This window comes from Burkholderia pulmonis (assembly GCF_984667975.1).
In genome coordinates this window covers 796,482-851,428 of record NZ_OZ480186.1, presented here as the reverse complement: position 1 = coordinate 851,428, position 54,947 = coordinate 796,482, and the positions used below count along the sequence as shown (strand labels likewise).

Genomic DNA, 54,947 nt, shown 5'->3' with positions numbered 1-54,947 from the left:
GTCGCACGACCAGGATGCGCCGGCGGCCCCGCCCGGCGCCGGCGACCCGCCGCAGGCACGCGCCGAAACCGCGCCGCCGCCGGCCGGCGACGGCCCCCGGGCGACTCCCGGTTCCGCGTGAGCGGACGATCCGCGATCATTGCTGCATGCGCGCACCGCCGCGTAACATGGAGGCCGCCGCCAGGCGCTGTACGCCCCACCCTCTGGAGAACGACATGACAACCGGCCTCGATACCGCCCAGCCCGCCTGGTTCTTCGACTTCGTGTCGCCGTTCTCGTATCTGCTGCTCGAACAGCACGACAAATGGCCGGACGTGCCGTTCGAACCCGTCGCCGTGTCGCTGCCCGACCTGCAACGGCACTGGGGCCAACGCTCGAGCGCCGACGTGCCGGCCAAGCGCGTGTTCACGTACCGTCATGCGTTGTTCCGCGCGGAACAGCTCGGCATCCGTTTCAAGATGCCGCCCGCGCACCCGTTCGATTCCGACAAGCTGCTGCGCCTCGCGATCGCGCTGCGCGCCGATATCGCGACGGTGCTGGAAATGTTCCGCTTCATCTGGCGCGACGGCAACGATCCGTCGACGCCGGAAGGCTTTGCGGCGCTGTGCGAACGCGTGGGCGTCGGTCATGGCGACGAGCTGATCGAATTCGAGGAAACCACGGCGCAGCTGGCCCGCAACACGGCCGACGCGATCGCGCTCGGCGTATTCGGCGTACCGACGTTCTGGATGAACCAGCAATTGTTCTGGGGCGAGGACGCGCTGCCGATGGTGCTGTACTGCGCCCGCACGCCGAACTGGCTCGAATCGCGCGAGGTCAAGCGGATCAGCGCGCTGCCGAAGGGTCGTGCGTGATGGCGGGTATCACGCACGCCAACGCGCGGCTGCGGTAAGGTTACGCTTCGCCCGAATCACCCGCCCACGATGGAAGACGACGACCGTACCGCCTCGCTCGATATCTGGCTCGTGCGCGTATTGCGCACGCTGCTGCTCGAGCGCAGCGTCACGCAGGCCGCGCTGCGGCTGAACCAGACCCAGCCCGCGATCAGCACCGCGCTGCGCAAGCTGCGCGAGACGCTGAACGACCCGATCCTCGTGCGCGGCAAATCCGGCATGGTGCCGACCGAATACGGCGCGTCGCTGCTCGAAGCCGCCGCGCGCGCGCTGCGCGAAGTCGACTTCATCGCGACGCCGCACGGCGATTTCGATCCGTCGTCCGCGCGCCGCACGTTCCGCGTCGCCGCGCCCGATTACCTGAACGATTTCTTCATGCCGACGCTGATCGAGCGCTTTCGCGACGCGGCGCCGCATGCCCACCTGGAAATCGATTCGCTGAATCCCGCGCTCGATCACGCCGGCGCACTCGAATCGGGCGCGCTCGATCTCGTGATCGGCAACTGGCCGAAACCCGATCCGCAGTTCGCACGCCAGGACCTGTTCTCCGACACGATCGTGTGCCTGATGCGCGATGCGCATCCGCTCGCCCGCGTGCCGCTCACGCGCGAAGCGTATGCGTCGGCCGCGCACGTCGCGCCCACGCCGTACACCGGCGACAAGCGCAATGCAATCGAGATCGGCCTCGCCCGCGCGCGCCTCACGCGGCGCATCGTGACGACGCTCCCGTACTTCGGGATCGTGCCGCAGGTGCTGCTGCAGTCGGACCTGATCTTCACGACGACGCGCCGCTTCGCGACGCACTATGCGCAGTTGCTGCCGCTCGTCGTCGTCACGCCGCCCGTGCCGTTCCCGCGCATCAAGAGCTACCTGCTCACGCATCCGCAACCGGATCGCCCGACAGACATCGCGTGGCTGTGCGCGCTGATGCAGAGCGTGTCCGACGAGCTGACGATCGCCCGCACGCGCAAGCGCTGACGCGCGGTCGCGATGCCGCGCGGCTGCTCAGGCCGTGCAGAAGGTTTCCTGCAGATGGGTCCAGCGCACGACGCCCGCCGCATCGCGTTCGAACACGGCGGTTGCGCGGCGGTCGGGCAGCTGGCCCGACGCCGCGTGCTGCGCTTCCAGATAGGCGATCACCGCATGCGATGCATCGGCCGCGAGCACGCGGATGTCCGACAGCGTGATGCGCAGCCCCGGCTTCGCGCCGGCGAGCTTCGCGAACAGCGCGCGCGTGCCGTCATGGTCGACCTCGCGGCCGTCGGTCAGGACCATCGTGAATTCGGGGGAAAACGCGGCGAGCAGCGTGTCGAGCGCCGCGGGCGCGGTATCGACGCCGGACAGCCAGCGCTCGATGGCGACGAGGCTCGCATCGAGCGCATCGAGATAGACCTGATGATCGGACATGGTGCGTGCACGGTGAGGGGACGCGCGGCCCGATGCCGCGCGTTGCCGTGCAGTGTATGCAAAAATGCGCGGCCATGCGCCGGCCGCGCGCCACTACCGCATGCAGGACACGTCGTCGCGTGCACGCCCGGCCGCCAGCGCCTTCGCATCGGCGACCGGCATGCCCGAGCGCGCCTGCAGCAGCTCCGCGCACACGGCCACCGCGATCGCGCCCGGCGCCTTGTCGACGATACCCGCGACGCCGATCGGGCACACCATCTCGACGAGCCGCGCCGGATCGACGCCGCGCGCGGCGAGCCGGCGCTCGAACTTCACGCGCTTGGTGCGCGAGCCGATCATCCCGAAGTACGCGTAGTCGCGCCGCCGCATGATCTGCGCGGCGAGCGAGAAATCAAGCGCATGGTTGTGCGTCATCACGAGAAAATACGCGCCGGGCGGCGCCGCGTCGACGACGGCCTCCGGCGTGTCGGTCGGCTCCGGCTGCACGTTCGGCGGACATTCGTCCGGGAACAGCTCGTCGCGCGTGTCGACCCACTGCACGACACACGGCAGTGCGCCGAGCAGCGTGACGAGTGCGTGGCCGACGTGTCCCGCGCCGAACAGCACGATGTGCATCGGTGCCGGCATACCGGTCGCGCGGTTGCGCTGGCCGGTGCCTTGCGGGAACGCCGGAATCGGCGCGGCGCGAAGCGAGCGTGCGGGGCCGTTCATGTCAGCCTGCCGTCGCGCGTGCTGCGCGCACCGCGCTGATCGCGCGCAGGATCGACTCGCCGGTGGCCGGCGCGTCGAGCGGCGGGTTCACCTGGTAGTCGCCGACCGCGGCCACCGCGTCGCGCACCGCGAAGAACACCGAGAACGGCAGCAGCAGCGGCGGCTCGCCGACGGCCTTCGAACGGTGGATGCTGTCCTCGACGTTGCGGTTCTTGAACAGCAGCACGTTGAACTCGGGCGGCGTGTCGTTCACCGTCGGGATCTTGTACGTGGACGGCGCGTGCGTCATCAGCTTGCCGCCCTTGTTCCACCACAGTTCCTCGGTCGTGAGCCAGCCCATCCCCTGGATGAACGCGCCTTCGACCTGGCCGACGTCGAGCGCCGGGTTCAGCGACGCGCCCACGTCGTGCAAGGCATCGACGCGCAGCGTGCGCATCTCGCCCGTCAGCGTGTCGATCACGACTTCCGACACGGCCGCGCCGTACGAGTAGTAGTAGAACGGCCGGCCCTGCAGCTTCGACTGATCCCAGTACAGCTTGGGCGTCGCATAGAAGCCGTCGGACCACAACTGCACGCGCGCGAGGTACGCCTTCGCGATCACTTCGCCGAACGGCACGTTGTGGCCGCCGACCGACACGAAGTCGTTGCCGAACTTCACGTCGGCCGCATCGGTCTTGCCGTCGCCGAACTGCTTCGCCGCGAACACCGCGAGCCGCTCGCGCAACTGGCGCGCCGCATCCTGCGCAGCCTTGCCGTTCAGGTCCGAGCCCGTCGACGCCGCCGTCGCGGACGTGTTTGCGACCTTGCTCGTGTCGGTCGCGGTCACGCGGATCCGGCCGAAGCGAATGCCGAGCTCGTGCGCGACCACCTGCGCGACCTTCGTGTTGAGCCCCTGCCCCATCTCCGTGCCGCCGTGGTTCACAAGCACCGAGCCGTCGGTGTAGATGTGCACCAGCGCGCCCGCCTGGTTGAAGTGCGTGACGTTGAACGCGATGCCGAACTTCACCGGCGTGATCGCGATGCCCTTCTTCAGCACCGTGTTGCGCGCGTTGAATTCGCGCACGCCCGCACGCCGTGCGCGGTAGTCGCTCGTCGCCTCGAGTTCGCCGAGCAGCTCCTGCAGCACGTTGTCCTCGACCGTCTGCCCGTACGGCGTCACGTTGCGTTCGGTCTTGCCGTACAGGTTCGCGTAGCGGACGTCGAGCGGATCGCGGTCGAGCGAACGCGCGACGTCGTCGAGGATGTACTCGATCGCGAACGCGCCCTGCGGGCCGCCGAAGCCGCGGAACGCGGTGTTCGACTGCGTGTTGGTCTTGCCGCAGTAGCCGGCGATGTCCACGTCGCCGAGCCAGTACGCGTTGTCGAAGTGGCACACCGCGCGCGTCATCACCGGGCCCGACAGGTCGGCCGAGAAGCCGCAGCGCGACGTCATGTCGAGCGCGACGCCGTCGAGGCGGCCGTCGTCGTCGTAGCCGACGTCGAAGCGGTAATGGAAGTCGTGCCGCTTGCCGGTGATCATCATGTCGTCGTCGCGGTCCGGACGCAGCTTCACCGGGCACAGCAGCTTCCATGCGGCGAGCGCCGCGCAGCACGCGAACAGGCCCGACTGCGATTCCTTGCCGCCGAAGCCGCCGCCCATCCGGCGGCATTCGACCAGCACGTTGTGCGACGCGACGCCGAGCACGTGCGCGACGAGGTGCTGCATTTCGCTCGGGTGCTGCGTCGAGCAGTACACGTGCATCCCGTCGTCGTCCTTCGGCACCGCGTAGGCAATCTGCCCTTCCAGGTAGAACTGCTCCTGGCCGCCGAGCAGCATCTCGCCCGACTCGCGGTGCGGTGCGGCGGCGAGCCGCGCGGCCGCGTCGCCGCGCGCGAGCTTCAGCGGCGGGATCACGTAGGTTTCGGCCGCGCGCGCTTCCTGCGCGGTCAGGATCGCGGGCAGCTCCTCGTAGTCGACCTGCGCGCGGCGCGCGGCGAGCCGCGCGGTTTCATGCGACGTCGCGACGACGATGAACATCGGCTGGCCGACGAACTGCACGATGCCCTTCGCGAGCACCGGATCGTCGTGGATGATCGGGCCGCAGTCGTTGACGCCCGGGATGTCGTCGGCCGTGAACACGGCGACCACGCCCGGCGTCGCGCGCACCGCGTCGAAGTTCATCGACACGATCTTCGCGTGCGGCTTCGCCGACAGGCCGAGCGCCGCGTGCAGCGTGCCGGCGACGACCGGAATGTCGTCGGTGTAGGTGGCGCGCCCGCTCACGTGCAGGTGGGCGGATTCGTGCGCGCGCGAGACGTGGACCTGCCCCGCATCGGCCTGCGGGTCGAGGGTACTCAGGAACGGTTCTGCTTGCTGGTTCATGTTCGGTGTTCTCCGTCTTCAGACGCGCGCCGCGCCGGCGCCGGCTTCGGCGGCCACTTCACGCACATTCAGGGCTTGCGGCGGCAGCGGGTCGTGCGGACGCGTCTCCAGCCAGAATCGGTACATCAGGTTCTTCGCGGTATCGAGGCGGTACGCGCTCGTCGCACGCATGTCGGACAGCGGCTGATAGTCGCGCTCGAGCGCCTGCATCGCGGCCTGAGCGGTGGCTTCGTGCCATTGCGCGCCGTCGAGCACGGCTTCCGTGTTCGTCGCACGCTTCGGCGTCGCGGCCATCCCGCCGAACGCGATGCGCGGCTCACGAATCGTGTCGCCGTCCGCGATGAACGAGAACGCCGCGCACACGGCCGAGATGTCGGAGTCGAAGCGCTTCGACAGCTTGTACGTGCGGAACTGCAGCTTCTCGCGCGCGCCGGTGCGGGTCGGCACCTTCAGGCCGATGACGAATTCGTGCGGCGCCATGTCCTTCTGCTGGTAGCCCGTGTACAGCGCCTCGAGCGGCAGCTCGCGTACCGTGTCGCCACCGCGCAGCACGACGCGCGCGCCGAGCGCGATCAGGCCCGGCATCGAATCGCCGATCGGCGAGCCGTTCGCGACGTTGCCGCCGATCGTGCCCGCGTTGCGGATCGGCAGCGACGCGAAGCGCTTCCACATCTCGGTCAGCTCCGGATACGTGCCGGCCAGCGCCGCATAGGCCTTCTCGACCGTCACGCCCGCGCCGATCTCGATCCAGTCGCCGCGTTCCACGAGGCGCTGCAGCTCGGCGATCTGGCCGACGTAGATCAGGTCGTCGAGCCGCCGCATCTGCTTCGTGACCCACAGGCCGATGTCGGTGCTGCCCGCGAGAATGCGTGCTTCAGGGCGCTCGGCCTTCAGCGCGGCCAGCGCGTCGAGCGTGCGCGGCGCCGCGAAGCGCGCGCCGTTGACCGTCGCGTAGTCGAACGTGTCGTCGCGCTTGAGCGACGCGAGCGTGCGGGCCAGTGCCGCCGTGTCGACCGGTGCCGACGGCGCCGGCGCATCGAACATCTGCACGGCCGCATCGACGATCGGGCGATAGCCGGTGCAGCGGCACAGGTTGCCGGTCAGCGCATCGGCGATCTCGGTGCGCGTGGGCACGTCCTTCGCCTTCGCGCACGTGCCGGCGCAGCCTTCGTGGCCGTGCTTCTCGTACAGCGCCCACATCGACATCACGAAGCCGGGCGTGCAGAACCCGCATTGCGAACCGTGGCAATCGACCATCGCCTGCTGCACCGGGTGCAGCGCACCGTCCGGCTGGCGCAGGTCCTCGACCGTCATGAGCGCCTTGCCGTCGAGCGTCGGCAGGAACTGGATGCACGCGTTGACGGCCTTGAACTCGACCGCGCCGCTATCGGTCAGCTCGCCGACGACGACCGTGCACGCGCCGCAGTCGCCTTCCGCGCAGCCTTCCTTGGTGCCGGTGCAATGTGCGTCCTCGCGCAGGTATTGCAGCACGGTGCGGGTAACGTCCGCGCCGCTGACTTCGCGGATCGCGTGACGATGGTAGAAGCGGATCGGCTCACTCATGTCTCGATGATTCTTCAAATGGGGGGCAAGGCGGCCTGCGCGGAGCGCCCGACCGACGTTTTTCTGACAGTTTGCACGCTATCACCATCAAATTCCGCAACCCATAGCCCATCACGCATGGGGCCCATATAACTGCCGCGATATGAGCGCCGCGGCCGCCCGGCGGCCTTTCCGCACGGGGCTCTCCGCCCCTTCCCGGCGCCCCCGCAACCGTCCGCCGTCGCCGAAAAAAGGTCGCGATTAACTAAATGGTACCTGCGTGAAAACCGGTTCCATGGGAAAATCCCGATTCCCTTTTTCGCCGTCTTCCGTTCGTTTCGCTCATTCGTTCCGACCCCATGTCATCCGATTCCGCCACACCGCCGCGCAGCGGGTTCGCGGTCACGCTGCAAATCGTGTCCGTCGTCTGCTTCACGTTCATCTGCTACCTGACCATCGGCCTGCCGCTCGCGGTGCTGCCGGGCTTCGTCCATGACGACCTCGGCTTTTCCGCGATCGTCGCGGGCGGCGCGATCAGCGTCCAGTATTTCGCGACGCTCGCGTCGCGGCCGCTTGCCGGGCGCCTGGCCGATACGCTCGGTCCGAAGCAGACGGTGCTGCGCGGGCTGATCGGCTGCGGCGCGTCGGGCGTGCTGCTGCTCGTCGCGCTGCTGCTCGCGCACTGGCCGGTCGCGAGCCTCGTGCTGCTGGTCGCGAGCCGGCTCGTGCTCGGCGTCGGCGAAAGCCTGTGCGGCACCGGCGCGATCCTGTGGGGCATCGGCCGCGTCGGCGTCGCGCACAACGCGAAGGTGATCTCGTGGAACGGCATCGCGACCTACGGCGCGCTTGCGCTCGGCGCACCGGTCGGCGTCGCGATCGCGAACACGCTGAACCCGGCGCTGATCGGCGTGATCGTGATCGCGCTGGCCGCGATCGGCTTCTACCTGGCGCGCCTGATCGCTTCGGTGCCGCTCGTGCACGGCGAACGGATGTCGTATGCGAGCGTGTTCACGCGCGTGCTGCCGCACGGCCTCGGCCTCGCGCTCGGCTCGGCCGGCTTCGGCTCGATCGCGACCTTCGTCACGCTGTACTACGCGGCGCGCCACTGGCCGAACGCCGCACTGTCGCTGACGGTGTTCGGCACGCTGTTCATCGGCGCGCGCCTGCTGTTCGCGAACACGATCAAGACCTACGGCGGCTTCCGCGTCGCGATCGTGTCGTTCGCATTCGAATGTTCGGGCCTGTTGCTGCTGTGGCTCGCGCCCGTGCCGCACATCGCGCTCGTCGGCGCCGCGCTGACGGGCTTCGGCTTCGCGCTGATCTTCCCGGCGCTCGGCGTCGAGGCCGTCGCGCTCGTGCCGCCCGCGAGCCGGGGCGCGGCGCTGTCCGCGTATTCGGTGTTCCTCGACCTGTCGCTCGGCATCACCGGCCCGCTCGCCGGCTATGTCGCGGGCGCGTTCGGCTATCCGCAGGTGTTCCTGTTCGCGGCGGTGGCGGCTGCCGCGGGCGTGGCGCTGTCGATGGTGCTGTACCAGCGGCAGGCGCGCGTGGCAGGGAGCGGCGCGGCGGCCTGACCACGCTGCCGCGCATGGCATGGCGGCCGGCCGCGACCATCGCGCCGCCGCCCCGCCAAAAGAAAACGCCCGCATCGCGCGGGCGTTTTTTTATCCGTTGGCCGACAGGCCGCAGAGGCGCTCAGGCCGCCGTCCGCAGGAACAGCCGGCGCGTCAGGTCGAACGCCACCAGGTTGCCGGCCACCACGAGCAACAGCCCGATCACCGCGAGCGGCGACCACTGGTAGCCCTCGAACACCGTCGACACGGCCAGCGCGACGATCGGGAACAGCACCGTGCAGTACGCGGCGCGCTCCGGCCCGATCCGCCCGACGAGCGTCAGGTACGCGGTGAAGCCGATCACCGAGCCCGGCACGGCCAGGTACACGAGCGCGCCGAGATAGCGCGGGCTCGTGTCGAGCGTGAACGGCATCCCGGCCACCACGCTGCCGACGGTCAGGATCGCCGCGCCGATCAGCATCGCCCAGCCGTTGGTCACGAGCGGGTGCAGGCCCATCGACTGCATCCGGCTCGACAGCAGGTTGCCGATCGAGAAGCACATCGTGCCGGCAAACGCGATCGCAAGCCCCGTCCAGGTCGCATGGTCGTCGAGATGGCCGGCCATCTGCTGCCAGAACAGGCATGCGATGCCGGCCAGCCCGAGCAATGCGCCGGCGATCGCCGACGGCCGTAGCGGGCGGCCCATGAACAGCCGGCCGTTGATCGAGTTCAGGAGCGGCGCGGTCGAGAAGATCACCGCGACGAGCCCGCTCGGCACGACCTGCTCCGCGTAGTAGAAACACAGGAAATTCAGGCAGAACAGCGCGAAGCCCTGCGCGACGAGAAAGCGCCACGCTTCGCGCGGCGGGCGGACCGGCCGGCGCATCACGCGCAGCAACGCGAACAGCACGACGGCCGCGAGCCAGAAGCGCCACGCGATCGACACGGGCGGCGGCACCGAGCCGAGCTGCCACTTGATCGCGATCCAGGTGGTGCCCCAGATCAGCACGGTGACGAAATAAAGCGACAGGTTCATGGCGGCAATCCGGAAAATCGGGTGAATCGGGATCCCGACTATGCCGCCGCGCGGCGCGGGCCGATTGTCCGGAATTGCGGTCTTTTCGGGGACGCCGCACGCGGCGCCGCGTGCCCGCTTATACTCGGCGCATCATGAGCGTCTCCCTCTCCGCCCCGCCCGTCGACCGTGCCGCCGCCCTGGCCGGCGGCGATCTGCCGTTCGGCCTGCAGTCGGTCTGCCGCACGCTGGCCGAAGCGAACGCGACGCTCGAGCGCTTCGCATGGCTCGGCGACCATCTGGCGATCGCCGAATGGACGCGGATCACCGACGAAAGCGAGACGGTCTACGAGCAGCCCGGCCACCACACGCTGTCGTGCTACCTCGACGGCGGCTACCGGACCGAGCGTCAGCGCGTGCCGCGCTACGGCGCGCCGAGCCTGCTGTGCGCGCTGCCGGGCGACCATGAATCGCGTTGGTGGGTGCGCGGCGAGATGCACTTCATCCACCTGTATTTCCTGCCCGAACACTTCACGCAGCGCGCGATCCGCGAACTCGATCGCGAGCCGCGCGAGCTGAAGCTCGCCGACCGCACCTATTTCGAGGATGCGCGCGTCGCGTCGCTGCTGCGCTCGCTCGCGGTGGACGGCTGGGACGATGCCGACGAGCGGCTGCGCGTAAATGAAACCGCGCACGAGGTGCTGAGCCTGCTGCTGCGCGGGCAGAGCACCACGCGCACCGACACGTCGTTCCGCGGCGGGCTCGCGCCGGCCGTGCGCCGCCGCGTGCGCGACTACATCGACACGTATCTCACGCAGCCGCTGACGCTCGGCGAACTCGCCGAGGTCGCCGCGCTGTCCGAATACCATTTCTCGCGGATGTTCCGGCTGTCGTTCGGCCGCGCGCCGCACGCGTGGGTGGCCGAGCAACGGCTCGCGCGGGCGCGCGAGCTGTTGCGCACGACGGCGCTGCCGCTCGCACAGATCGCGGCCGACTGCGGCTACGCGAACGCCGGCCACTTCAGCCATCGCTTTCGCGATGCGCACGGCACGACGCCGAATACGTACCGGCGCGCGATGCAGGGCCGCTGAGCGCGGCCGCTTTCGTCGTTTTCCCGCTTACGTGCCGCGCCGCGACAGCTCCTGTTCGAGCGCCGCGACGCCGGCCGGCAGGTCGACCGGCACCTTCAGGTCGACCATCGTGCGACCGAACGCATGCAGCGTGCGGAACAGGTTGTGTTCGCGGCACTGCTCGCCCATCTGCCCGATCCGCACGATCGGCAACCCGAACGAGCCCGAGATCTCGACCTGGTACTGCTTCGAGATGTGGCCGCAGACCATCCCGGGCGTGAGCCCTTCCGGCGTTTCGATCCCGACCACCGAATTGAGCCGGCAGTCCTTCGGCGCATAAAGCTTGAGCCCCATCGACTCGACGCCTGCCTGCAGCGCGAGCGAGCAGCGCAGGTGGCGCGCGAAGCGGCTTTCGAGCGTCTCCGCGCAGACGAGCCGCAGCGCCTCGTGCAGCGCGAGCACGCCCGACACCGGCGCCGTGTAGTGATAGCCGGCGTTGTGCCAGAAGTTCTCCGCGAGCGCCATGTCGAGGCACCAGTGCGCATTCGGTTCGGGACGGGTCTTCATCCGTTCCCACGCGGCATCGGAGAACGCGATCAGCGACACGCCCGGGATCGACGACAGCCCCTTCTGGCCGCCGGTGATCACCGCGTCGATGCCCCACGCATCCATTTCGAGCGGCATCGTCGACAGCGTGCACACCGCATCGACGACCACCAGCGCGCCGGCCGCCTTCGCGAGCGCCGCGATGTCGCGCAGGTCGCGGTTCCACACGGTGTTCGACGTCTCGCCCTGCACGATCGTGACGATCTCGGGCCGCTCGCGGGCGATCGCGTCGGCGATCTCGTCGAGGCTCGCGACCGCGCGATCGGCCACTTCGAGCGTCGCGACCTCGGCACCGACGCGCGTGGCCATCTCGGCCATCCGTGCGCTGAAGAAGCCGTTGCGGATCGACAGCACGCGCGTGCCGCGCCATGCGAGGTTCGAGATCGCCATTTCCATCGCGGCCGAGCCGGGGCCCGCGACGCCGAGCACCCACTTCGTGCGGGTCTGGAACACGTAGCGCCCCATCTCCTTCACCTGCTCGATGATCTTTGCCATCGTCGCGCCGAGGTGGTTGATCACGACCGTGTTCGCCTTGGCGACGGCGGCCGGGATCGGAACCGGGCCGGCCCCCATCATCAGCAGCGGTTCTTCGGGCAGGATCGCGTCGAGCGGCACGACGACGGGACAGGGGATCGGCGAGTAATCGATGGACATGGCTGGAAAAAGGGTGAGGAAAGGAAGTGCACGGACGCCCGCGGCACTGTATGGCTAACTGATCGATCATTCCGCGTTCCGCAGCCTCGCGCAAGAGGCACGCACGTCCGGACAGCGCGACGGTGGCCCGGTCGCCGGACCGGGCCAGCCGGCCGCGCACCTGTCGCGCAATGACCTGCCTCAATGAAAAAGGATGCGCGCCGGTTGTGAAACGGTTCCATTCGGGTTCCACACCCGCGATTTTCTCCACCAATATCGCGACGATTCGCCGAAGCCTGCGGTTCAACGTGAATCGCACTTCGAATGGAATAGACCGGCTACCTGATAAAAATCACGGAACGAAATGCGATACACAAAATCCGAACGTGGAAAAAAGATCCACCATTTCGGCATGTATTGGGGATCGACTCCTGAAATTAGCTTTCAAGGTAGGCTCGAATCACGCCCAACCGATTGATTAACATAAGAAATATTCGTCATCTCGACAAATATTCCAATAGCGCGCCGGTTTTGGATGACCGGTTCTTGCTGCGTCGCAACGTTATACCGGTACCCGCGATTTAAATTTTCCGCAACCCGCCCGTTTTCGCAGGTTGACGAGTATCGGCTCTGTATTGAACAATTGTCTACGGAATCGAAATTCGATTTTTCGATACGAGGGAGAACTGGGGGCCGTGCGATGCGCTTTCGACGTTGTACGGCGAAAAATCACAATCAAAATCAATCAATCGGGCCAGAAATACGCAAGCCATGAACCAGATTCAGACCATGCGTGTATTCGTCTGCGTCGCCGAGCAGCAAAGCTTCCGGCGCGCGGCGCACCATCTCGGCGTGTCCAATGCACTCGTCACGCGTTCGATCGCGATGCTCGAGGGCCACCTGAACACCCGGCTGATCCACCGCACCACGCGCAACCTGTCGCTCACCGAGGCCGGCGTCCGCTACCTCGACGGGTGCCGCGCGCTGCTCGAGGAATTCGACCACCTCGAATCGTCCGTCGCACATGCCGTGCGCGAACCGGCCGGCACACTGCGCGTCGTCGCGTCGGGCCTGCTGTCGCCGCTGGCGCTGACGCCGCTCATCAGCAGCTTCCGGCACCGCTACCCCGAGTTGCGCGTGCAGCTGACCGTCGCCGAGGGGCCGCTCGACCTGCTCGATTCCGGCTACGACGTCGGCATCGTCACGGGCAACCGGCTCGACGGCAATCCGACGCTGGTCGGCCATGCGCTCGCGCCGCACCCGCTGGTCGCATGCGCGGCGCCCGCCTACCTCGGCCGCCGCGGCGAGCCGCGCGTGCCCGACGACCTGCCGGGCCACGACTGGGTCACGCTCGCGCCGCACCAGCACGCGCCCACGTGGCAACTGGTCGGCCACGACGGCGTCGCCCATTCGGTCACGGTGCGCCCGGCCTGCACGGTCAACCAGCTCGCGCTCGTCCAGGCGGCGGCAGTGGCCGGCGCCGGCATCGCGGTGCTGCCCGAGCCCTGCGTGGCCGACGCGCTCAACAACGGCACGCTCGTGCGGCTGATGGCCGGCTACCGGATCGACGATCCGGACGCGCAGCTGTCGCTCGTCTACCCGAACCGCCAGTACGTACCGGCCCGCACGCGCAGCTTCGTCGAGCATGCGCTCGACCACTTCAGCGCACAAACCGCCCGCGAGCGAACGGATTACGGCTTCATGCGGCCGGCGCGCGGGCCCGAACGGTCCGACATCGTCACGGGGCTGCAGTAAACTGCGCGCGTCAGCCTTCGGAGGTGCAGCGTGCGCGTGATCCTGTTCAGCAGCCGGCAGTACGACGACGATTCGTTTACCGCCGCCAACCGGCAGTTCGGCTATCGGCTGCACTTCCAGCCGTCGCACCTCGACGCGGAAACCGCGATCCTCGCGCACGGCTATGACGTCGTCTGCCCGTTCGTCAACGACACCGTCGACGCAGCCGTGCTCGAGCGGCTCGCCGACGGCGGCACGCGCCTGATCGCGCTGCGCTCGGCGGGCTTCAACCATGTCGACCTGGCGGCCGCCGAGCGGCTCGGCATCACGGTCGTGCGCGTGCCCGCCTACTCGCCGCACGCGGTCGCCGAACATGCGGTCGCGCTGATCCTCGCACTCAACCGCCGCCTGCCGCGCGCCGTCGCCCGCACCCGCGAAGGCGATTTCTCGCTGAACGGCCTGCTCGGCTTCGACCTGCACGGCAAGACCGTCGGCGTGATCGGCACCGGCATCATCGGCAGCGTGTTCGCAAAGATCATGATGGGTTTCGGGATGCACGTGCTCGCGCACTCGGTGCCGCCGTACAACGACGAGCTGATCGCGTTCGGCGCGCGCTACGTCGAGCTCGACGAATTGCTGCACCACGCCGACATCGTCAGCCTGCACTGCCCGCTGCTGCCGTCGACGCACCACCTGATCAACGAACGGACGCTCGCGCGGATGAAGCACGGCGCGATGCTGATCAACACGGGCCGCGGCGGCCTCGTCGACGCGCAGGCGCTCGTCGACTCGCTCAAGAGCGGCCAGCTCGGCCACCTCGGGCTCGACGTGTACGAGGAGGAAAGCGGACTCTTCTTCGAGGATCACTCCGACCTGCCGCTGCAGGACGACGTGCTCGCGCGCCTGCTGACGTTCCCGAACGTGATCGTCACGTCGCACCAGGCGTTCTTCACGCGCGAAGCGCTGGCCGAGATCGCGCATACGACGCTCCTGAACGTCGAAGCGTGGCATGCGGGCACGCCGCAGAACGCCGTGATGGCAAACCGCTGAAAAACGGCTCGTTTGACCGCCGGCAGCGCACCCGCAATCGTTTGCTTGTGCCCACTGCTGCGCACTGCACTCGCCTTCGTCAACAATTCCGTGCTTTGTTTCGAATGAAGTAACGTTTCGTGCGCGCGGTCTGCTATCGTTGCGCCGACGTCCTTCCCTGCTTGTGCCGCTCATGCGTTTCGACGACTCCGACATCGCCGCGGTCTACCGCGCCATTTTCGAACGGCGCGACATGCGCCACTTCACGTCGGCGCCCGTCGATCCGGCCGCGCTCTCGCGCTTGCTGCGCGCGGCGCACCACGCACCGAGCGTCGGTTTCATGCAGCCGTGGCGCTTCATCCGCATCACCGATCCCGCCCTGCGCACCGCGATCCACGCGCTGGTCGAGGCCGAGCGCCGCGCGACCGCCGACGCGCTCGGCGAGCGCCAGGACGAATTCATGCGGCTGAAGGTCGAAGGCGTGCGCGAATGCGGCGAGCTGCTGGTCGTCGCGCTTGCCGACGGCCGCGAACGCCACGTGTTCGGCCGCCGCACGCTGCCGGAGATGGATCTGGCGTCCGCTGCGTGCGCGATCCAGAACATGTGGCTCGCGGCACGCGCGGAAGGGCTCGGGATGGGCTGGGTATCGCTGTTCGACGTCGATGCGCTGCGCACGCTGCTGCGGATGCCCGACGGCGCGAAACCGATCGCCGTGCTGTGCATCGGGCACGTCGACGCGTTCTATGCGAAGCCGATGCTCGAAGCGGAACGCTGGGCCGCACGGATGCCGATCGAAGCGTGCCTGTTCGAGAACGGCTGGGACGCTCCCGCGACGATCGACGGCGCCGGATCGGCTCCGGCATCGACGGGCGCGGAAACCGGGCCGGCGACCGGTGCGGCAGTCTCCTCGAACGCCCTCCCCGACGGATCGCCCGAACGCATCGCGTGACGCCCGCCCCGGCCGCCGCCGTCGTTCTGCCCCCAAACACGCTCAAACGCTGAAAATCGCCGCCGGATCCCACACTGTGGGCGATTCCCGCACGCGCCCGTCGCACGCCGGCAACATCCGTTTCGGCCCCAAGCATAGGGGTTTTCACTGAAGTAGAATCGCGGCTGTCGTTCGCCTTACCGACCGCCCGTCCCGCGCATCCTGCGCCTGGCTCGAGCGGCATCTTTTCCCGAGCCTACCGCGATGCCCTTACCTCTTTTCGCCCTTGCCGTCGCCGCATTTGGAATCGGTACCACCGAATTCGTGATCATGGGGCTGCTGCCCAATGTCGCGCGCGATCTCGGCGTGTCGATTCCCGCCGCCGGGATGCTCGTGTCGGGTTACGCGCTCGGCGTGACGATCGGCGCGCCGATCCTCGCGATCGTCACCGCCAAGATGCCGCGCAAGCGCGCGCTGATGGGCCTGATCGGGTTGTTCATCGCGGGCAACCTGTTCTGTGCGATCGCGCCCGGCTATGCGGTGCTGATGGCCGCGCGCGTCGTCACCGCGTTCTGCCATGGCGCATTCTTCGGGATCGGCTCGGTCGTCGCGAGCAACCTCGTCGCGCCGAACCGCCGCGCGCAGGCGATCGCGCTGATGTTCACCGGCCTCACGCTCGCGAACGTGCTCGGCGTGCCGCTCGGCACCGCACTCGGCCAGGCGTTCGGCTGGCGCGCGACGTTCTGGGCCGTCACCGGCATCGGCGTCGCCGCAGCCGCCGCGCTCGCGGTGTGCCTGCCGAAGAACCTCGCGATGCCCGACACCAGCATCACGCGCGAATTCAGCGTGCTGAAGCACCCGCAGGTGCTGATGGTGCTCGGCATCAGCGTGCTCGCGTCCGCGAGCCTGTTCAGCGTGTTCACGTACATCACGCCGATCCTCGAAGGCGTGACCGGCTTCTCGCCGCGTCAGGTCACCTACGTGCTGCTGCTGTTCGGTCTGGGCCTGACGGTCGGCGGCACGCTCGGCGGCAAGCTCGCCGACTGGCGCCGGATGCCGTCGCTGATCGCAACGCTCACGCTGATCGGCATCGTCCTCGCGCTGTTCGCGGGCACGATGCACCTGCCGTTCGCGGCACTCGCGACGATCTTCGTGTGGGGCATCCTCGCGTTCGCGATCGTGCCGCCGCTGCAGATCATGATCGTCGATCGCGCGAGCGACGCGCCGAACCTCGCATCGACGCTGAACCAGGGCGCGTTCAACCTCGGCAATGCGACCGGCGCATGGCTCGGCGGCATGGCGATCGGCTCCGGCGTGTCGCTCGTGAACCTGCCGTGGGTCGGCGTCGCGATGGCCGTCGCCGCGCTCGCGCTCACGCTGTGGTCGGCGTCGCTTGAACGCCGTCCGGTGGCCGTGCCGATCGAGTACGTGTGATACAACCCTGCCGTAATCGTTGCGTACACAACTCCATGCGATCCTGATGGCCTTCATGGACCTTTCAAGAACCGCGGTGTAGCATCGCGGCCGATGAAAGCCATTCTTAATCGCGATTTCCTCGCGCTGATCCTGAGCGTCGCGGTCGTCGGTCTCGGGACCGGCGCCACGCTGCCGCTCACCGCGCTTGCGCTGACCGAAGCCGGGCACGGCACCAACGTCGTCGGCATGCTGACCGCCGCGCAGGCGCTCGGCGGCCTCGCGATCGTACCGTTCGTCACCGCGCTCGCACGGCACATCGGCTCGCGCCGCGCGATCGTCGTGTCGGTCGTGCTGCTCGCGGCCGCCACCGCGCTGATGCAGTTCACGTCGAACCTGATCCTGTGGGGCGTGCTGCGCGTGCTGTGCGGCGCCGCGCTGATGCTGCTGTTCACGATCGGCGAAGCGTGGGTCAACCAGCTCGCCGACGATTCGACGCGCGGCCGCGTCGTCGCGATCTACGCGACCAATTTCACGCTGTTCCAGATGGCGGGCCCCGTGCTCGTCAGCCAGATCGCAGGGGCCACGAGCATCCGCTTCGCGCTGTGCGGCGCGCTGTTCCTGCTCGCGCTGCCGACGCTCGCGACGATCCGCCGTGCGCCGCTCGCCGGCGACGACGCGCATCACGACACGCACGGCCGCTGGCTCGACATACTGCCGCGCATGCCTGCGCTGATCATCGGCACCGGCTTCTTCGCGCTGTTCGATACGCTCGCGCTGTCGCTGTTGCCGCTCTACGCGATGGATCACGGCGTCGCGAGCGCGACCGCCGTGCTGCTTGCATCGATCATGCTGTTCGGCGATACCGCGATGCAGTTCCCGATCGGCTGGCTCGCCGACAAGCTCGGTCGCGAACGCGTGCACCTCGGTGCGGGCTGGATCGTGCTGGCCGGCCTGCCGCTGCTGCCGTTCGTCATCGCGAATCCGTGGCTGTGCTGGCCGCTGCTGTTCGTGCTCGGCGCGGCGGCCGGCAGCATCTACACGCTGTCGCTCGTCGCGTGCGGCGAACGCTTCCGCGGTGCGGCACTCGTCACCGCGAGCTCGCTCGTGTCGGCGTCGTGGAGCGCCGCGAGCTTCGGCGGCCCGCTGGTCGCCGGCGCGTTGATGGAGCAGCTGGGCAGCAATGCGCTGGTCGGCGTGCTGGTCGTCTGTGTCGCCGCGTTCGTCGCCGCCGCGCTGTGGGAGCGCCGTGCCGCATTGCAACGCGCGGTCTGATACGCATCGATGAAACGACAACGGCCCGCATGATGCGGGCCGTTTCGTTTTGCCGCCCCGCGCGCGAACTACGCGTGACGTCCCGCGCGTGACGCGTTACGCATGCCGCGCCGGCAGGATCTTGCCGGCGCACGTGCCGAAGCCGACGCGATAGCCGTCGCCCTGGCACCAGCCGGCGAGCGTGAGCTCGTCGCCGTCCTCGATGAACGTCCGGCTGCCGCCGCCGTTCAGCGCGACCGGCTCCTTGCCGTTCCACGTCAGTTCGAGCAGGCTGCCGAACGAATCCTTCGTCGGCCCGCTGATCGTGCCCGAACCCATCAGGTCGCCCACGCGCGTGTTGCAGCCCGCCACCGTGTGATGCGCGAGCTGCTGCGCCATCGTCCAGTACATGTGCCTGAAGTTCGTGCGGCAGATCGACGTCGCTTCGGCCGCGCCTGCGGCGCGCAGCGTCACTTCGAGTGCGATGTCGAACGCATGCTTGCCCGTGTGCTGCAGATACGCGAGCGGCTGCGGCGATTGCTCGGGCTGCGCGGTGCGGAACGGCTCGAGCGCATCGAGCGTGACGATCCACGGCGAAATCGTCGTCGCGAACGTCTTCGCGTTGAACGGGCCGAGCGGCACGTATTCCCACTGCTGGATGTCGCGCGCGCTCCAGTCGTTCAGCAGCACCATCCCGAAGATATGCGCTTCCGCGTCCTCGCACGCGATCGGCTCGCCAAGCGCGTTGCCCTTCCCGACGACGAAGCCCGTTTCCAGTTCGATGTCGAGCTTGCGGCATGCGCCGAACACCGGGCGCTCCTGGTCGGGCAGCTTCAGTTGACCGCTCGGGCGCCGCACCGGCGTGCCGCTCACGACCACCGACGACGCGCGGCCGTTGTAGCCGATCGGCATCTCCGACCAGTTCGGCAGCAGCGCGTTCTTCGGATCGCGGAACATCGAGCCGACGTTGGTCGCATGCTCCTTCGACGAATAAAAATCGGTGTAGCCGGGAATCTCGACCGGCAGATGCAGCGTCGCGTCGCGCTGCGCGACGAGCACCTGCGCGCGCAGCGAAGCATCGTCACGCAGCTTCGCGTTGTCGCGCGAGAACAGGTCCGACAGTTGCACGCGCACGCTGCGCCATGCGTCGCGGCCGAGCGCGACGAATGCGTTGAGCGTCGGCGCGGCGAATGCATCGGCGCCGGCAGGCAACGTCACGAGGCCCGCGCGCGCGAGTGCCGAGAGATCGACGATCTGGTCGCCGAGCGCCACGCCCGCACGACGCGCCGCCTGCTTCGCATCGCTGAAGATCCCGAACGGCAGGTTCTGGATCGGGAAATCGCAGGCGGGATCGTTCGCCGTGTCGATCCAGCTCTTGCGAGCCGGGTCGAGCGTCGCGCGCCAGTCTTGGGTATCGCTCATTTTTGCTCCGGATTGAAGTGCTTCTTGATGCCTTGCCAGCATTCGAAGTAGTCGGCCTGCAGCTGCGCGGTGTCGAGCGCATAGCGCGTCGGCCGGATCAGCGTGCGGGTCTCGAACATGAACGCCATCGTCGCGTCGACCTTGTGCGGCTTCGTCGTGTCGCTCGCGGACGCCTTCTCGAACGTGTCCGCGTCGGGCCCGTGGCCCGACATGCAGTTGTGCAGGCTCGCGCCGCCCGGCACGAAGCCTTCGGCCTTTGCGTCGTACGCGCCGTGCACGAGCCCCATGAACTCGCTCGCGACGTTGCGGTGGAACCACGGCGGGCGGAACGTATCCTCGGCCGCGAGCCAGCGCGGCGGGAAGATCACGAAGTCGATCGTGTCGACGCCCGGCGTGTCGCTCTGCGCCTGCAACACGAGGAAGATCGACGGATCGGGATGGTCGTAGCTGATCGAGCCGATCGTGTTGAACAGGCGCAGGTCGTATTTGTATGGCGCGTAGTTGCCGTGCCACGCGACGACATCGAGCGGCGAATGGCCGATGTCCGCGCGCCACAGGCGGCCGTTCAGCTTCGCGATCAGCTCGAACGCGCCTTCGCGATCTTCGTATGCGGCCTGCGGCGTCAGGAAGTCGCGCGGGTTCGCGAGCCCGTTCGAACCGATCGGGCCGAGATCCGGCAGGCGCAGTTGCGCGCCGAAGTTTTCGCAGATGTAGCCGCGCGCATCGCCGTCCGGCAGCGCGACGGAAAAGCGCACGCCGCGCGGGATCACCGCGATCTCGAACGGCTCGACGTCGACCCGGCCGAATTCGGTCGCGATGAACAGGCGCCCCTGCTGCGGCACGATCAGCAGTTCGCCGTCCGCGCTGTAGAAGAAGCGGTCCTGCATCGAGCGGTTCGCCGCGTACAGGTGGATCGCGCAGCCGTTCATCGCGGCCGCCGAGCCGTTGCCGGCCATCGTCACGAGCCCGTCGACGAAATCGGTCGGCTCGGCCGGCATCGGCAGCGGATCCCAGCGCAGCTGGTTCGGCGGCGTTGGCGGCACGTCCGCCGAATCGCCGAATTCCGACACGAGCCGCTGCGGGCCCGCATACGGCTCGAACGGCCGGTGCACGGCGGCCGGGCGGATGCGGTACAGCCACGAGCGGCGGTTGTGGCCGCGCGGCGCGGTAAACGCAGTGCCCGACAGTTGCTCCGCATACAGCCCGTACGGCGCGCGCTGCGGCGAGTTGCGGCCGTGCGGGAGCGCGCCGGGCAGCGCCTCGGTCGCGAATTCGTTCCCGAAACCGCTCAGGTAGCCGGCGGTCGCCGGTTTCGACAGGTCAAGCGTCATCGTTTCCTTTCTCCATCAATTCATGGCGGCGTTCGGCGCCTGCGCGCCGTTGCGCCGCGTTACGCCCGCCAGGCCGAGGACGAACAGCGCCGAGCACAGCACGGGCACCGCGGCCGCGTGGAACAGCGCGCCGTTCGACCAGTTGAGCGCAATCAGTTGCCCGCCGACGAGCGGCCCGATCACCGAGCCGATCCGGCCGATGCCGAGGCTCCAGCCGATGCCCGTCGAGCGCAGCGACGTCGGGTAATACTGGCCCGCGAGCGCGTTCACGGCCGGCTGCCCGCCGACCACGCAGAACCCGCCCGCGAACACGACGACCAGCAGCCACGGCAGCGCATGCGCGACCGAGCCGATCAGACCCACCGACACGGCTGCGCACGCGAAGCACACGAACAGCACGCGTACGAAGCCGTAACGTTCGATGAACCAGCCGAGCGACAGCGTGCCGATCACGCCGCCCGTCTGCAGCACCGTGCCGACGATCACCGCCGTACCCGGCGAATAGCCGGCATCGCGCATCACGGTCGGCAGCCAGTTCGACAGGAAGTACAGATCGATCAGGTTCATGAAGCTGATCGCCCACAGCAGCAGCGTGACCGGCAGGCGGCCGTGGCTGAACAGCTCGGCAACCGGCGCGCCGCTCGCGGCGCGTTCGCGCACGACGAGCCGCGTGCTCGCATCGATGCCGGCCTGCGGCGCGAAATGCGCGAGCCAGTCGCGCGCCTGCGCGACGCGCCCTTTCAGCACCAGGAACTGCAGCGACTCGGGCAGCCGCGCGACCATCGCGATCGTCAGCACGAGCGGCACCGCGCCGCCGACGAAGAACACCGAACGCCAGCCGAACGCCGGAATCAGCGCGGCGCTGATGAAGCCGCCGAGCGCCGCGCCGAGCGTGAAGCCGCACGACACGATCATCATCCGCTTCACGCGCTGCGTGGCCGGGCTGAACTCGCCGACCAGCGCCATCGCGTTCGGCATGATGCAGCCGAGGCCGAGGCCCGTGACGAAGCGCAGCGCCATCAGCACGGGGATCGAACCCGCGAACGGCGTCGCGAGCATCGTCACCGCGAAGAACAGCGTCGAGCCGATCAGCACCGGGCGCCGCCCGATCCGGTCGGCCAGCACCGACAGCCCGAGCGCCCCGAGCAGCATTCCGAACAGGCTCGCGCTGAACACCGGGCCGAGCGCCTGCTTCGGTACGCCCCATTCGGCGATCACGCTCGGCGCGACGTAGCCCATCGCCTGCGCATCGAACCCGTCGATCACGAGACACAGCCCGCACAACACCAGCAGCATCCAGTGAAAACCCGGGCGATGGGTCTCGTCGATCACGCGCTCGACTTCGAGCACGCGCGCGTCGGCCGGTGCCGCGCTCATTGCGCCACCTCGGCGGCCGGATGCACGGGCGGCGTCACGCCCTGGCGCGCGAGCGTCATCGCTTCGCGCAGCACGTCGGCGTCGCCGATCTGGTTCGCGAGCAGCAGGATCAGCTTCGCGTTGACGAGCTGGCTGTCGCCGTCGGACAGGTCGCGATGCATGTCGATCAGCGCTTCGTAGAACGCGTCGGGGTCGGCCAGGCGCGGGCGGGTGTCGAGTGAGGGCATGACGGGTCTCCGGTGTCTTTATCGTATTCAGCGTGCGCAGGTCGCGCGCGCCAGTGCGTCGGCAAGCGCCTGACGGTCGAGCATGCGCGTGCGGGCGCAGACGTGCTGGTCGGGACGCAGCAGGTAGAACGTGCCCGGCTGCGCGTCGTAGCGTTGCGCGGCGAACCCGTCGACGTCCTCCACGACGTCGACGCCGGCCACCGGCTGCGCGTGCCCGGCCGGCACGACGAGCACCGGCCGCACCGGCAGCGCGAGGCCGTCGACGGCCTGCGCGAGCGCGGCCGCATCGCCCGGCAACCCGAACAACACGCCGGTGAAGCCGCCGCGCAAGTGCTGCAGCAGCCAGCCCGGCGCGCCCTGCACGCGCACCGGCGCATCGGCCGCCGCCGCGCCCGGCCGCATCGCGCACGCGAATGCGTCGCCGCCGCGGTCCGGCGTGTTCAGCGGCGAATCGGCGAGCACCGCCGGCACCGACAGGCGGCCGCTGTTCACCAGCTTGCGTGCGAACTCGCAGTCGCGCGCGAGCTTCAGCGTCGCATCGCGGAACACGCGCGACACCGCGCTCTTCGGCGTGATGAAGTCGGTCGAGCGCGTCGAGTGGCGGATGTTCTCGTCGGCCGCGAATTCGCGCTCGCTCGCATACGTGTCGAGCAGGCTATCGGCCGAGCGGCCGTCGAGCACCAGCTTCAGTTTCCATGCGAGGTTGTCCGCGTCCTGCACGCCGCTGTTCGCGCCGCGCGCGCCGAACGGCGACACGCCGTGCGCGGAATCGCCCGCGAACAGCACGCGGCCGTGACGGAACGTGTCCATCCGCTGGCAGCGGAACGTGTAGACGCTCACCCATTCGAGCTCGAACTCGACATCCGGCCCGAGCAGCGCGCGCACGCGCGGGAGCACGCGCTCCGGCTGCTTCTCGGCGACGGGGTCGGCATCCCAGCCGAGCTGGAAGTCGATCCGCCACACGTTGTCCGGCTGGCGGTGCAGCAGCACCGACTGGTTGGGATGGAACGGCGGATCGAACCAGAACCAGCGCTCGGTCGGAAACTCCGCCTTCATCTTCACGTCGGCGATCAGGAAGCGGTCCTTGAACGTGCGGCCGTGGCTTTCGAGGCCCATCATCGCGCGCATCGGGCTGCGCGAGCCGTCGGCCGCGATCACGTACTGCGCGTGCAGCGTCGCGATGCCGTCCGGCGTCTCGATCGTCAGTACCGCGTGCCCGGCCGACTGCTCGACGCCCGTCACCTTGTGCTTCCAGCGAATGTCGATGTTCGGCAGCTCGAACGCGCGATCGGCCAGGTAGCCTTCGACGTAGTACTGCTGCAGGTTGATGAACGCGGGGCGGGCGTGCCCTTCTTCGGGCAACAGGTCGAACGCGTACAGCTGCTCGTCCTGCAGGAACACCTTGCCGACGTGCCAGCTCACGCCCCTGTCGACGAACCGCTCGCCGCAGCCGAGCCGGTCGAAGATTTCTAGCGTGCGCTTCGCGAAGCAGATCGCGCGCGAGCCGGTCGACAGCGTGTCGTCGTCGTCGAGCAGCACGACGGGCACGCCCTGCTGCGCGAGGTCGATCGCGGCCGCGAGGCCCACCGGGCCCGCGCCGACGACGATCACCGGGTGGATGGCCGCGTCGTGCGCGCGCGGGCGGTACTCGAACTGCAGCGTCTGGTAATCGATGCTCATGGTCGCCATCCGCTCCTCAACCCTGCCGGGCGCGCACCGGCACGCCCGTCGTTCCGCCCGTTTCCTGCCGGCGCGCCGGCCCGCCTGTCCTGTCAACCGCCACGTCTCGCTCCTTGCTTCCTGTTGATTCGCGAACGGCGCCGTTTCGCGGCGCCCGCCTGCCGCATTTCTTGATCGGCGACAAATCCTGGATTTACGAATAGTAAAACCAATTACGAATAGTGAAATAAACGTAAACCCTAGATGCTGCCCCGGGAACGGGATAACCATATGAGCGAAACGCCAAGCCGAGCGCGGCGCGCGCTGCTAATATCAAGAGACGAGGCGGCCCTTTCGGCCGCCATTTTTCCTTCTCACACCGATGATTCCGCCCACCATCCCCGAGCTGGTCGCCCGTGCCGGGCAACTGCCGTATCTGCGGGAACACCTCGCGCTGGCCGAAGGCGGCACCGCGTGCGCGAATCTGCCCGAGCGCATGCTCGCCAGCGCCTACGAACCGATCTACGACGTGACGATGCCCGGCTCGCCGCAATCGACGTCGTTCGCCGACGCGATCGAACGTTACGGCGACGAGCTCGGCTTCCAGGCCATCACGCTCGTCACGGGCACGCCGCACGACCCGGTCGACGCGGCCGTCGACGACCAGACGCTGGTCGCGATCGACCGCCTGTCGCGTGCGCTGCACGCGATCAATTTCTTCGGCGCGCAGCGCCACGGGCTGCTGTTCCTGCGTGTGCACGAGCGGCTGCTCAAGAGCGTGAAGTACGACCACGGCAAGCATTTCTCGTCGGTGCTGCAGCGCTTCGGGCTGCCGACCGAGCGGATCGTGATCGAGCTGCCGGCGGTCGCGGTGGCCCACAAGACGTTCCTCGGCTACCTGACGCGCAGCTACCAGCATCACGGGTTCAAGGTCGCGGACAAGCTGCCCGACCCGGGCCGCATCCTCGCGGTCGAATCCGAGATGGCGCGCCCGGACTACATCAAGATGGATGCGGGCATCGCGCTGCGCGACGGGATGGTCAAGGCGCTCGTCGCCTATGCACAACGCGTGCGGATTCCGCTGATCTTCGACGGCGTCGTCGACGAGACGCAGTGCGAACTGCTGCGCCAGCACGACGTGCGGTTCATGCAGGGGCCCGTGTTTGCAAAAGGCGTGACGGCCTGAGCGGCCGGCGGGGCCGAAGTGGCAGGCGCGCGCGGGGAGCGGCGCGCCGGATACCGGGGGCGGATGTCGTGATGCCTGCGGGCCGGTAAAACCGGGCCGCCTGGCGCGGCCGGTTGCCTGATGGCGCCCCGCCCGTGCCGACGGTTACCGCTTACGGCCTGCCGTCATCGTCGTATCGGGGCAGATCGTCGGCGAATTCGACGCCCGGGAAACGATCCCGATACCAGACGTGCCACGCCGGACGCAGCCGCGACGGCTCGTCGAGCGTCGCGTAATTGATCTCGACCGTCCGGGGCGCATCGGAGAGCCGGTATTCGAGCTGTGCGCCACAACGACCGCAGAAGCGCCGCTCGCCCCACGCGCTCGATGCGTAGACGGTCGGTTCGCCCTGCAGGTATTCGAATGCGTCGATCGGCACCGATGCCGATGCGACGACCGCCGCGCCGGTCGTGCGCTGACAGAGCCGGCAGTGACAGAAGCCCGCATCGGTCGGAACGTGGGCGATACGGTAGCGGATCGCGCCGCACGCGCATCCGCCCTCCATCGATTCCGGGTGAGACATCGCAAACCTCGTTGTCGGGACGCTGACGAACGATGATGAGCGCGGTTCGGTCACGGCACAAGCGACGGCGGCTTCTCCGCGCCCTTCGACACCGGCGGCGAAACGATCGCGGCGCGGCGGCGGCCACCGCCCGCCGCCACGCTCAGACGGTCTGTCCGAGCCGCTGCGCGAGCGCCTTCAGCTTCGGCCCGACCTGCGTGCGGAACACGGTCTCGTCCATCGACGACGCGGGGCCGCTGCAGCTCAGGATCAGCCAGCGCCCCTCGCGCGGCTCGCGAAACGGCACGGCCGCCGCGTTCACGTCCATGTGCCACGCGCGGAACGAATAGCAGCACCCGCCCGCCGAGAACTCGGCCACCGCGTGCTGCGCGGCGGCGACGAGCATGTCGGCGTCGGCCGCACCGCCGGCCGCGCGATGCAGCTCGGCATAGAGCGCGCGGCGCACGTCCTCCGGCTGCACGGCCAGGTACGCGCGCCCCATCGAGCTCGTCAGCATCGACAGCCGCGAACCGGGCGCGAGCCCGAGCGTCAGCGCCGTCTCGCTGCGGATCGTCTCCAGATAGATCATGTCGAGCCCGTCGCGGCAGCCGAGCGACACGGCCGCGCCGATCTCGCGCGCGAGCGCCTGCATGTGCGGCCGTGCCAGGTCGAGCGTCCCCGAGCCCGACAGCAGCGCGTAGCCGAGCGACAGCACGCCGGCGTCGAGCGCATACTTTCCGAGCGTCTCGTCGTAGCGCAGGTAGCCGAGCACGGTCAGCGTGTACGCGAGCCGGTTCACCGTTGCTTTCGGCAGCCCCGTGCGCTCCGCGAAGTCGCGGTTGCCGAGCATCGTCTCGCCGGGCCTGAATGCGCGCAGCAGGTCGAGCCCGCGCGCGAGCGCAACGACGAACTTGCGCTCGTCGATCGTGGTTTCGTCGATGGTTGAAAGTGTCATCTGGTGCTACACTGGGTTCGATTTGCAAAACATTGTTCCGCACAGCGGAACATCAGTCAAGCGAACTTTTGGCATGGGGCCCGGCTGGAAGACCGGACCAACAGGAGATGAAACAATGACCGCTGCAACTTTTCATTGGGACGATCCGCTGCTGCTCGACCAGCAACTGACCGAAGAAGAGCGGATGGTGCGCGATGCCGCGCAGGCGTACGCGCAGGACAAGCTCGCACCGCGCGTCACCGAAGCGTTCCGCCACGAGCGCACCGACGCGGCCATCTTCCGCGAGATGGGCGAAGTCGGCCTGCTCGGCCCGACGATTCCCGAGGAATACGGCGGCCCCGGCCTCAACTACGTCAGCTACGGGCTGATCGCGCGCGAAGTCGAGCGCGTCGATTCGGGCTACCGCTCGATGATGTCCGTGCAGTCGTCGCTCGTGATGGTGCCGATCTACGAGTTCGGCTCGGACGCGCAGAAGCAGAAATACCTGCCGAAGCTCGCGACCGGCGAATGGATCGGCTGCTTCGGGCTGACCGAGCCGAATCACGGCTCCGATCCGGGCAGCATGGTCACGCGCGCGAAGAAGGTGCCCGGCGGCTACTCGCTGTCCGGCGCGAAGATGTGGATCACGAACTCGCCGATCGCCGACGTGTTCGTCGTGTGGGCAAAGCTCGAGGAGAACGGCAAGGACGCGATCCGCGGCTTCATCCTCGAGAAAGGCTGGAAGGGCCTGTCGGCGCCCGCGATCCACGGCAAGGTCGGGCTGCGCGCGTCGATCACCGGCGAAATCGTCCTCGACGAGGTGTTCGTGCCGGAAGAGAACCTGATGCCGAACGTGAGCGGCCTGCGCGGCCCGTTCACGTGCCTGAACTCGGCACGCTACGGGATCGCATGGGGCGCGCTCGGCGCCGCCGAATCCTGCTGGCACACCGCGCGCCAGTACGTGCTCGACCGCCAGCAGTTCGGCCGGCCGCTCGCCGCGAACCAGTTGATCCAGAAGAAGCTCGCCGACATGCAGACCGAAATCACGCTCGGCCTGCAAGGCGTGCTGCGCCTCGGCCGGATGAAGGACGAAGGCACGGCGGCCGTCGAGATCACGTCGATCATGAAGCGCAACTCGTGCGGCAAGTCGCTCGACATCGCCCGCCTCGCGCGCGACATGCTCGGCGGCAACGGCATCTCGGACGAATTCGGCGTCGCGCGCCACCTCGTGAACCTCGAAGTGGTCAACACGTACGAAGGCACGCACGACATCCACGCGCTGATCCTCGGCCGCGCACAGACAGGCATCCAGGCATTCTTCTGATCACCCGGATGTGACGCACGCGGCAGCGATGCCGCACGCGAAAAAAACGGCCCGCCCGGCATCACTGCCGGGCGGGCCGTCGTTCATCGGAGCCGCGCTTCGCGGCCCGCCGATGCTTACTTGTTCGGCTGCGGCGTCAGGCGCAGATACGGGCGCACTGCGTTGAAGCCTTTCGGGAAACGCTTCTTCAGCTCTTCCGGATCCTGCAGCGACGGCACGATCACGACGTCGTCGCCATCCTTCCAGTTGCCGGGCGTCGCGACCTTGTAGTTGTCGGTCAGCTGCAGCGAATCGATCACGCGCAGCACTTCGTCGAAGTTGCGCCCGGTGCTGGCCGGATAGGTGATCGTGAGCCGCACCTTCTTGTTCGGGTCGATCACGAACAGCGAGCGCACCGTCAGCGTTTCGTTCGCGTTCGGGTGGATCATGTCGTACAACTGCGAAACCTTGCGGTCCGCATCGGCGATGATCGGGAAGCCGACGACCGTCGACTGCGTTTCGTTGATGTCGTTGATCCAGCCCTTGTGCGATTCGACGCCGTCGACCGACAGCGCGATCACCTTCACGTTGCGCTTCTCGAATTCGCCCTTCAGCTTCGAGGTCAGCCCGAGTTCGGTCGTGCACACCGGCGTGTAGTCGGCCGGATGGGAGAACAGGACGCCCCAGCTGTTGCCGAGCCAGTCGTGAAACTTGATGGTGCCCAGGCTCGATTCCTGCTCGAAATCCGGTGCGATGTCGCCAAGACGCAGACTCATGATGTTCCCTCCTCGAACGATGCTGATTGAAACCGCGCGCTGGACAGCGCGGGACAGTCCATCAGCTTACGGGAAGCAATGCGCGGTGCGAACGATTATTCCGTTTGATATTCATACTTTTTTGTCATTTTTACCCGGCGTCATGGCATGACGGACGGCTGCGACGGAAACTTTTCGCCCGGTTTGCCGCTCTGTTCATGATTACAAGTCGTTTACCATGCAGTCTTGCACTGCCGCCATGTGTGATCCCGGCTCGCCAGCAGGCAGGGGTTTCGCTAGGATGTGAACCTGCAGCATGACAGCATGAAGGGAGTTGCAATGTCGGAAATCAACAAGGAGAAACTGATGTCGGATATCAAAACCGTTCTGTCGGACGCCGAAGACCTGCTCAAGCAAGCAGCGAGCAGCACGGGCGACCGTGCGGCCGAGCTGCGCGAGAAGGCCATGTCGCGCCTGAAGCAGGCCAAGGAAAAGGCAGCCGACGTCCAGGTCGTGGTGGTCGAGAAAGGCAAGAAGGCCGCGCGCGCGACCGACGATTATGTGCACGAGCATCCGTGGACGTCGATCGGCGTGGCCGCCGGCGTCGGCGTGCTGATCGGCCTGCTGATCAACCGCAAGTAACGCGCTCTGCGCCGTTTTGTCCCGCGGGCCGCGTCACGCGGCCCGCGGGCGTCGAAGCCAGCCTGCGATCTTCGCCGGCGGCTTTGTCCTAGCTGCTCACTGCACGCGCACGCACCTCATCCATGACGACAGACACCCACTCGCAGCCGTCCGGCCAAGGACCGCTGCGCCGCCTCGTCGGCTCCGCGATCGGCCTTCTGCAGACGCGCCTCGAACTCGTGGGCATCGAGCTTGCCGAGGAGAAGGAGCGCCTGATGGGCGTGCTGTTCCTCGGGCTCGCCGCGATGATGCTCGCGACGATGGCGCTCATCAGCCTGACCGTGCTCATCGCGATCGCGTTCTGGGATACCTATCGCTGGCAGTCGCTCGCCGCGATCACCGCGCTGTATGCCGTTGGCGGCATCGTATGCGCGCTGAAGGCGCGCTCGGGCCTGCGCGATGCGCCGACCGTGTTCGAGGCGACCCTCGCCGAGCTCGAGAAAGACCGCGACCTGTTCCGCGGCAAGCCGTGAACGCACGCGCGCTCACCCCTCCCACCTACTTCGCCGACGCGCCATGAGCCAGAACGTTACGGGCAATTCACCCCGCTCCCATTCGTCGCGATCGAACTGGAGTGCGTCGCAGCATCGTGCGCTCCGCAAGGAACTGCTGATCCTGCGATCCGAAGTCGAGCGGCTCGAGCTTGCTGAAGCCGCCGGCGAAATGCGCCAGGCCGTCACGCGCTTCAGCTGGCTCAAGGTGTTCATCCCCGGCCTGTCCACCAGCAAGTTCAGCCAGTCCGCCAAGCACCTGAACTCGAGCCTCGGCAATCTCGTCAACCAGTATCCGATGCTGAGCTCGCTCGCATCGCTCGTGCTGGCGAAACCCGTTCGCTCGCTGCTGCGCGCGAGTGCGGGCCCCGCATTGAAGTGGGGCACGCTCGGCTTCGCCGCATGGGAGGTCTACCGGATCTGGAAGCAGTCCCGCGACGAGCGCGGGCTCGACGCCAACGACGACTGACCGTCGGCATCCTGCGCGCACGGCCGAGCGCCGCTGCGCGCCTTTCCTGCAACCTCAGCGCACGCCCCAGCACGCCGTGCCCGGTTCGGCGCCGTCGCTTCCTGCATGGCCTTTCGTCCCGTCCGAACGCAGCGTGAAGGTGCCGCAGGCATCGTCGTGCATCGGGCCGGTATCGAGCGGACTTGCTTCCAGTTCATAGCTCACCGGTGCATCGTCGCCGTCCGGCCGCGCGAGCGTCAATCGATAGACGGCACGGCCGTCCGGCGGTGCCTGCGCAAGCGCGTCCGGCAACGCCAAAGGCGGCGCACCGTCCAGCGTTTCGAGATACTGGGCCGCACGGTACAGCGCGGACACCGCCGACGCGCGATGAACGCGCACGACATGCTCGCGATACGACGGAATACCCCACCCGGCCAGCACCGCGACGATCGCGAGCACGACCATCAGCTCGATCAGCGTGAATCCCGCCGACCGGCACAGGCATGCGCGGCCGTTCGACAGGCGGCCGTTCATCGAGGCGCCGCCGCAACACGACGCCAGCGCAGCGCGACGATGCGTCCGTCGCGTATCGCAACCTGGTGTTGCAACCAGACGGCACTCGATGCATGCGCGCCGACGCCGCGCGCGGTGACGAGGTACGCGCTGCCACCAGCCAACCCTGCCGGGCGCCGCCACGCCTCGATCAGGCATCGCGGCGGCTGCGCGGCCATCGGCCAATCGGCGAACGGCGCGAACGCTTCGGCGGCCGCCAGTGGCGGCATGCGCCGCCACGCGTCGGGCTCCGCGTGCGATTCGCTTTCGTTCGCATGGGGCGCCCCGCCACGGAGCAATCGCCCGGTGCACGCCGCAAGCGCGGCATCGGCCGCGTGGAAGGCGATCAGCCGATCCGACGTCGCGCTCACACGGCGCGACTCCGTCAACGCGGCTTCGAACCACGTACCCGTCAGCGCCGCCACGGCCGCACCGACCGCAATCACTGCCGGCAATGCGAGACCTGCGTCGTGACGCCAGGCGCGACGGGCCAACCGGAAACGCAGGCACGGATCGCGCGGGCTCGCCGCCGGCCCTCTCGAGCACACAACCTGCTGCGACTCGTCACCGCTTGCAGCAATGCGTCGCTGCAAGCGGCGTGCCGCCGCGCATGGCGAGATGTCCCGTGTGCACTGCCCTGCTGTGCTCATCGCATCGCCTCGTTTGTCTGCGCCGCATCGCGCAACGCGGCGTCGGAGGAAAGCGCGACGTTCCTCAACGCGACGATTCGATCGAGCGTCAAACGTGCGCGGCCATCCGAGGCAACCGCAGCACGACCGTCGCAGTCGACGTGACGAACCGGCTCGCGCATCGGCTCGCCACGCGCCCGCACGCAAACGTGCACGGCCACGACTTCGGCCCAGTCGTCGGCACGCATCGCATCGGCGTCGACGAACTGTGTGGTGCCGCGCCGCACATACCGCACGCGCAACTGATCGATTCCCGCCACGACGGGCTGCGGCGTTCCCGGGCGGCCGTTTCCCTCGCAATACAGTTCAGGCTCGCCCGTCGACGGGCTGACATGCACGTCGAAGCGGTTCTCCACCGTTGGACGTTCGCCGGATACGCCAACACCCTGCCCAAGGCAATCCGACGCCTGACCGCTCACCGTCGTCCATGTCGACACGGCATCGGCGACATACCGAACCAGCAACGCATCCGACGCAGTACGCGCGGACTCGCATCGCACCCGTGCGCCGTCGCCCCGCACGCGCGCCATCGAACAGCCGAACACCGGCGGCAATGACGCGTCCTCGGCATCGAGCGGCCGGAATCCCGCCATCTGGATCTGCTGACCGATCAGCATCAGCGCGGTACCGGCCGCATCGCGCATCCTGAATCCGTCTTCCGCGCGACGCTGCGCGATGCGCTGCGCGTGGTATAACGCACCGGCCGCCGCGAGTACGAGGAGACCGACGGTCATCGCGATCAGCACTTCGAGCAGCGTATGGGCACGGACACGGCGATCAGCGTTCATCGGTTGCCCGCTCCCGAAATGGAATCCGGACGCACGACCGCTGCTGCGTCGAGATCCCGGCGGCTTCGCATCGCGACGACGCGGCCGCATTGCCGCCACGCCAACCGACAACCGCGTAGCGGACGCCGCCCGGCCCGCCATCGAGCGTCATCGTGCCACCAGGCAACGAAGCTGCCGCCAGCGCCGCGAGGCTGTCATCGGCCGACGCGGCCGCACGCAGACGCTCGATACGGGCATCGGCCAGCCATAGTGCGCGTTCACGCCAGATCGTCGCACGCTGCGAGCGTGCCATCGCAAGCTGGCTGCCGGCCACTGCCAGCATCACCGTCGCGAGCAGCGCGATGGCGAGCGCCGCCTCGATCAGCGACGTGCCGCGCATGGCATCGCGCATGGCGATCACGTCGCGTCGCAACGGCCGGCAACCACCCGCGCGCGACCGCCTGCTGCAATCCGCACACAACGCGACGCGCGCGCATCGTCGGCCCCGGACACGCTGCGCCGCGGACGCAATTCGAACCGCCGGATCCCGCCGATTGCCTGACCGACCGGTGGCGCGAACGACAGCTCGCGAGCCACGCCCGCGACGGTCACTTCGGCATCGCGCGGATAGCGTCGCAGTACGCGCGACTGCCCGTCGACCTGCCCGCTGACGATCCAGTCGCACGACCATTCGGCCGGGCCGCACCGCTCGCCGGCACGCAGACAGGCGCCGCCGCTTCCGGCCCGGCACAGCGTGACGCGCGTGCCGAGACGCGTCGCTTCGGCACGCGCAAACGACAGCGCACCGAGCAACGCCCGCGAGCGTGCCTCGACACGTTCACGCATGTGCCACTCGTCGAACGCGGGCACCGCATAAAGTGCGAGCCCCGCCGCCAGCGAGAGGGCGACCATCAGCTCGACGAGCGTGAATCCGCCCGTGCGTTGCACCGCATTTTTCAACATGGATTGAGCGCGCAGCGCCATCGCAATCGTCCTCCGCCAGGTGATGCGACGACTGTAGCGACGCGTGCGGACGCACGCCATTTGCCGAACGGCCGACTGGCGACATGCGATCGCGACCGACACAATCGGCGCGAATCGAACCAACGGAGATGACGATGAACGGACGCAGCGCGTCAGCGCTTACGCGGGGTCTTGGCGGGAGAGGCGCGACGGAACTCTTCGATCACGTCGGCAAATTCGGAAACGTCCTCGAACCGGCGATACACCGATGCGAAGCGCACATAGGCAATCGTATCGAGGCCGCGCAACTCGTTCATCACGAGTTCACCGAGCTTCTCGCTACGTACTTCACGCTCGCCTGTCGCGAGCAGTTGATACTCGATGCGGGCGACCGCCGCGTCGATCGCGTCGGCAGCAACCGGCCGCTTGCGCAGCGCGAGTTGCATGCTGGCGACGATCTTGCGACGGTCGAATTCCGTGCGGCTGCCGTCCTTCTTCACGACGAACGGCAAAGACAGCTCGACCCGCTCGTACGTCGTGAAGCGCTTGTCGCAAGCCGAGCAGCGACGGCGCCGGCGAATCGCGGCGCCATCTTCGGACACGCGCGAGTCTACGACCTGCGTGTCGTCATGCCGGCAGAACGGGCAGCGCATCGGCGATCAGCGATAGACCGGGAAACGCTTGGTCAGCTCGGCGACCTGCGCACGCACGCGCTCGATCGTCGCTGCATCTTCCGGGTTGTCCAGCACGTCGGCGATCAGGTTGCCGACGATCTCCGCTTCCGCCGGGCCGAAGCCACGCGTCGTCATCGCCGGCGAACCCAGGCGCACGCCGCTCGTCACGAACGGCTTCTCCGGATCGTTCGGGATCGCGTTCTTGTTCACCGTGATGTGCGCCGCGCCCAGTGCCGCTTCCGCTGCCTTGCCCGTGATGTGCTTCGCGCGCAGGTCCACCAGCATCACGTGGCTTTCCGTGCGGCCCGACACGATCCGCAGCCCGCGCTTCACCAGCGTCTCCGCCAGCACCCGTGCGTTCTCGACCACCTTCTCCTGGTACGACTTGAACTCCGGCGACAGCGCTTCCTTGAACGCCACCGCCTTCGCCGCGATCACGTGCATCAGCGGGCCGCCCTGGATCCCCGGGAAGATCGCCGAGTTGATCGGCTTCTCGTACTCCGCCTTCATCAGGATCACGCCGCCGCGCGGGCCGCGCAGGCTCTTGTGCGTCGTCGTCGTCACGAAATCCGCGTGCGGCACCGGATTCGGATACACGCCCGCCGCGATCAGACCCGCGTAGTGCGCCATGTCGACCATCAGGTACGCGCCCACCGACTTCGCGATCTTCGCGAGGCGTTCGAAATCGATCTTCAGCGAAAACGCCGATGCGCCCGCGACGATCAGCTTCGGCTTGTGTTCCTGCGCGAGCTGCTCGGCCGCTTCGTAATCGATGTCTTCGTTTTCGTTCAGGCCGTAGCTCACCACGTTGAACCACTTGCCCGACATGTTCACCGGCGAGCCGTGCGTCAGGTGACCGCCGTGCGCGAGGCTCATGCCCATGATCGTGTCGCCCGGCTTGAGCATCGCGAAGAACACGCCCTGGTTCGCCTGCGAACCCGAGTTCGGCTGCACGTTCGCCGCTTCCGCGCCGAACAGCTGCTTCACGCGGTCGATCGCGAGCTGCTCCACCACGTCGACGTACTCGCAGCCGCCGTAGTAGCGCTTGCCCGGGTACCCTTCCGCGTACTTGTTCGTGAGCTGCGAGCCCTGGGCGGCCATCACGGCCGGGCTCGTGTAGTTTTCCGACGCGATCAGCTCGATGTGATCTTCCTGACGGCGGTTTTCCTGCTCGATCGCTGCAAAGATTTCGGGATCGACGTTCGCGATGGTGCTTTGGGCTCTGTCAAACATACGGTTTCCGTTAAGTGTGTACAGGTTGACCGGAGTGGCCGAGTACGAGGCGCTGCTGGCGGGACCAGCTCGACGTGGCGGAAGAATCCGTATGACGCGAAGCAGGACAGCCACCGGCGATGCACGCGACGGCGCACAACGGCTGCCCAGGCGAACGGCAAAAACGGCGCCCCGCGCTTCACGGTGGGATGCTCCACCTTGACCCCGAAGGGGTCTATCGCCAGTCACGCAGGGGTGATGAGCGCGTTAGTGTATTGGATGCGTCATGAATAGGCAACCGCACGGAAGGGTGCCCGAAGCAATTGGGGCCAGACTCTACGCGCCCGTACTGAAACGCTCTGCCGCCTTGCCGCGGTGCGGCATTCTCAGTAGGCTTGCGGGATATCGCCCGCTATTTTGTCATCGACCAGGAGCAGCAATGATCGTGTTCGTCACAGGCGCGTCCGCCGGCTTCGGCGCCGCCATCGCCCGTGCCTTCGTCAACGGAGGCCATCGCGTCGTCGCGACCGCGCGTCGCAAGGATCGTCTCGACGCACTCGCCGCCGAACTCGGCGACGCCCTTCTGCCGTTCGAGCTCGACGTGCGCGACCGCGCGGCCGTCGAAGCCGTTCCGGCCGCCCTTCCCGCCGAATTCGCGGCGCTCGACGTCCTCGTCAACAACGCCGGCCTCGCGCTCGGCGTCGAGCCGGCCCACCGGGCCAGCCTCGACGAATGGCGAACGATGATCGACACGAACTGTGCGGGCCTCGTCACCGTCACGCACGCGCTACTGCCCGGCATGGTCGAGCGCGGCCGCGGCCATATCTTCAATCTCGGTTCGGTTGCGGGTTCGTACCCTTATGCAGGCGGCAACGTCTACGGCGCGACCAAGGCTTTCGTCAGACAATTCAGCCTGAACCTGCGCGCCGACCTGCTCGGCACGCCGTTGCGCGTCACCGACATCGAGCCGGGCCTGTGCGGTGGCACCGAGTTTTCCAACGTCCGTTATCGCGGCGACGACGAGAAGGCGGCAAACGTCTACAACAACGTCCAGCCGCTGATGCCCGAGGACATCGCCGATACGATCTACTGGATCGCGACGCGCCCGGCATACGTCAACGTCAACACGATCGAGCTGATGCCGATCGCGCAAGCCCCCGGCGGCCCGACCGTCCACCGCGGCTGAAGCCCCGCGGGCCTGGCCCACGGGCCGGCCCGCGGCGTGCTACGGCGTACTACATTCCGTTACGAATCGGTTACGAATCCGGTCCTTGCCTTCCGGTAAAATGCGCGCCATGAATCAGCCTACCCGCTCCCCGGAAGCGCCCTCCGGCTTTACCTGGCCGGTGCGCGTGTACTACGAGGATACCGATGCAGGCGGCATCGTCTTCTATGCCAACTACCTGAAGTTCTTCGAGCGCGCCCGCACCGAATGGCTGCGCGCATGCGGCGTCGACCAGCGTCAGCTTGCCGACGATACCGACGCTATCTTCATCGTCCGCAGCACGTCGCTCGACTACCGCGCGCCGGCGCGACTCGACGACACGCTGACGATCACGAGCCGGCCGGGACGCATCGGCCGCGCGTCGGTGGAATTCACGCAGGAAGCCTGGTGCGGCGACACGCTGCTCGTGGCCGGACACATCCGCCTTGGCTGCGTCGACCGCCACGGCATCCGGCCCGCGGCCATCCCGCCGGTCGTCCTCGACGCGCTGCAACGCGGGCCCGTCATCGACGCCGGGCAGACTGTCTTGTCAACGAAGCTCGCATGAGCGCCGTTTAGACAAAGCCTATGAACTTGCCGTTCTGATTCGATACTAAGCAAGGTTCGGCGTCAGGCATGTCCGGCGCGCCGCGCCGCACGCACACCGGACGCCCTTGCGGGCACCCCCGAAGGGACGTTACTCAAACCTCTATGAATACTTCTCAAGACCTGTCGATCATTTCCCTCGTCCTCAACGCGAGCGTGCTCGCCCAGGCCGTGATGGGACTGCTGCTGTTGCTGTCGCTGATGTCGTGGACCTTCATCTTCCGCAAGTGGTTCGCGATCCGCCGCGCACGCGTGCAGACCGAACGCTTCGAGAAGGATTTCTGGTCGGGCGGCGACCTGCAGGCGCTGTACCAGAGTGCGGCCAACAACCGCCACACGATCGGCGCGCTCGAGCGAATCTTCGAATCGGGGATGCGGGAATTCCTGAAAGCGAAGGAAAAGCGCATCAGCGATCCGGGCCTCGTGCTCGACGGCGCACGCCGCGCGATGCGCGCGTCGTTCCAGCGTGAAATGGACGTGCTCGAAGCGAACCTCGCGTTCCTCGCGTCGGTCGGCTCGGTCAGCCCGTACATCGGTCTGTTCGGCACGGTCTGGGGGATCATGAACTCGTTCCGCGGCCTCGCGAACGTGCAGCAGGCCACGCTCGCGAACGTCGCGCCGGGCATCGCCGAAGCGCTCGTCGCCACCGCGATCGGCCTGTTCGCCGCGATTCCGGCCGTGGTCGCGTACAACCGCTATGCGCACGACATCGATCGCCTCGCGATCCGCTTCGAGACCTTCATCGAAGAGTTCTCGAACATCCTGCAGCGTCAGGCCCAGTAAGGAGAGCGCGCCATGGCAGGAAGCCCCATCCGATCCAGCATGCGCGGCGGCCGTTCGCGCCGCGCAATGGCCGACATCAACGTCGTGCCGTACATCGACGTGATGCTGGTGCTGCTCGTGATCTTCATGGTCACCGCACCGCTCGTCGCCCCGTCGATCATCAACCTGCCGACCGTCGGCAATGCCGCGCCGCAGGAGCAGACGCCACCCGTCGTCGTCAACATCAAGGCCGACCGCACGATGAGCGTCAAGTACAAGGGCGACTCGGGCGCGACCCAGGAAGACACGATGACGAAGGCCGAGCTCGACAGCTTCATCTCGGCCCGTCAGGCCGATCACCCTGACCAGCCGGTCGTGATCGCAGCCGACAAGACCGTGCAGTACGATGCCGTCATGACCGTGATGTCCGATCTGAAGGCGCGCGGCGTCAAGCGCGTCGGTCTCCTCGTCAAATCGCAATGAACCGGCAGCAATCCACGCGCAGCTCCGCCTACCCGACTCAGCCTCCCCGCGAGCGCGGCACCTGGCGCGCATTCGCGCTCGCCGCCCTGATGCACGTGCTGCTCGCGCTGTTTCTCTATCACGGCGTGCAGTGGCAGAACAGCACGCCGGCCGGCGCCGAAGCCGAGCTGTGGACCGAGGTGCCCGACGTCGCCACGCCGCGGCCCGTCGTGACGCCGCCCGCGAAGGTCGCGCCGCCCGCTCCCCCGGTGCGCGACGAGCAGGCCGACATCGCGCTGCAGCAGAAGAAGCGGCAGCAGGAAGCGGCCGCGCGCGAAGCGCTGCTCGATCAGCAGCGCCGTGCGCAGCAACTGAAGGCCCAGCAGGAAGACGAAGCCCGGCGCGCGCAGCTCGCGGCGCAACAGGCCGCCGCGCTCGCCGCGCAGAAGGCCGCGGATCGCGACAAGCAGAAGCAGGCCGACAAGCTCAAGCAACAGCAGCTCGCCGAGCAGCAGAAGCTCGAACAGCAGAAACTCCAGCAACAGAAGCAGGCGCAGCTCGAAGCGCAGCAAGCGGCGAAGGCCAAGGCCGACGCAGCCGCGAAGGCGAAGGCGGATGCCCAGGCCAAGGCGAAGGCCGAAGCCACGGCGCGCGCGAAGGCCAATGCGGCGGCGAACGCGAAGCTCGACCGCGAGCGCAACGCGCGCCTCGCGCAGATGCAGGGCCTGTCCGGCGCCGGCGAAGGCGGCGGCGAAGGCCTCGCGAAAAGCGGCACGGGCACGGGCTCCGGCGGCAATGCCGCAACGCCCGGCTATGCCGACAAGGTGCGCCGCCGCGTCAAACCGAACATCGTTTGGGCCGGCGAGCGAACAGGCCTGACCACCGTCGTCAAGATTCGGTGCACGCCTTCCGGTGACGTGTTGAGCGCATCGGTCTCCCGCTCGAGCGGGAATTCGGGGTGGGATCAAGCCGTGGTCAGTGCGATCCACGCATCGGTCCCGTTGCCGCCCGATTCTAACGGTCGTACCCCGTCTGACATTACGATTACCTTCAAGGCAGCGGAGTGAAAGGAAATGCGCTTACACTCCGTGCGTCGCTGTCAGACGGGAACGAATCGGGTATTTTTACTGTCTCTGCCGTTGCGCAGCGATCCAAGTCATACGGGAAGCAAGAAGCATGAGTTTGATGACAAAGCTAGGTTTCAGGGTACTCGTGGCCTCGTGTCTTATCACGGCGGGCAGCGCCGCTAACGCCCAGGTCAACGTGCTGATCACCGGTGTCGGGTCGACCCAATTCCCCATTGCCACCGCGAACTTCGCGAACGAGGCAGGCCTGCCGCAGCAGGTCACGTCGATCGTCCGCGCCGACCTCGCCCGCAGTGGCAAATTCACCAACATCGACGCAGGCAGCACGCCCGTGCCCGAGACCGCATCGGTCGATCTCGGCGCATGGAAGGCCAAGGGCGCGAATGCGTTCGTCGCCGGCAGCGTGAATCGCGAGCCGAACGGCCAGTACAAGGTCAATTTCATCCTGTACGACACCGTGAAGCAGCAAAGCCTCGGCGGCCTGTCGCTGACGGCCACCGACACCACGCTGCGCACGGCCGGCCACAAGATCGCCGACTACATCTACCAGAAGCTGCTCGGCGTGCGCGGCGTGTTCGCCACGCGGCTGTCGTACGTGATCAAGACCGGTAATCGCTACCAGCTGCAGATTTCGGATTCGGACGGCCAGAACGCGCGCATCGCGCTGTCGAGCACCGAGCCGATCATCTCGCCGGCCTGGTCGCCGAGCGGGACGAAGGTCGCGTACGTGTCGTTCGAGCGCAAGAAGCCGATCGTCTACATCCACGACCTGCCGACCGGCCGCCGCTACATGGTCTCCGACCAGAAGGGCAACAACAGCGCACCGGCGTGGTCGCCGGACAGCAACACGCTCGCCGTCGCGCTGTCGCTGACAGGCAATACGCAAATTTATACGGTGAACGCGAACGGCGGCGGCCTGCGTCGTCTCACGCAGGGCAGCTCGATCGACACCGAGCCGTTCTACTCGCCGGACGGCCGCTGGATCTACTTCACGAGCGATCGCGGCGGCGCGCCGCAGATCTACCGGATGCCCGCACAGGGTGAAAGCGCCGGTACCGCGCAGCGCGTGACCTTCACCGGCAGCTACAACACCAGCCCGCGCATCAGCCCGGACGGCAAGCTGCTCGCTTACATCTCCCGCACGGGCGGGGGCTTCAAGCTGTACGTTCAGGATCTGCAGACCGGCGCGGCGAACGCCATCACGAATACCAATCGCGACGAATCGCCGAGCTTCGCGGCAAACGGCCAGTACCTTCTGTACGCTACCCAGTCGGGTGGCCGCAATGTTCTGGCTGCAGTGCCCTCCGACGGCAGCGCGCCGCCGCAAATCCTGTCCGTCCAGGGCGGCTCCGTTCGTGAGCCGTCGTGGGGGCCCTTCATGCAATGACCACAAGGAGAGTAACCATGATGTCGAACAAAGCTCGTCTGGCCCTGGCCGTGATGATGATCAGCGCGCTCGCCGCATGTAAGTCGGGCGTGAAGCTCGACGACAAGGCGAACAATGCGGGCGCAGTCAGCACGCAACCGAGCGCCGACAACGTCGCGCAAGTGAACGTCGATCCGCTGAACGACCCGAACAGCCCGCTCGCAAAGCGCAGCATCTACTTCGACTTCGACAGCTATTCGGTGAAGGACGAGTACCAGCCGCTGATGCAGCAGCACGCCCAGTACCTGAAGAGCCATCCGCAACGCCACGTGCTGATCCAGGGCAACACCGACGAACGCGGCACGAGCGAGTACAACCTCGCGCTGGGCCAGAAGCGTGCGGAAGCCGTCCGCCGTGCGATGGCACTGCTCGGCGTGAACGATTCGCAGATGGAAGCCGTGAGCCTCGGCAAGGAAAAGCCGCAGGCAACGGGTCACGACGAAGCATCGTGGGCGCAGAACCGTCGCGCCGACCTCGTCTACCAACAGTAAGTAACGGAAGAATCGCCGTATGACGCACCGTGTAACCTGGCTGCGTGCAGCCGCAGCTCTCTGCGTCGCCGGCGCGGCGTGGTCGGCCGCGCCGGCGCACGCCGGCGTGTTCGACGACAACGAAGCGCGCCGTGCCGTGCTCGACCTGCGCAGCAAAACCGACAACCTGACGAGCCAGTTGTCCGCCGCCCAGCGTACGATCCTCGATCAATCCGGCCGTCTCGACCAGCTGAACCAGCAGGTCGCGACGCTGCGCGGCGAGAACGAGGACCTGACGAACCGGCTGACGACACTCGAACGGCAGCAGAAAGAGTACTACCAGGATCTCGACACGCGGCTCAAGAAGTTCGAGCCGCAGCAGGCGACGATCGATGGTGTCGAAGGCACCGTGCAGCCGGGTGAAACGGATGCGCTCAATGCGGCGCAGCAGCAGTTCCGCAACGGCAGCTTCAAGGCGGCCGCGGCTTCGTTCCGCGCGTTCATCGCGAAGTATCCGCAGAGCCCTTACCAGCCGACCGCGCAGTACTGGTACGGCAATGCGCAATACGCGCTGCGCGACTACCGCGGTTCGACTGCGACGTGGCAGGGGATCGTCAGCAAGTTCCCGCAGCACCCGCGCGCGGCCGACGCGCTCGTGGCGATCGGGACGAACCAGCTCGAACAAGGCCAGAAGGCGGCCGCGAAGAAGACGTTCGAGCAGGTCGTGTCGCAGTACGCCGGGTCGAACGCAGCGCAGACGGCGCAAGGCAAGCTCGAGACGATCAAATAATTATCGTGACGGGTTGTTGACAGGTTAGCAACCCGTCGCTATAATCTTTTGCTCTTTGGGTCGCTTGTCAAGTTGTTGAAGCAACGAACCAGAACAGGTTTCAAGAACGTGGGGTGGTAACTCAGTTGGTTAGAGTATCTGACTTTTAATCAGAGAGTCGAGGGTTCGAGTCCCTCCCACCCTACCAACTATCTTCGATAGTGCAAAAAGCCTCCCTCGCGGAGGCTTTTTTGCGTCTGTCGCACTGACGTGCAAGAGACGCCCCTCCCCTGTCTGCGACGAGCGCTTCGTTGAGCGCGCATCGCACGCCAATCATCGTCATGCACCCGTCTGCCGTGGCAACGACGCTTGGCCGGCGCAGCGCCACCGCGCCGGCCAAGCGTCGTTCGCTCCTTCCGTCACGGCTGTCGCGCATTTGCCTCCACGGCCTTCTCCTGCGTCGCCGCCGCAACCGGCACCTGTGCCACGGCCGCGCCCGGCGCGCGCAGCCGCACGATCCCCTCGTCACCGACTTCGACGAACAGATCGCCGTTCGGCAAGGTGACCATCCCCGCCGGACGATTCAGCGACCCCGGCAACGCACCCGGCCGATTGCCGCGTGACCCGAGTTGTCCAGCGATCACCGCCGCATCGCCCTTTGCATCGATCCGCAAGACGGTATGGTTCCCGCTGTCACTCACGTACACGTTGCCGCTCGCATCGGCCGCGATCCGGTCGGGCATGCACCATGTCCAGTCGCAACTGATCAGGTTGTTCCTCAGCCGGTCCTCCTCGTCGCGCGACTTCGCCTTCGCCAGCGCGCCGTAGTACGCATGCTCCGCGGCCGGCCAGGGTCCGGGGAGGAAGTGGATACGGTGCGCGCCGGTCGCGGGGTCGATCCGCCAGATCACGTCGCGGCTCAACACGTAGAGCTGTCCTTGCGGGCCGACCGCCAGATCCTCGTAGCTGCCCGGGCGCCGCCTGCTCGTGACGAAGCGTTCGACGTCCTCACGCGGAATCTTGTATTGCTGCGCCTCGCGCGCCACCGTCGCGACCGTTCCCGTCGAGAAATCGAGCCGGCGGATACTCGCGCCGCGGCCCGCCACGTAAGGACTGTCGTCGAGCACGTACAAGTGGCCATCGCGGTCGAAACGCAGGTAGTGCGGCTGCCAGAACGTCGCCTGCGCAAACGGGCCGTCGACCCGCGTCTCGTCGCTGACCTTGCCGCTCACCGTCCGCACGTTGCCCTGCGGGTCGATACGCCGGATCAGCGCATTGCCGCTGTCGGCCACATAAAGGTTGCCGGACGCATCCAGCGCGAGCCCGGACGGATAGCGGAAGCGTGCCTTCAAGCGTGGCCCGTCGTTGCGCCCCTTGTCGTCCGGCGCGCCGGCCCACAGCTCGCCCTTGCCGTCCGGTGCGATCCGGTAGATCGCATCGTCGAGCCGGTCGACGTAGTAGATCGTGCCGTCAGGGGCCACCGCGAAATCGTCGTCGACCGATCCCGGCAACCGCACCCGCCTCGTGTCGGCCGTGTCGGTCACCAGCAGTGCATCGCTGCGGTTGCTCACGCCTGCGTACGCGAGCAGGCGGCCGTCCGGCGCGGCCTGCAGCACGACCTCGCCGCTGCCCGTCGTCACCAGCCTGCGGCCCGATCCGTCGATCGCCAGCGACGTCAGGTCGCGATCGTCCGAGCGCCCGCGCTGCAGCGCCGGCTGCGCGATGCGCACGGTCGCGCCCGGCTTGCCGTCGGCACCGATCGCCACGATCGACCGCGCCGTGGCCGCGATCATCTGCCCTGAGCCATCGAACGCAAGCGCGATGTAGTCGGGATCGCCGGACGCATCGCCTGCTTCGGTTTGCTTGTCGCTTTCGCTCGCCGGCGGCATGCCGATGAACGGCACGCTTCCGGCCAGTGCCGCGACCGGCCCCGGCTCCGGCGGCACGCCTACCGGTGCGGCGGCCGCCGATACGTCGTCCGGTGCGTCGGCGCTCTTGCACGAAGACAACGGCGTATAGCCGTTCGGCGTCACATGGCCGAACGTCTTGCCGTCGGTGATCCAGATCGCACCGCTCGGGCTCGCCGCTATCGCGCGAATCCCCGCAGGCATGCAATCGCCATCGGGTTGCTTCCACGTCGCCACCGATCCGTCGGCGCCGACGATGCGCAGATGGCCCGAATAGAGTTCACGCGCCCAGAGCCGGCCCTGCCCGTCCAGCGCAAGGGCGTCCGGGTGATCGAGCTGACCGACACCGTTCGGGCCATCGGCATCACCGGCCTTGCCCGGCAGGCCGGCGATCGTGGCAACGGTACCGTCCGGCCGGATCGCGCGCACCAGCGAGTTACCGGTATCGGCCACATAGATCGTGCCGTCCGGCGCACGCACCGCATCGCCCGGCTGGTCGAAGCGCGCGGCGGCAGACGCGCCATCCTGATACGCACGCACGCCGCTGCGACCGGCCAGCGTCATCACATGGCCCTGCGCATCGATATGCCGCACGGTCGACGCGTACCGGTCCACCACGAGCACGCCGCCGTCCCGGTCCGCATGCAGCCGCAGGTCGCCGGCGAAACGGGCCGCCGTACCGGCACCGTCGAGATTGCCTTCCGAGCCGGGCGTGCCGGCCACCCACTCGAGCGACGGCCCGCTCGCCAGCGGAAAGTTGCTGCACGCGCTCAGCAGCACGGCCACGGCCGCACCGGTCGCGACGCGCATGCCGAACCCGTTTGCATTCCGGATCATCTTCTTCTCCTTGCCATTCCATTCGCACCGGCTGCCGGCACACGCATGGCGCGACCAGCCGGCCGGCACCTGTCTCTCATTGCGATGCGGCCTGCGCAGCCGGCTGGCAGAACAGCTCGCCGCTGGCAGCCACATAGTCGGCCAGCCGCCCCGGATCGCGTACATCGAACAGCGACACGCTGCCGGCCTGGCTCGCATTGAGCACCGCGAGCCGGCTGCCGTCCGGATTGAACGCCAGCGCAAGCGGCCATTCGCCGGTGCGATAGGCGGCGCGCAGCATGCCCGTCGCGCGATCGGCGACCAGCACCGTGTTCTCCTGCGGCAGGCTGAACGCGATCAGGCGACCGTCCGGGCTGAACGCGAAGTGGTAACTCGTCAGCGCGCGGCAATATTGCGCCGCCTGGCGCGGCTTCAGCGTGTTCGCATCGTAGGCCGCGATGCCGTCGCGAAACAGCGCAACCAGTTCGCCGGAGCCCGGTTCGACCGCAACGTCGAACGCGTCGGAATCGGCGATCGTGCCGACCTGCGCGCGCGTCTGCGTATCGAATGCGTCGATCCCGCCCGCCACGCCGTTCGTGACGAACAGGCGTCGCCCGTCCGCCGACAGTGCGAGCGCGGCAGGCCGTCCGAACGGCTGGTTGCCGGCGTCCCCGCCGCTCAGCGCAATCGGCTTGCCGAGCGTGCGGAACGTCGCGAGATCGACGACGGATACCGAGTTGGCGACCACGTTCAGCACGTACGCGCGCGTGCCGTCCGGCGATATCGCGACAGCCTGCGGGAAGCGCTGCACCTTCGCGACGCCGTCAACGTGTCCGCTGTCGAGGTCGAGCTTCGCCAGCGAATCGGCACGCATCGAGCTCACATACGCGTGACGCTCGTCGGTCGCGATCGCGATGCCTGTCGCCCCCATCCCGCGGCAGAAGTTGTCGGGGCACCCGTCATTCACCGCCTTTGCCGGCCGCTCGCCGAGGTCGCGCATGCGCTGCCCGACCGCCACGTCGATCACCGCGACGGTGTTGTCGCTGTTGCTGGTGACGTACAGGCGCTTGCCGTCCGGCCCGAACGCCATGCCGGCAGGGCCGTTACCGACCGCGATGACGGCCGGCACAGCGGGCGTTGCGGACGTTGCCACGGCAGGAGCCGTCTGCGCGCACGCAGAGGCTGCCATCATCGCAAGCGCCACGGAAAGCACGGCTCGATGCAGCACCCGCGGCTTGAAATCGACTCTCACTCTTTTGCTCCCGGAAGATGGACACGCGGCATCGAACGATGCATCAGCGCACGCTCACGTCCCGCAGCACCGCGCCGTACCCGGCGTACAGGTTGCCGTCGGGCAGCAGCTGCAGTTGCGCGAGCTGCCGGTGCACGACCGGCAGGTTATGGAACGGCATCCGCATGAACAGATGATGTTCGATATGGAAATGAATCGCGTGCGGGCCGAACAGGAACGTCTGCCACGAACGCCGGGCGATCGTGCGCGCGTTGCGGCTCTGGTCCGTGCAAGCCGGCAGCCCCGCGTGCTCGAAAATCGCGCGCACCTGCCCGGCGAGCGGCAGCAGCGTGACGGACGGCACGATCCACAGCGCGACGTACAGCAGCGGATGTCCGGCCAGCGCGAGCGCGCCGAACAACGCGCCGTTGCCGGCCAGCATCGACGCGATCTCCCACGCCGCATACGCGCGCGATTTTTCAACCGTCGGCAACGCATGCGCGAACGCGCCGCGTGCGAGCTTCACGACGCTCGTCACGTAGCCGATCCCGCACGCGTACGCGAGCAGGCGGCCGATCAGCCGCACGCGCGTAACCGGATAGTCGTGCACGCCGAACAGCAGCGCGACGGGGTCGTCCGGCTGCATCGGCGCGCGATGATGCTTCAGATGGCCGGCACGATACGTGCGCAGCGACAGCCACAACGGGCCGGCCGCGAACAGCTGGCCCAGCGCGTCGTTGACGCGCCGATTCGGCGCGAGCAACCCGTGCGCCCCTTCGTGCATCATGACCGCGAGCGCAAGCTGGCTGCGCGCGATCACGATGGCGGCACACGCGTAGGCAAGCGGATGCGCGAACGCGATCGCAACGGCGAACGCGGCGGCGATCATCAGCCAGTCACCCGCCAGCGCCACGCCGACACGCGCCACATTCACGCGAAACAGCGCGGGATCGGGCACGAACCGCGCCAGCCCGGCGTTCGATCCGGCGGGTCGAACCTGCGCGCCCGTCATGCGAGCCTCCTGCGCAACGCACGCCGCTCGACCCACAACGCGCTGACCATCGCGAGCGCGACACCGCCCAGCACATCGGCCACCGTGTGCTGCTTGAGCGTCAGCGTCGATGTGCAGATCAGCAGCCCGATCGATGCCGCGACGATCCGGCGCCGGTCCGTCAGCATCCGGCATGCAAGACACGTCACCGCGATATGCAGGCTCGGGAAGCCGTTGGCTGCGAGATCGAGCTGCCACATGCGCGCGAGGCGATGGCGCACGAACGCATTGCCGATCTCCGCGACGTCGGGCCGCGGCACAGCTTCCGGAACCAGCAGGAAGCAGACGACACCGAGCACGAACGCGATCAGCACGGCCTCCTTGAACGCGGCGAATGCGGACGGCCGTGCATACGCGGCGAGCACGATCACGAACGGAAAGAACGCGACGTAGACGAACCACGACCATGCGATGAACGGAATCCGCGCATCGAGCGCCGTGGCCAGCACATAGCGGGGCGTGACGCCGCGCTCCAGCAGAAAGAAGATCGCGAGGCCCGCGGCCATGCCGAACGTCGCGGCCAGCATCTGCCGGACATCGGGCCGGCGATCGTCACGAAGCGACCTTGTATTCATCGCGATGCCGGCGCCTCGCATCGGGTTTCAGCGTCGGCCACCCGCGCATGCGGACGCAATGCGAGGAGGCGCGACGTCCATGCGTCCACGCGCGCACGCGCATGCTCGCGGCCCGCGAGCGTGCCTGCCGACGTACCGGGATCGCGCATCAGCTCGCTGGCGGCCTGCCCGACCGACCGCCGAAATGCCGCCGCATCGCCTCGCCATGTGACGACGCGATGCACGAGTTGCAGCCGCGCCGCGCGCGCGGCGTTGCTCGCCTGTTCGGGCTGATCGGTCTGCACGAGCAGGATCGGGCGGCGATACACGCGCGCGATCGACAGCGCGGCCATGCCGGGTGCCGATACGATCAACGGCGCATGCGCAGCGCGCGTCGGCCAGTCGGCGTCGACGCCGCTCCAGCCGTCGTGGCCTGCGTAGCCTTCGCCGACACGGTGCGCGGCGAGCCCTGCGTCGCGCATGCCGGCCGACAACGCATCGGCAAGCGCAACGTCACGGAAGTGCGGATTCAGATAGACGGCCGCGGCGGCCTGTTCCGGTACCGGCAGCTCGGCGACGACCGGCACCGGCGTCGGCAACCGGCCATGCCGGTGCGATCGCGGCGCATCGTCGGCGACGTCGTACGCGAAGTCGTGCTCGATACATCCCCGCGCCGAATCGATCTGCCAGTCGACGATGCGCGCGAAGGCATGCGCCAGCACGCGCGGCAACCGCGCATCGAAATTCGCGGTCAACGCGCGGCGCAGGCTGCCGCCATACACGTGAACGATGCGACGCCGCCAGCCCGGCACCGCGCCCATGAACAGCAGCGCCGGATGAAACGAGTCGTTGATCACGAGATCCGCGTCGCGCACGATCGCGCGCAGCCGCACGATGTCGCGCAACATCCGCGTCGGCCTGAACACGTAATGCGCGACATTGCGATCGGTCGCATCGCGCAGCATGTTCTGCCGTTCGTCGAACTGCACCGCGTAGAGCCGGGACAGCACGGCCGCTTCGATGCCGAACGCAGCCAGGAATGCCTGCCCGGCATCGGACGTCGTCAACACGTCGACCTGCGCGCCGGCCGCACGCAACGCATGCACGAGCAGTTGCGCGCGCATCAGGTGGCCGCGCGCGTCGGCCGTCGCGAGATAGACAATGCGCGACATCATGTGCGCGGACGAAGCGACTGCGCCCAGCCGGCCGCGTACATCACCAGCGCGCCCGTCACGCCGAAACCGGCTTCGATCGCGCGGATCTCGTCCAGCAAGGCGGCGAGCGCTGCAGCCTCGGACGGCGCGACGAGACGGCGCAGCGTATCCGCGCAGAGGCGGACATGACGCGTCTCGTCGGCAAGCACCCGCGAAAGCAACGGATACAGCGGATGCGCGTCGCCGATCGTCGCGCAGTGGCGCGCGAGCACGCGCATCGCCATCTGTTCCGCACACAGGCCCGTCGCATACGCCGGCACGAGTACGCCTTGCGCGAAGTGCGGCGCGTAGCGTTGCGCGAGCCGACGCCACCGCATGATCTTGCGCCGGCTCAGCCAGTCGGGTTCATGCGGCCCGGCCGATGCCGCGACACCGCGCTCGCGCAGCGCATCGACAAACGCCGCCGCGTGACGGCGCTCGTCCGCGAGATGCTGCTCGATGCGCGGCGCGAGCCAGTCCGGCGGCTGTCCGGTCCAGTCCTCGTGCAACGCGCACTCGGTCGCTTCCTCGCCGATCAGGTACATGCGCAGCATCCAGCGCTCGCCATGCGTGCTGCGATGCAGCCGCCGGATCGCCGCCCGCTTGATGCGATCGACGAGATACGCACGCGCACGCGCCGCGCCACGCGGCACCGGCGCGTCGAGACAGTCGAGTCGCTCGCCGTGCGCCACCTGCGACGCTGCGGGCTGTTCGCTTGCAGCGGTCATGCCGGCATGTTTCGTGCGGATGAAGACTTCGACGCAGCTGCCGCTGTGGCAGCCGGATCGCGACGCCAGCCGAGGATCAGGCCGACGAAGCTTTCCTGCATGAACGCATGCGCGGAGGCGGCCGCACCCGCGAATGCCTCTTCGCGGCCATTCACACGCAGATAGCCGTTGCCGTCGCGCGCGCCGAATTCGATCCGGTCGTTCTTCCGGAAGCCCTGCTCGCGCACGTCTTTCAGGAGTGCGCTGCCGTCGAGGCCGAACAGGAACAGCTCGCGCTGCGCGACCCACACCGGGATGTGATTGCTCAGCGCATCGAAGCGGACGGCCCACGTACCGGACGCGAGCGCACGATCGACGTCGGCATCGCGCGGCGCGTTCGACGTGAAGCTCGCGCGCGCGACCGACTTCGTCAGGCCGCCCACGCCGAGCGCGATCGTGATGTCGTCCGCGGACGGTTGCTTCGGATCGGTCGCGCGCACCTTCACGAGATGCCGTGCAAGCTGCGATGCAAGCGACGGATGGGCGAACAGCGCGAGCGTTTCGTCCGGCGTGAGCACGTCGCGCTCGCCATCACCCTCCGTCACACGCACGCGGTACGGATCGATCCGCACATCCGTGAACTTGCCGTGCACGGGCGCATGGACGTACACGTCGCGGTCCCATTTCGCGCCGTCGCGACGCAGCAGCACGTGCACGCTCAACGGCACGCGCCGGCCGTCGGCATCGACGCCCGTGCCTTGCAGCAGCACGTCGCCGAGCACGTCCTTCGTGCGGCGCTTCGCATCGTTCGAGAAGACGATCGTGTGTGTCTCCGTATCGATGCTCGCGTGAACGTCGGGCGTATCGAGCGCGACGCGATTGCAGTCCGTTGCGGCCGCGTTCGCGAACGGGCAGCCGCTTTGCGACGCGAAATGATAGATTCCGCGTCCCGCATGATCGACCGGCGCGGCAAGGGCACCGGCGCTGGCGGCAAACAGGGCGAGGCAGGCAACACGGGTGGCGAGTGAAGACATGGTCGTCGTCGGGATGGAGTCGGGATGTCGAAGTATCGTGGCGCCGCGGCGATGTGCGGCGTCGCTTCAGTGACGGTGATAGGACAGCGCGTCGAGATCGCGCCGGGCCGATGCGCGTCCCGCGAGCCCGAAACCGCGCGCGAGCGCGCCGAGCGTATCGACGGCGGATGCGGCGATCGTGACGCCGACGGCCGCGAGATAGCGGAGCGTGCCCAGTTGCGGCAACTGCTGGCGATTGAGCGCGCGCAGGCTGTAGCCGACCCGCATCACCATCACGCAGAACGGACCGAGCGGACCGCTGCGGCCGAGCCATTGCCAGTGGCGCGGCAGGTATGCGTTCACGAGATACGGCGTCAGCCCGACGCTGTCCTCGCCGCGCATCCAGCGCAGCTTCAACGACTCGAGATGCGTGTCCGGCAACCGATGCTCGGTGTGCGCGGCCGGCGCGAACTCGACGGCCACGCCGGCCGCCTGCATCCGCAGCCCCATCACCTGGCAATGCGCGCGATAGACGCCGTCGAGCGGCTCGTAACGGAATTGCGCGAACACGTCGTGCCGGAACGCGACGTTGTTCGCGTAGAAATTGCGCGTCGCGCCGTCGCGCAGCGGGCTCGGGAAATACATGAAATCGATCGACGTCAGCGCGATGCCCAGCACGTTGGGGGCATAGCTGGTGCGCCCCGCCACCGCGACGGGTGCGCCGCCCGCGTCGCGAGCAAACGGCGCAAGCAGGTGTTCGAGCCAGTCGTCGGCCGGCCGGCAATCGGCATCGCCGAATACGACGATGTCGCAGCGCGACACATCGACACGATCGAAACCGTCGTTCTTCGCATCGTAGTAGCCGGTGCTCGCACCGATCTCGACGAAATCGACCGGGCGGCCGGCCAGCACAGCGATTTCCGCGCACGCATCGGCAGGCAGGCCGTCGTGCGTGATGATCCATTGCGCCAGCGCCGCCGGCGGCACGGTCTGCTTCGACAGCGCCGACACGAGGTGCTTCAGGCTGTCGACGGCCTGCACGAGGCCCGCGCCGCCGCGCAGGTTGTTCGTCTCCAGCACGAGCGCAGCGTGCGCCGCCACGGAACGGGCGGCCGTGAGCGTGCTCGAGGCGGTTTGATTGAGGTTCGGCATCCGGAATATCTCCATCGTCATGCGCGACGGCATGGATGAAACGAAAGGAGGATGGGCCTGCGGCGCGCCGGCGAATGCGGGGCGCCGCGTGCGTCATCGCGCAGCGGGCGGCCCGGGCGGGCGCCCGCCCCGCGTGCGGTTACTCCTGAACGGACGGCGCGGAATCGGCGTCGGTATAGCGCGGCTTTGCGTTCTGCAGGTCGCGGGTGTTCTTCTGCACGGCTACCGCGCCGAACAGCGCGAGTACGAACGACATCGCGTAAAAGCCCTTCTCGCTCAACTGCAGCGTCGCGTTGAAGAGGCCGACGACCAGCAGCGCGATCGACAGCAGCAGCGCGATCCAGCTGAGGCCGTAGTAGATGCCGGTGACGGGAATGCCTTCCGCACGGTCGCGCACGCTCTTCTGCAGCGAGATCGCCGCATAGAGGCCGAACACCAGCACGGTGAAGTAGTAGCCCTTCTCGTTGAGCTGCATGCCGGCGTTCCAGAGCCCGATCAGGAATGCCGCGAAACCGGCGAGCAGCGCGGCCCACGATGCGGCCACGAATGCGAACGACGGCTGCTGGATGGTGGTCTGGTTCATTGCTTTGCCCTCTCTTTCTTCTTGTGCGAAATCGTTTTCGTCGAACTGCGTTTTGCGCATGGTAGCAGCTTTGGCGCGTACCAAGACGGCCGCGATTGCAGTCTTACGTTTCGCGCTGCGCACGCCGCCAGCGGCCCGGCGTCGTGCCGAGTACGGCGCGAAACGCCTTGCCGAATGCGGCTTCGGACTGATAGCCGACCGCCTGCCCGATTTCCGCCTGCCCGCGTTGCGTGTCCTGCAGCAGCGCGCACGCATGCATCATCCGGATCTGCGCGACGAACGCGCCGACGCTCATCCCGGCCTTCTCGCGGAAATGCCGCGCATAGGTTGCGCGCGACATCGCCGCCACCGCGCCGAGCGACTCGACCGTCCACGGCTGCTCCGGCGCCTGCAGCACGGCCTGGACCGACGGCCCGAGCCGCGCATCGGCCGCGAGCGTGAGCCAGCCGGACGGCACGCGCGCGCCGCGACCATACGCACGCAGCGCGTAGGCCAGCAGTGCCTGCCCGAGCGCGTTGACGATCGCGCCGGCGCCCGGCTGCACGTTCGACGCCTCGCTGCGCAGCACGCTCGTCAGCAACTGCAGCGGCGCGAACCCCGACGCGTCGCGCAATCCGACGTGCAATACCTGCGGCAGCGCGCGCATCAGCAGTTCGCCCGCGCCGCGTGCATAGACGAAGCGGCCGCACAGCAGATCCACGCTTGCGCCGCCCGGCCCGGCCGGATCGAGATTCGACTTGACCGGCAGTACCGCGCCGTCGCCGGCGCCCGAATCGCGCAGCGGCACGACCGGCGGCGACCGGCCACCCCCTGCATCGAGCAGGTCGTGCGCCCCGCCCGCGGGCAGCAGCACGAAATCGCCTTCGGCGAGCTGCAGCGAGCGCCCGTCGGCAGTACGCAGCCGGCAGGTGCCGGCCAGCACCAGATGGAACGCCGCCTCGCCGGGCGGCAACGGATCGTGCGGCATCGCGAACGGCCCGTCGAGCAGGCAGCGCACGTCGAGCTCGACGTGGCTGCGCCCCAGCGACAGCAGCTGACTCAATGCATCCATGAGACGATTGCGCTAAAAATTGACACTCTAGCGTATCGAAACCACCAGCGCGAGCGATCAGAATAGCCCTGCATCGCACGAGATCGCGGCGCCCGCCGCCCTCCTCACCTCTTCTCGAAAAGGACGCATCATGCTGAACTGGAACGAATACCGGAAGGAACTCTCGACGCGCATCGGCGAAATCGCCAAGCTGTCGCCCGATACGCTGGCCGGCTACAAGGCGCTGTCCGGCGCCGGCGCCAAGACCGGCCATCTCGACGCGAAGACGCGTGAGCTGATCGCACTCGCCGTGGCCGTCACGACGCGCTGCGACGGCTGTATCGCCGTGCACACCGCCGAAGCGGCGAAACATGGCGCGACCAAGGAGGAAGTGGCGGAAGCGCTGGGCGTAGCGGTGGCGCTGAATGCAGGCGCGGCGCTCGTCTACTCGGCGCGCGTGATGGACGCGCTCGGCGACTGAGCCAACGACCGCGGCGCGGCCGTCGCGCCGCTGCGTCGCGTGGCCCCCGGCCGCACGGCCGGGTGGTTTGCGCGTCGCGCATGAGGCTGCCATGTCTGAAGATTGCGGCCCCGTCACCCGGGCGCGGCCGCACCGCGAAGTCGGCTACCATGCGCGAACGATCCATCGTGAAGGAGCGCTCCATGTGCCGCTGGCTCGCCTATACCGGGAATCCGATCCATCTGGAAACCGTGCTGTTCCGCGCAAAGCATTCGCTGATCGACCAGAGCCTGCATTCTGAGCTGGGCGCGACGACCACCAACGGCGACGGCTTCGGCATCGGCTGGTACGGGCATCCCGACGAACTCCCGTTCCGCTACCGCTCCGTGCATCCCGCGTGGAACGATCGCAACCTGCGCGAAGCCGCGCGTGCGATCCGCTCGCGGATGTTCATTGCGCACATCCGCGCGGCAACCGACACGCCCGTGCAGGAAACCAACTGCCACCCGTTCCGCCACGGCCGCTGGCTGTTCGCGCACAACGGGCTGATCCGCGATTTCCACAAGCTGCGCCGCGACCTGACGCTGAAGGTCGATCCCGCGCTGTTCCCGACGCTCGAAGGTTCGACCGACTCCGAACTGATGTTCCGCCTCGCGTTGACGTACGGCCTCGAGCAGACGCCGCTGGCGGCGCTCGAGCGGATGGTCGGCGTGGTCGAGGAAACCGCCGCGCGGCATCGCGTGGCCGACCCGCTCAACATGACGATCTGCGCGACCGACGGCGAGCGGATCATCGCGGTGCGCTATTCGAGCGAACGGCAATCGCGCTCGCTGTTCCACAGCACGTCGTTCAAGCACCTGCACGAGCTGTATCCGCACAACCCGCGCATCGCCGAAGCCGGCGACGATGCGTTCATGGTCGTGTCCGAGCCGCTCGTCGACCTGCGCGGCGCGTGGGAGGAAGTGCCGGAGGGGATGGCGATCATCGCGCATGGCGCCGATGTGCAGCAGCGGCCGTTCGCGCCGCGGCACAAGTAACGGGCGGAACCTGTCGCGCCGTCAGGCGCGACGCGAGAACCGCATCCGGATCGAATCGAGTTCGGCC

General features: G+C 67.8%; 57 protein-coding genes, 1 tRNA gene and 1 riboswitch (2 of these 59 cut by a window edge). Of the genes, 26 read left to right on the top strand and 32 right to left on the bottom strand.

Features of this window, described 5'->3' with window-relative positions; genetic code table 11:
• The 3 genes from AC5LXK_RS03965 to AC5LXK_RS03955 form a co-directional block, all read left to right on the top strand.
• Positions 1 to 121, top strand: partial view of a TAXI family TRAP transporter solute-binding subunit gene (locus AC5LXK_RS03965; RefSeq protein WP_493390404.1) — the end only. Its footprint begins 1,325 nt before the window's first position; only the last 121 of its 1,446 coding nucleotides appear in the window; its start codon lies beyond the left edge, outside the window; its stop codon occupies positions 119 to 121.
• A 94-nt stretch (positions 122 to 215) separates the two neighbouring features.
• Complete coding sequence (locus AC5LXK_RS03960; RefSeq protein WP_493390403.1) at positions 216 to 854, top strand: 2-hydroxychromene-2-carboxylate isomerase; 639 nt, start codon at positions 216 to 218, stop codon at positions 852 to 854.
• 69 nt (positions 855 to 923) lie between these two features.
• On the top strand, positions 924 to 1,871 hold the full coding sequence (locus AC5LXK_RS03955; RefSeq protein WP_493390402.1) for a LysR family transcriptional regulator: 948 nt from the start codon (positions 924 to 926) through the stop codon (positions 1,869 to 1,871).
• A 27-nt stretch (positions 1,872 to 1,898) separates the two neighbouring features.
• On the opposite strand, the gene AC5LXK_RS03950 is transcribed toward AC5LXK_RS03955, so the two are convergent.
• The 4 genes from AC5LXK_RS03950 to xdhA all read right to left on the bottom strand — a co-directional run bounded on the left by AC5LXK_RS03950 (position 1,899) and on the right by xdhA (position 6,936).
• Positions 1,899 to 2,300: a polyketide cyclase gene (locus tag AC5LXK_RS03950; protein ID WP_493390401.1), complete on the bottom strand. Its 402-nt coding sequence runs from the start codon at positions 2,298 to 2,300 to the stop codon at positions 1,899 to 1,901.
• Positions 2,301 to 2,393: 93 nt separating this feature from the next.
• Positions 2,394 to 3,011 (bottom strand): xanthine dehydrogenase accessory protein XdhC, encoded by a 618-nt coding sequence (gene xdhC / locus AC5LXK_RS03945; protein ID WP_493390400.1) that lies wholly within the window; start codon positions 3,009 to 3,011, stop codon positions 2,394 to 2,396.
• A 1-nt stretch (position 3,012) separates the two neighbouring features.
• Positions 3,013 to 5,373 carry a xanthine dehydrogenase molybdopterin binding subunit gene (gene xdhB / locus AC5LXK_RS03940; RefSeq protein WP_493390399.1) on the bottom strand — a complete coding sequence of 787 codons (2,361 nt, stop codon included), beginning with the start codon at positions 5,371 to 5,373 and terminating at the stop codon, positions 3,013 to 3,015.
• Positions 5,374 to 5,391: 18 nt separating this feature from the next.
• A complete protein-coding gene (xdhA, locus tag AC5LXK_RS03935) occupies positions 5,392 to 6,936 on the bottom strand; it encodes a xanthine dehydrogenase small subunit (protein WP_493390398.1) in 1,545 nt (514 codons plus the stop codon).
• Between the two features lie 338 nt (positions 6,937 to 7,274).
• Here xdhA and AC5LXK_RS03930 point away from each other — a divergent pair, with 338 nt between their 5' ends.
• Positions 7,275 to 8,489 (top strand): MFS transporter, encoded by a 1,215-nt coding sequence (locus AC5LXK_RS03930; protein WP_493390397.1) that lies wholly within the window; start codon positions 7,275 to 7,277, stop codon positions 8,487 to 8,489.
• A 121-nt stretch (positions 8,490 to 8,610) separates the two neighbouring features.
• Here AC5LXK_RS03930 and AC5LXK_RS03925 read toward each other — a convergent pair whose 3' ends face one another.
• Positions 8,611 to 9,504, bottom strand: a complete 894-nt coding sequence (locus tag AC5LXK_RS03925; RefSeq protein ID WP_493390396.1) for a DMT family transporter — start codon at positions 9,502 to 9,504, stop codon at positions 8,611 to 8,613.
• A 134-nt stretch (positions 9,505 to 9,638) separates the two neighbouring features.
• On the opposite strand from AC5LXK_RS03925, the gene AC5LXK_RS03920 reads away from it, so the two are divergent.
• Positions 9,639 to 10,574 carry a helix-turn-helix domain-containing protein gene (locus AC5LXK_RS03920; protein ID WP_493390395.1) on the top strand — a complete coding sequence of 312 codons (936 nt, stop codon included), beginning with the start codon at positions 9,639 to 9,641 and terminating at the stop codon, positions 10,572 to 10,574.
• A gap of 27 nt (positions 10,575 to 10,601) precedes the next feature.
• Here AC5LXK_RS03920 and AC5LXK_RS03915 read toward each other — a convergent pair whose 3' ends face one another.
• The gene (locus AC5LXK_RS03915; protein ID WP_493390394.1) at positions 10,602 to 11,813 is read right to left on the bottom strand and encodes a pyridoxal-phosphate-dependent aminotransferase family protein; all 1,212 of its coding nucleotides are present in this window, start codon (positions 11,811 to 11,813) and stop codon (positions 10,602 to 10,604) included.
• Between the two features lie 750 nt (positions 11,814 to 12,563).
• On the opposite strand from AC5LXK_RS03915, the gene AC5LXK_RS03910 reads away from it, so the two are divergent.
• From AC5LXK_RS03910 to AC5LXK_RS03890, 5 genes are all read left to right on the top strand, one after another.
• Positions 12,564 to 13,547 (top strand): LysR family transcriptional regulator, encoded by a 984-nt coding sequence (locus AC5LXK_RS03910; protein WP_493390393.1) that lies wholly within the window; start codon positions 12,564 to 12,566, stop codon positions 13,545 to 13,547.
• 30 nt (positions 13,548 to 13,577) lie between these two features.
• Positions 13,578 to 14,576, top strand: coding sequence for a 2-hydroxyacid dehydrogenase (locus AC5LXK_RS03905; RefSeq protein WP_493390392.1), 999 nt, complete (start codon positions 13,578 to 13,580; stop codon positions 14,574 to 14,576).
• 172 nt (positions 14,577 to 14,748) lie between these two features.
• Entirely contained in the window at positions 14,749 to 15,504 is a 756-nt protein-coding gene (bluB, locus tag AC5LXK_RS03900; RefSeq protein WP_493390391.1) for a 5,6-dimethylbenzimidazole synthase, read from the top strand.
• Positions 15,505 to 15,747: 243 nt separating this feature from the next.
• The gene (locus AC5LXK_RS03895) at positions 15,748 to 16,917 is read left to right on the top strand and encodes an MFS transporter (protein WP_493390390.1); all 1,170 of its coding nucleotides are present in this window, start codon (positions 15,748 to 15,750) and stop codon (positions 16,915 to 16,917) included.
• A 93-nt stretch (positions 16,918 to 17,010) separates the two neighbouring features.
• Positions 17,011 to 18,171 carry an MFS transporter gene (locus AC5LXK_RS03890; RefSeq protein WP_493390389.1) on the top strand — a complete coding sequence of 387 codons (1,161 nt, stop codon included), beginning with the start codon at positions 17,011 to 17,013 and terminating at the stop codon, positions 18,169 to 18,171.
• 96 nt (positions 18,172 to 18,267) lie between these two features.
• Here AC5LXK_RS03890 and fahA read toward each other — a convergent pair whose 3' ends face one another.
• The 5 genes from fahA to AC5LXK_RS03865 are packed head-to-tail and all read right to left on the bottom strand — an operon-like array spanning position 18,268 to position 24,187.
• Complete coding sequence (fahA, locus tag AC5LXK_RS03885) at positions 18,268 to 19,572, bottom strand: fumarylacetoacetase (protein WP_493390388.1); 1,305 nt, start codon at positions 19,570 to 19,572, stop codon at positions 18,268 to 18,270.
• Positions 19,569 to 20,903: a homogentisate 1,2-dioxygenase gene (gene hmgA / locus AC5LXK_RS03880; RefSeq protein ID WP_493390387.1), complete on the bottom strand. Its 1,335-nt coding sequence runs from the start codon at positions 20,901 to 20,903 to the stop codon at positions 19,569 to 19,571. The genes fahA and hmgA overlap by 4 nt, the downstream gene beginning before the upstream one ends.
• Before the next feature lie 15 nt (positions 20,904 to 20,918).
• Positions 20,919 to 22,280: an MFS transporter gene (locus AC5LXK_RS03875; RefSeq protein ID WP_493390386.1), complete on the bottom strand. Its 1,362-nt coding sequence runs from the start codon at positions 22,278 to 22,280 to the stop codon at positions 20,919 to 20,921.
• Positions 22,277 to 22,507, bottom strand: a complete 231-nt coding sequence (locus AC5LXK_RS03870) for a DUF2783 domain-containing protein (RefSeq protein ID WP_493390385.1) — start codon at positions 22,505 to 22,507, stop codon at positions 22,277 to 22,279. The genes AC5LXK_RS03875 and AC5LXK_RS03870 overlap by 4 nt, the downstream gene beginning before the upstream one ends.
• Before the next feature lie 27 nt (positions 22,508 to 22,534).
• On the bottom strand, positions 22,535 to 24,187 hold the full coding sequence (locus tag AC5LXK_RS03865; protein WP_493390384.1) for an FAD-dependent oxidoreductase: 1,653 nt from the start codon (positions 24,185 to 24,187) through the stop codon (positions 22,535 to 22,537).
• Positions 24,188 to 24,548: 361 nt separating this feature from the next.
• Between AC5LXK_RS03865 and AC5LXK_RS03860 the strand changes: the two genes are divergently transcribed.
• Positions 24,549 to 25,352, top strand: a complete 804-nt coding sequence (locus tag AC5LXK_RS03860) for an EAL domain-containing protein (protein WP_493390383.1) — start codon at positions 24,549 to 24,551, stop codon at positions 25,350 to 25,352.
• 151 nt (positions 25,353 to 25,503) lie between these two features.
• On the opposite strand, the gene AC5LXK_RS03855 is transcribed toward AC5LXK_RS03860, so the two are convergent.
• Together AC5LXK_RS03855 and AC5LXK_RS03850 are read right to left on the bottom strand one after the other, a co-directional pair.
• Entirely contained in the window at positions 25,504 to 25,914 is a 411-nt protein-coding gene (locus AC5LXK_RS03855) for a GFA family protein (RefSeq protein WP_493390382.1), read from the bottom strand.
• 142 nt (positions 25,915 to 26,056) lie between these two features.
• A complete protein-coding gene (locus tag AC5LXK_RS03850) occupies positions 26,057 to 26,848 on the bottom strand; it encodes an IclR family transcriptional regulator (RefSeq protein ID WP_493390381.1) in 792 nt (263 codons plus the stop codon).
• A gap of 115 nt (positions 26,849 to 26,963) precedes the next feature.
• Between AC5LXK_RS03850 and AC5LXK_RS03845 the strand changes: the two genes are divergently transcribed.
• On the top strand, positions 26,964 to 28,151 hold the full coding sequence (locus AC5LXK_RS03845; RefSeq protein ID WP_059235901.1) for an acyl-CoA dehydrogenase: 1,188 nt from the start codon (positions 26,964 to 26,966) through the stop codon (positions 28,149 to 28,151).
• 116 nt (positions 28,152 to 28,267) lie between these two features.
• Here AC5LXK_RS03845 and AC5LXK_RS03840 read toward each other — a convergent pair whose 3' ends face one another.
• Positions 28,268 to 28,906: a peroxiredoxin gene (locus AC5LXK_RS03840; RefSeq protein WP_034187217.1), complete on the bottom strand. Its 639-nt coding sequence runs from the start codon at positions 28,904 to 28,906 to the stop codon at positions 28,268 to 28,270.
• 318 nt (positions 28,907 to 29,224) lie between these two features.
• Here AC5LXK_RS03840 and AC5LXK_RS03835 point away from each other — a divergent pair, with 318 nt between their 5' ends.
• The 3 genes from AC5LXK_RS03835 (at position 29,225) to AC5LXK_RS03825 (ending at position 30,526) form a co-directional block, all read left to right on the top strand.
• Positions 29,225 to 29,527, top strand: a complete 303-nt coding sequence (locus AC5LXK_RS03835) for an ElaB/YgaM/YqjD family protein (RefSeq protein WP_006494044.1) — start codon at positions 29,225 to 29,227, stop codon at positions 29,525 to 29,527.
• 122 nt (positions 29,528 to 29,649) lie between these two features.
• Positions 29,650 to 30,039, top strand: a complete 390-nt coding sequence (locus tag AC5LXK_RS03830) for a phage holin family protein (protein WP_493390380.1) — start codon at positions 29,650 to 29,652, stop codon at positions 30,037 to 30,039.
• 43 nt (positions 30,040 to 30,082) lie between these two features.
• Positions 30,083 to 30,526 (top strand): DUF3318 domain-containing protein, encoded by a 444-nt coding sequence (locus AC5LXK_RS03825; protein ID WP_493390379.1) that lies wholly within the window; start codon positions 30,083 to 30,085, stop codon positions 30,524 to 30,526.
• Between the two features lie 54 nt (positions 30,527 to 30,580).
• On the opposite strand, the gene AC5LXK_RS03820 is transcribed toward AC5LXK_RS03825, so the two are convergent.
• From AC5LXK_RS03820 to glyA, 7 genes are all read right to left on the bottom strand, one after another.
• A complete protein-coding gene (locus AC5LXK_RS03820; RefSeq protein ID WP_493390378.1) occupies positions 30,581 to 31,039 on the bottom strand; it encodes a type IV pilin protein in 459 nt (152 codons plus the stop codon).
• A complete protein-coding gene (locus AC5LXK_RS03815; protein WP_493391181.1) occupies positions 31,036 to 31,500 on the bottom strand; it encodes a hypothetical protein in 465 nt (154 codons plus the stop codon). The genes AC5LXK_RS03820 and AC5LXK_RS03815 overlap by 4 nt, the downstream gene beginning before the upstream one ends.
• Positions 31,501 to 31,703: 203 nt before the next feature.
• Positions 31,704 to 32,534 carry a PilW family protein gene (locus tag AC5LXK_RS03810; RefSeq protein WP_493390377.1) on the bottom strand — a complete coding sequence of 277 codons (831 nt, stop codon included), beginning with the start codon at positions 32,532 to 32,534 and terminating at the stop codon, positions 31,704 to 31,706.
• Positions 32,524 to 32,925, bottom strand: coding sequence for a hypothetical protein (locus AC5LXK_RS03805; protein WP_493391180.1), 402 nt, complete (start codon positions 32,923 to 32,925; stop codon positions 32,524 to 32,526). Before AC5LXK_RS03805 ends, AC5LXK_RS03810 begins: the two co-directional genes overlap by 11 nt.
• A 5-nt stretch (positions 32,926 to 32,930) precedes the next feature.
• Positions 32,931 to 33,476 carry a GspH/FimT family pseudopilin gene (locus AC5LXK_RS03800; protein WP_493390376.1) on the bottom strand — a complete coding sequence of 182 codons (546 nt, stop codon included), beginning with the start codon at positions 33,474 to 33,476 and terminating at the stop codon, positions 32,931 to 32,933.
• Between the two features lie 173 nt (positions 33,477 to 33,649).
• Positions 33,650 to 34,129, bottom strand: a complete 480-nt coding sequence (nrdR, locus tag AC5LXK_RS03795; RefSeq protein WP_006476792.1) for a transcriptional regulator NrdR — start codon at positions 34,127 to 34,129, stop codon at positions 33,650 to 33,652.
• Between the two features lie 6 nt (positions 34,130 to 34,135).
• The gene (gene glyA / locus AC5LXK_RS03790) at positions 34,136 to 35,383 is read right to left on the bottom strand and encodes a serine hydroxymethyltransferase (protein WP_493390375.1); all 1,248 of its coding nucleotides are present in this window, start codon (positions 35,381 to 35,383) and stop codon (positions 34,136 to 34,138) included.
• Between the two features lie 137 nt (positions 35,384 to 35,520).
• Positions 35,521 to 35,621, bottom strand: a riboswitch (ZMP/ZTP riboswitch).
• A gap of 180 nt (positions 35,622 to 35,801) precedes the next feature.
• Between glyA and AC5LXK_RS03785 the strand changes: the two genes are divergently transcribed.
• The 9 genes from AC5LXK_RS03785 (at position 35,802) to AC5LXK_RS03745 (ending at position 42,354) form a co-directional block, all read left to right on the top strand.
• Complete coding sequence (locus tag AC5LXK_RS03785; protein ID WP_493390374.1) at positions 35,802 to 36,548, top strand: SDR family NAD(P)-dependent oxidoreductase; 747 nt, start codon at positions 35,802 to 35,804, stop codon at positions 36,546 to 36,548.
• A gap of 100 nt (positions 36,549 to 36,648) precedes the next feature.
• A complete protein-coding gene (gene ybgC / locus AC5LXK_RS03780; RefSeq protein WP_493391179.1) occupies positions 36,649 to 37,134 on the top strand; it encodes a tol-pal system-associated acyl-CoA thioesterase in 486 nt (161 codons plus the stop codon).
• 143 nt (positions 37,135 to 37,277) lie between these two features.
• Complete coding sequence (tolQ, locus tag AC5LXK_RS03775; protein WP_041492749.1) at positions 37,278 to 37,955, top strand: protein TolQ; 678 nt, start codon at positions 37,278 to 37,280, stop codon at positions 37,953 to 37,955.
• 12 nt (positions 37,956 to 37,967) lie between these two features.
• Positions 37,968 to 38,417: a protein TolR gene (gene tolR / locus AC5LXK_RS03770; RefSeq protein ID WP_006484943.1), complete on the top strand. Its 450-nt coding sequence runs from the start codon at positions 37,968 to 37,970 to the stop codon at positions 38,415 to 38,417.
• On the top strand, positions 38,414 to 39,463 hold the full coding sequence (gene tolA / locus AC5LXK_RS03765) for a cell envelope integrity protein TolA (protein WP_493390373.1): 1,050 nt from the start codon (positions 38,414 to 38,416) through the stop codon (positions 39,461 to 39,463). The genes tolR and tolA overlap by 4 nt, the downstream gene beginning before the upstream one ends.
• Positions 39,464 to 39,572: 109 nt before the next feature.
• Entirely contained in the window at positions 39,573 to 40,868 is a 1,296-nt protein-coding gene (gene tolB, locus AC5LXK_RS03760; protein WP_493390372.1) for a Tol-Pal system beta propeller repeat protein TolB, read from the top strand.
• A 17-nt stretch (positions 40,869 to 40,885) separates the two neighbouring features.
• Entirely contained in the window at positions 40,886 to 41,398 is a 513-nt protein-coding gene (gene pal / locus AC5LXK_RS03755) for a peptidoglycan-associated lipoprotein Pal (protein ID WP_006484980.1), read from the top strand.
• A 19-nt stretch (positions 41,399 to 41,417) separates the two neighbouring features.
• Positions 41,418 to 42,167: a tol-pal system protein YbgF gene (gene ybgF, locus AC5LXK_RS03750; protein WP_493390371.1), complete on the top strand. Its 750-nt coding sequence runs from the start codon at positions 41,418 to 41,420 to the stop codon at positions 42,165 to 42,167.
• Between the two features lie 110 nt (positions 42,168 to 42,277).
• A tRNA-Lys gene (locus AC5LXK_RS03745) sits at positions 42,278 to 42,354 on the top strand.
• A 211-nt stretch (positions 42,355 to 42,565) separates the two neighbouring features.
• On the opposite strand, the gene AC5LXK_RS03740 is transcribed toward AC5LXK_RS03745, so the two are convergent.
• From AC5LXK_RS03740 to AC5LXK_RS03695, 10 genes are all read right to left on the bottom strand, one after another.
• Positions 42,566 to 44,890: a hypothetical protein gene (locus tag AC5LXK_RS03740; protein WP_493390370.1), complete on the bottom strand. Its 2,325-nt coding sequence runs from the start codon at positions 44,888 to 44,890 to the stop codon at positions 42,566 to 42,568.
• 76 nt (positions 44,891 to 44,966) lie between these two features.
• Positions 44,967 to 46,022 carry a beta-propeller fold lactonase family protein gene (locus AC5LXK_RS03735; RefSeq protein ID WP_493390369.1) on the bottom strand — a complete coding sequence of 352 codons (1,056 nt, stop codon included), beginning with the start codon at positions 46,020 to 46,022 and terminating at the stop codon, positions 44,967 to 44,969.
• Positions 46,023 to 46,164: 142 nt separating this feature from the next.
• Positions 46,165 to 47,112 (bottom strand): fatty acid desaturase family protein, encoded by a 948-nt coding sequence (locus tag AC5LXK_RS03730; RefSeq protein WP_493390368.1) that lies wholly within the window; start codon positions 47,110 to 47,112, stop codon positions 46,165 to 46,167.
• A complete protein-coding gene (locus AC5LXK_RS03725) occupies positions 47,109 to 47,726 on the bottom strand; it encodes a phosphatase PAP2 family protein (protein WP_493390367.1) in 618 nt (205 codons plus the stop codon). The genes AC5LXK_RS03730 and AC5LXK_RS03725 overlap by 4 nt, the downstream gene beginning before the upstream one ends.
• A complete protein-coding gene (locus AC5LXK_RS03720; protein ID WP_493390366.1) occupies positions 47,723 to 48,880 on the bottom strand; it encodes a glycosyltransferase family protein in 1,158 nt (385 codons plus the stop codon). The genes AC5LXK_RS03725 and AC5LXK_RS03720 overlap by 4 nt, the downstream gene beginning before the upstream one ends.
• Positions 48,877 to 49,626 carry a hypothetical protein gene (locus AC5LXK_RS03715; protein ID WP_493390365.1) on the bottom strand — a complete coding sequence of 250 codons (750 nt, stop codon included), beginning with the start codon at positions 49,624 to 49,626 and terminating at the stop codon, positions 48,877 to 48,879. Before AC5LXK_RS03715 ends, AC5LXK_RS03720 begins: the two co-directional genes overlap by 4 nt.
• Positions 49,623 to 50,639, bottom strand: a complete 1,017-nt coding sequence (locus AC5LXK_RS03710; RefSeq protein ID WP_493390364.1) for a hypothetical protein — start codon at positions 50,637 to 50,639, stop codon at positions 49,623 to 49,625. The genes AC5LXK_RS03715 and AC5LXK_RS03710 overlap by 4 nt, the downstream gene beginning before the upstream one ends.
• A gap of 66 nt (positions 50,640 to 50,705) precedes the next feature.
• Positions 50,706 to 51,770 (bottom strand): glycosyltransferase family 2 protein, encoded by a 1,065-nt coding sequence (locus AC5LXK_RS03705; protein WP_493390363.1) that lies wholly within the window; start codon positions 51,768 to 51,770, stop codon positions 50,706 to 50,708.
• 139 nt (positions 51,771 to 51,909) lie between these two features.
• Positions 51,910 to 52,353, bottom strand: a complete 444-nt coding sequence (gene yiaA / locus AC5LXK_RS03700; protein WP_226240879.1) for an inner membrane protein YiaA — start codon at positions 52,351 to 52,353, stop codon at positions 51,910 to 51,912.
• Between the two features lie 103 nt (positions 52,354 to 52,456).
• Entirely contained in the window at positions 52,457 to 53,404 is a 948-nt protein-coding gene (locus AC5LXK_RS03695; RefSeq protein ID WP_493390362.1) for a cupin domain-containing protein, read from the bottom strand.
• Positions 53,405 to 53,534: 130 nt separating this feature from the next.
• On the opposite strand from AC5LXK_RS03695, the gene AC5LXK_RS03690 reads away from it, so the two are divergent.
• Both AC5LXK_RS03690 and AC5LXK_RS03685 read left to right on the top strand, forming a co-directional pair.
• Positions 53,535 to 53,864, top strand: a complete 330-nt coding sequence (locus AC5LXK_RS03690) for a carboxymuconolactone decarboxylase family protein (protein ID WP_014897972.1) — start codon at positions 53,535 to 53,537, stop codon at positions 53,862 to 53,864.
• A 182-nt stretch (positions 53,865 to 54,046) separates the two neighbouring features.
• A complete protein-coding gene (locus tag AC5LXK_RS03685; RefSeq protein ID WP_493391178.1) occupies positions 54,047 to 54,880 on the top strand; it encodes a class II glutamine amidotransferase in 834 nt (277 codons plus the stop codon).
• A 21-nt stretch (positions 54,881 to 54,901) separates the two neighbouring features.
• On the opposite strand, the gene AC5LXK_RS03680 is transcribed toward AC5LXK_RS03685, so the two are convergent.
• On the bottom strand, positions 54,902 to 54,947 hold the final stretch of the coding sequence (locus AC5LXK_RS03680; protein WP_493390361.1) for a GNAT family N-acetyltransferase. 629 nt of this gene lie beyond the right edge of the window; only the last 46 of its 675 coding nucleotides appear in the window; its start codon lies beyond the right edge, outside the window; the stop codon is at positions 54,902 to 54,904.

Bases quoted from the DNA above. Each gene is read 5' to 3' on its own strand.
- AC5LXK_RS03725 (WP_493390367.1), bottom strand. From the start codon at position 47,726: ATGAATACAAGGTCGCTTCGTGACGATCGCCGGCCCGATGTCCGGCAG.
- AC5LXK_RS03830 (WP_493390380.1), top strand. From the start codon at position 29,650: ATGACGACAGACACCCACTCGCAGCCGTCCGGCCAAGGACCGCTGCGC.
- AC5LXK_RS03930 (WP_493390397.1), top strand. From the start codon at position 7,275: ATGTCATCCGATTCCGCCACACCGCCGCGCAGCGGGTTCGCGGTCACG.
- bluB (WP_493390391.1), top strand. From the start codon at position 14,749: ATGCGTTTCGACGACTCCGACATCGCCGCGGTCTACCGCGCCATTTTC.
- AC5LXK_RS03800 (WP_493390376.1), bottom strand. From the start codon at position 33,476: ATGTTGAAAAATGCGGTGCAACGCACGGGCGGATTCACGCTCGTCGAG.
- AC5LXK_RS03950 (WP_493390401.1), bottom strand. From the start codon at position 2,300: ATGTCCGATCATCAGGTCTATCTCGATGCGCTCGATGCGAGCCTCGTC.
- AC5LXK_RS03960 (WP_493390403.1), top strand. From the start codon at position 216: ATGACAACCGGCCTCGATACCGCCCAGCCCGCCTGGTTCTTCGACTTC.
- AC5LXK_RS03865 (WP_493390384.1), bottom strand. From the start codon at position 24,187: ATGAGCATCGATTACCAGACGCTGCAGTTCGAGTACCGCCCGCGCGCG.
- AC5LXK_RS03875 (WP_493390386.1), bottom strand. From the start codon at position 22,280: ATGAGCGCGGCACCGGCCGACGCGCGCGTGCTCGAAGTCGAGCGCGTG.
- glyA (WP_493390375.1), bottom strand. From the start codon at position 35,383: ATGTTTGACAGAGCCCAAAGCACCATCGCGAACGTCGATCCCGAAATC.
- AC5LXK_RS03870 (WP_493390385.1), bottom strand. From the start codon at position 22,507: ATGCCCTCACTCGACACCCGCCCGCGCCTGGCCGACCCCGACGCGTTC.
- AC5LXK_RS03685 (WP_493391178.1), top strand. From the start codon at position 54,047: ATGTGCCGCTGGCTCGCCTATACCGGGAATCCGATCCATCTGGAAACC.
- hmgA (WP_493390387.1), bottom strand. From the start codon at position 20,903: ATGACGCTTGACCTGTCGAAACCGGCGACCGCCGGCTACCTGAGCGGT.
- AC5LXK_RS03895 (WP_493390390.1), top strand. From the start codon at position 15,748: ATGCCCTTACCTCTTTTCGCCCTTGCCGTCGCCGCATTTGGAATCGGT.
- AC5LXK_RS03840 (WP_034187217.1), bottom strand. From the start codon at position 28,906: ATGAGTCTGCGTCTTGGCGACATCGCACCGGATTTCGAGCAGGAATCG.
- AC5LXK_RS03920 (WP_493390395.1), top strand. From the start codon at position 9,639: ATGAGCGTCTCCCTCTCCGCCCCGCCCGTCGACCGTGCCGCCGCCCTG.
- AC5LXK_RS03915 (WP_493390394.1), bottom strand. From the start codon at position 11,813: ATGTCCATCGATTACTCGCCGATCCCCTGTCCCGTCGTCGTGCCGCTC.
- xdhA (WP_493390398.1), bottom strand. From the start codon at position 6,936: ATGAGTGAGCCGATCCGCTTCTACCATCGTCACGCGATCCGCGAAGTC.
- ybgF (WP_493390371.1), top strand. From the start codon at position 41,418: ATGACGCACCGTGTAACCTGGCTGCGTGCAGCCGCAGCTCTCTGCGTC.
- fahA (WP_493390388.1), bottom strand. From the start codon at position 19,572: ATGAGCGATACCCAAGACTGGCGCGCGACGCTCGACCCGGCTCGCAAG.
- tolR (WP_006484943.1), top strand. From the start codon at position 37,968: ATGGCAGGAAGCCCCATCCGATCCAGCATGCGCGGCGGCCGTTCGCGC.
- AC5LXK_RS03710 (WP_493390364.1), bottom strand. From the start codon at position 50,639: ATGTCTTCACTCGCCACCCGTGTTGCCTGCCTCGCCCTGTTTGCCGCC.
- xdhB (WP_493390399.1), bottom strand. From the start codon at position 5,373: ATGAACCAGCAAGCAGAACCGTTCCTGAGTACCCTCGACCCGCAGGCC.
- AC5LXK_RS03695 (WP_493390362.1), bottom strand. From the start codon at position 53,404: ATGGATGCATTGAGTCAGCTGCTGTCGCTGGGGCGCAGCCACGTCGAG.
- ybgC (WP_493391179.1), top strand. From the start codon at position 36,649: ATGCGCGCCATGAATCAGCCTACCCGCTCCCCGGAAGCGCCCTCCGGC.
- AC5LXK_RS03690 (WP_014897972.1), top strand. From the start codon at position 53,535: ATGCTGAACTGGAACGAATACCGGAAGGAACTCTCGACGCGCATCGGC.
- AC5LXK_RS03925 (WP_493390396.1), bottom strand. From the start codon at position 9,504: ATGAACCTGTCGCTTTATTTCGTCACCGTGCTGATCTGGGGCACCACC.
- AC5LXK_RS03850 (WP_493390381.1), bottom strand. From the start codon at position 26,848: ATGACACTTTCAACCATCGACGAAACCACGATCGACGAGCGCAAGTTC.
- AC5LXK_RS03820 (WP_493390378.1), bottom strand. From the start codon at position 31,039: ATGAACGGCCGCCTGTCGAACGGCCGCGCATGCCTGTGCCGGTCGGCG.
- AC5LXK_RS03910 (WP_493390393.1), top strand. From the start codon at position 12,564: ATGAACCAGATTCAGACCATGCGTGTATTCGTCTGCGTCGCCGAGCAG.
- AC5LXK_RS03785 (WP_493390374.1), top strand. From the start codon at position 35,802: ATGATCGTGTTCGTCACAGGCGCGTCCGCCGGCTTCGGCGCCGCCATC.
- AC5LXK_RS03740 (WP_493390370.1), bottom strand. From the start codon at position 44,890: ATGATCCGGAATGCAAACGGGTTCGGCATGCGCGTCGCGACCGGTGCG.
- xdhC (WP_493390400.1), bottom strand. From the start codon at position 3,011: ATGAACGGCCCCGCACGCTCGCTTCGCGCCGCGCCGATTCCGGCGTTC.
- AC5LXK_RS03845 (WP_059235901.1), top strand. From the start codon at position 26,964: ATGACCGCTGCAACTTTTCATTGGGACGATCCGCTGCTGCTCGACCAG.
- tolQ (WP_041492749.1), top strand. From the start codon at position 37,278: ATGAATACTTCTCAAGACCTGTCGATCATTTCCCTCGTCCTCAACGCG.
- AC5LXK_RS03810 (WP_493390377.1), bottom strand. From the start codon at position 32,534: ATGAACGCTGATCGCCGTGTCCGTGCCCATACGCTGCTCGAAGTGCTG.
- tolA (WP_493390373.1), top strand. From the start codon at position 38,414: ATGAACCGGCAGCAATCCACGCGCAGCTCCGCCTACCCGACTCAGCCT.
- AC5LXK_RS03835 (WP_006494044.1), top strand. From the start codon at position 29,225: ATGTCGGAAATCAACAAGGAGAAACTGATGTCGGATATCAAAACCGTT.
- AC5LXK_RS03705 (WP_493390363.1), bottom strand. From the start codon at position 51,770: ATGCCGAACCTCAATCAAACCGCCTCGAGCACGCTCACGGCCGCCCGT.
- nrdR (WP_006476792.1), bottom strand. From the start codon at position 34,129: ATGCGCTGCCCGTTCTGCCGGCATGACGACACGCAGGTCGTAGACTCG.
- yiaA (WP_226240879.1), bottom strand. From the start codon at position 52,353: ATGAACCAGACCACCATCCAGCAGCCGTCGTTCGCATTCGTGGCCGCA.
- tolB (WP_493390372.1), top strand. From the start codon at position 39,573: ATGAGTTTGATGACAAAGCTAGGTTTCAGGGTACTCGTGGCCTCGTGT.
- AC5LXK_RS03860 (WP_493390383.1), top strand. From the start codon at position 24,549: ATGATTCCGCCCACCATCCCCGAGCTGGTCGCCCGTGCCGGGCAACTG.
- AC5LXK_RS03955 (WP_493390402.1), top strand. From the start codon at position 924: ATGGAAGACGACGACCGTACCGCCTCGCTCGATATCTGGCTCGTGCGC.
- AC5LXK_RS03825 (WP_493390379.1), top strand. From the start codon at position 30,083: ATGAGCCAGAACGTTACGGGCAATTCACCCCGCTCCCATTCGTCGCGA.
- pal (WP_006484980.1), top strand. From the start codon at position 40,886: ATGATGTCGAACAAAGCTCGTCTGGCCCTGGCCGTGATGATGATCAGC.
- AC5LXK_RS03730 (WP_493390368.1), bottom strand. From the start codon at position 47,112: ATGACGGGCGCGCAGGTTCGACCCGCCGGATCGAACGCCGGGCTGGCG.
- AC5LXK_RS03720 (WP_493390366.1), bottom strand. From the start codon at position 48,880: ATGATGTCGCGCATTGTCTATCTCGCGACGGCCGACGCGCGCGGCCAC.
- AC5LXK_RS03890 (WP_493390389.1), top strand. From the start codon at position 17,011: ATGAAAGCCATTCTTAATCGCGATTTCCTCGCGCTGATCCTGAGCGTC.
- AC5LXK_RS03715 (WP_493390365.1), bottom strand. From the start codon at position 49,626: ATGACCGCTGCAAGCGAACAGCCCGCAGCGTCGCAGGTGGCGCACGGC.
- AC5LXK_RS03855 (WP_493390382.1), bottom strand. From the start codon at position 25,914: ATGTCTCACCCGGAATCGATGGAGGGCGGATGCGCGTGCGGCGCGATC.
- AC5LXK_RS03805 (WP_493391180.1), bottom strand. From the start codon at position 32,925: ATGCGCGATGCCATGCGCGGCACGTCGCTGATCGAGGCGGCGCTCGCC.